The following is a 56,828-nucleotide window of genomic DNA, read 5'->3' as shown; positions in this document are numbered from 1 at the left end:
TGGCGACGGGTCGGATCGGGCGCGAAGGGATGGGCCCGTTTTCCGTTACCGGTCAGCCCAATGCCATGGGTGGCCGAGAGGTGGGTGGATTGGCCAACATGCTGGCCTGTCACCTGGATATCGAGAATGAAAGCCACCGCACGGCCGTTCAACATTTCTGGAACGCGCCGAAGATCTGTGAAAAACAGGGGCTTAAGGCAGTGGACCTGTTTCGTGCCGTGAAAGAGGGTCAGATCAGGGCGCTTTGGGTCATTCACAGCAATCCTGCGGTTTCAATGCCTGATGCGGATAGCGTGCGACAAGCCATTGAGAAATGTCCCTTCACCGTTGTCAGTGACCTGACGGTCCGGACGGATACGGCACGTCTTGCGGATGTGCTGTTGCCAGCGACAGGCTGGGCGGAAAAAAGTGGCACCGTAACCAATTCGGATCGCACAATCAGCAGACAGCGCGCCGTTCTGGCACCTCCCGGGCAGGCACGTGCAGACTGGGATATCCTTTCGGACGTCGGTCGTCGCATGGGGTGGAAAACGCCATTCAGCTACGACTCTCCGGCGCAGATTTTTCGGGAATACGCGGCGTTGTCCTCAGTGGCTAAATCTTTTGGCAGGGATTTTGACGTCTCAAAGCTCGCGGATATTACGGAGGAAGAATACAATGAACTAAGCCCGACGCGATGGCCGGTGATACCTGGTGGAACGGACGGACGGTTCTTTGGTGACGGTCAGTTTTTCCATCCTGATAGGAAAGCACGTTTTGTGCCCGTTTCCCATAAGCCACCGGTTGCGAAAACATCAACGCAATACCCATTTCTTTTGAATACGGGGCGAATTCGGGACCAGTGGCACACGATGACCCGGTCCGGATTGTCACCTCGTCTATCGGCTCATCTCGCCGAACCTTATGTGGAAGTGAACCCCGAGGACGCGCGCCATCTGAACCTCGGCTCTGCCGATTTGGTCGAGATCAATAGTTCGGTCGGAACTGGGATATTTCGACTTCGCATCACCGACACCGTCGCGCCCGGCCAAGTGTTCGCGCCGATTCACTGGACGGGGGAAACGGCCCCGGCGGCCCGTGTGGATGCGCTGATTCCAACTGTGACGGACCCCATCTCGGGACAACCGGAGAGCAAGGCAACGGCCGTGTCTGTTCGGCGCATGAATGCTGCCTGGTACGGGTTTGCAGTCTCTGTTGGGGCCCCATCGCCAAAGTCGGAGTATTGGGCGATTGCAAAGACGGACAAAGGTTACAGGCTGGAACTGGCAGGATACCATGTTGCCGAGGATTGGGAGAGTACTGCCCGAGAATGGTTCGGCCTGCCCGATGCCGTGTCTACTTTGATAGAAGATCAAAGGCGCGGGTCATTCAGAATTGCGTTCTCAGAGGGGCAACGCCTGTTGGCGGTGCTGTTTGTATCTTCTGAGCCGGTCACGCTGATGCGAGACTATCTTGCAGCTTTGCCCGAGGTCGCACCACACCAGATTTTGTCCGGTCGGTCATCAGCGGAACTGGAAGACTGCGGCCCGATGATTTGTTCGTGTTTCGGCGTCGGGCTAAAAGCCATAATCCGCGCAATTCACGACGAAAAACTGGTTGATGTGGATGAAATCGGAGACGCCCTTCAAGCTGGAACGAATTGTGGTTCGTGTCGGCCGGAGCTTGCCGATTTGGTCGTTGAACATTCGGAACGGCTTTGCCAGACGAACTTGGCGTGAGGTGGAGTAGGGGGCTGTCCAGCGTCTGGAAACAGCGAAGCCAAGTTCTATTTTCTACGTCCATTTGGCTTGAGAGGGCCCCCTTTTTTTCGGTGCCGGATCAGTCTGGAGAGGGAGTCGAAGCCAGATACTCAGCTATCGCTGCCCGGCATCCCCGCTGCCAGATCGCGGTCAGCCAGCGGGCGAAATCGTTGGCGAAGGGAGTGTCTCGACCAAACGCACCACAGTACTGGCTTTGTTCGATCCACAGTTGCGGATTGGCCCTTGATGCCAGCGCCGTTTTTTTTAAGTCCTCCCAGTGAGGGTCGTTTGGGGCTATTTCGGATCCATTCTCGCGAACCCCCGCGCACATCCGGCACCAGAAAGCTTGGGACAGCGCAAGCCCGTTCAGGGATGAACCGGCCGCAAGCGCATCGCGCATCGAGGGTAGCAAGAACCCCGGATGGCGTGATGATCCGTCGAACGCAACCCGACGCGTCGAATCGTGGATTGCGGTATTCGAAAAACGCCCCTCGACCAATCCAAGATATTCAGTCGCGGTTGTTCCGGGGACAGGTTTGACATGGGGAAGAATTTCTTCGGCCTGAACTTTGCGGAAAAACGACACGATGTCGGGGTCCTGCATGCAATCTGCAATCGTGGGGACATTCAGAATTTCCCCGGCATTTGCCAGCAATTGGTGGCCGCCATTCAGTATGCGCAGTTTCATTGTCTCGTAACTATGGACATCTTGGGTCAGCGTCACGCCAACCTCATCCAGCGGCGGCCGCCCGTCACAAAAATCGTCCTCGATCACCCACTGGCGAAAGTTTTCATGCGAGACCGGCGCGCGGTCGTCGATGCCGAGGTTGCGGCATTGCGATATTAATTGTTCCGTCGTCGCGGGCACAATGCAGTCCACCATCGAGTTCGGAAATGCGCCATTCCGGTCAATCCAATCGGCCAGATCGGGGTCGGACATACGGGCCAATCCAACGATACAGTTTCGCAAAATCGCACCGTTGCCCTGAAGGTTATCGCAGCTGAGCGCGGTAAAGGGTTTCAGACCGTTCGCCCGGCGCTGCCCGAGCGCGGCAACAATGGCGCCAAAAGCGGTGCGGAGCTGGTTGGGATTTGCCGCGTCATGGCGAATATCATCGTGGTTCAGGTTGAACGCACCGGTCTTGGCGTCCAGAAAATACCCGCCTTCGGTCACGGTCAGCGATACGATCCGGATGGCCGGATCAGCCATCTTGCGGATCAGAGATGCGTTGCCATTCTGAATCGGAAGGTAGTCGATCATAGGGCCGATCACCTCGGCAGATATTCCCTCGGGGTCCAGTTCGATCAATGTTGTCAGGCAGTCCTGCGCCAGCAGTTTCTTTCGCATATCGGCGTCGTAGCTTCGCACACCCGCCCCGATAATCGCCCAGTCCAATGCCTGACCCCGCTGCATCAACTCGTGGATATACCAGGCCTGATGCGCCCGATGAAAATTACCCAAACCTATATGAACGATGCCCGGTCTCAGGTCCGCGCTATTATAACCCGGTGTTCTGACGGATGCCGGCAGGCCTTCAAGGCTGTCGCGCCGCACCCGAACCGGAGGTTTTGCGTTCGCCATGGGGTCCATCAGCTCATCCAGTTTCCGCCATCGACATTGTAGGTTTGAGCGACGATGTACTTGGCCTCGTCAGAGGCCAGAAACACCGCCATCCCGGTCAGATCTTCGGCGCGGCCCATCCGGCCATACGGAACGGCGGCCGCCACTTCGCGCTTTTTCTGACCGGGGACCTTGCCTTCGTGTTTTGCAAAAAACGCATCCACGCCGTCCCAATGTTCTCCGTCGACAACGCCCGGGGCGATGGCATTCACGTTGATCCCATGGGAAATCAGGTTCAGGCCCGCTGATTGAGTCAACGATATGATCGCGGCCTTGCTGGCACAGTACACAGCGACCAAAGGTTCGCCCCTTCGTCCAGCCTGCGATGCCATGTTGATGATCCGGCCCTTGATCCCGTGTTCGATCATGTGGCGTGCAACAGCCTGCATCGTGAAGAGCACACCAGAAACGTTGATGTCAAAGACACGATTATAGTCGGCACGCTCAATCTCAACGATTGGTGCGGCAGTGAAGATCGCCGCGTTGTTGATCAGAATGTCGATCGGACCGAAATGTGCGGCTGTTCGCGCGACGGCGTCATCTATGCTGTTCTGGCGGGTCACGTCCATCTCGACGGCCAGGGCAGCTTCGCCGATTTCACCGGCCGCCTCCTGCGCACGTTTGCTGTCAATGTCGGCGATTGCGACCCGCGCGCCTTCTGCCACATAGGCTTTGGCAAAGGCCAGCCCGATGCCACGCGCGGCCCCGGTGATCAGGGCGGTTTTGCCTGTCAGACGTGTCATTCGATCCGCAGGCCTTGCGCGTCAAACCGGTGGATCACATCTGCACGCGGCGTCAGGTGGATGCGGTCGCCGTGGCGGAAACCGACCTCGCCATCTGCTCGGACCGTGATTGTTTCAGCCAGACCGGTTTCGTGGACGTGAAAGAAGGTGTCCGAGCCCAAATGTTCGGAGACGCTGACGACCCCGGACCATTCTCCTTCGGTCTCGGAAACGCCTATGTGTTCGGGGCGAATTCCGATGGTTTGCGCGCCATGTCTTGCGGCCTCCGGGCCTTCGATAAAGTTCATCCTGGGTGAACCGATGAACCCTGCCACAAACAGATTGCGTGGCGTGCGATACAGTTCCAGCGGGGTGCCGACCTGTTCGATCACTCCGGCCTGAAGAACGACGATCTTGTCGGCCATTGTCATGGCTTCAACCTGATCGTGGGTCACGTATATCATTGTTGTCGCTAGGCGTTCGTGCAGTTCGCTGATCTCAAGCCGCATGCCGACGCGCAACGCGGCGTCAAGATTCGACAGGGGTTCATCAAACAGAAACGCTGCCGGCTCGCGTACGATGGCGCGACCAATGGCAACGCGCTGGCGCTGCCCGCCGGATAACTGCCCGGGGCGGCGGTCCAGATAGTCGCTCAGGTTCAGAACACTTGCCGCGCCTTCGACGCGTTTGTCGATCTCGGCTTGATCCAGCTTGGCCATGCGCAGGGGAAAGGCGATGTTCTTTCGTACAGTCATGTGCGGGTACAAGGCGTAGGACTGGAACACCATCGCCAGCCCCCGCTTGGCAGGTGGGACATCGGTGGCATCCGATCCGTCAATATCGATGGAACCCGACGTGATATCCTCCAACCCCGCGATCAGGCGTAATAGGGTAGACTTGCCACACCCCGACGGACCGACGAAGACGGTGAACTCACCATCCTCGATGGTCAGGTCCAGCGGGGGGATGACCTGTACGTCGCCGAAGCTTTTGGTCACGGACTTGAGTTGAATACGTCCCATGTGTCGTGTTCCTTATTTCACAGCGCCGAAGGTCAGGCCGCGGACAAGTTGTTTCTGGCTGAACCAGCCAAGGATCAGGATTGGTGCAATCGCCATGGTCGAGGCCGCGCTGAGCTTGGCAAAGAACAGGCCTTCGGGGCTGGAATAGCTGGCGATAAACGCGGTGAGCGGAGCCGCGTCGACGGCGGTCAGGTTGAGGGTCCAGAACGCCTCGTTCCAAGCCAGGATGAAGTTCAGCAGAACCGTCGAGGCGATGCCCGGGATGGCCATGGGCGTGAGGACATAGAGGATTTCCTCTTTCAGCGTCGCGCCATCCATCCGCGCGGCTTCCAGAATTTCACCCGGGATCTCGCGGAAATAGGTGTAGAGCATCCAGACGATGATCGGCAGGTTGATCAACATCAGAACCACGACCAGCCCCCCGCGCGTGTCCAGCAGACCCAACCGGATGAACAGCAGGTAGATCGGGTAAAGCACGCCAACGGCAGGCAACATCTTGGTGGACAGCATCCACAGCAGAATGTCCTTGGTGCGTTTCGAGGGGACAAATGCCATGGCCCAGGCGGCGGGCACTGCGATTATCACGCCCAGAATGGTTGATCCGCCCGCGATGATAACTGAATTCCACAGGAACCGCATGTAGTCTGAGCGCTCCTGTACGATCGCGTAGTTCTCCAGCGTCCAGTCGAAATTCAGGAACAGCGGCGGGCTGGCGATCGCCTGCGCCTCGGTCTTGAAGCTGGTCAGGATGGTCCAGAGGATCGGGAAAAAGATCAGCAAACCGACGGCCCATGCAAGGGCAGTGTTCAGCGATTTGCGGCGGGTTGTGACGGCGCGGGCCATGGTCTTACCTCCTCACGCGTCCAGGTTCTTGCCAACGATGCGCATCAGGAAGATGGCAACGATGTTGGCTAGGATGATGGCGTAAACACCTCCGGCTGATCCGAGGCCGACATTCTGGCTTTCCAAAACGCGCTGGAAGATCAGGTAGGTGAGTGTGCGGGTGCCGAACGCGCCGCCTGTGGTCACGAAGATTTCGGCGAAGATCGACAAAAGAAAAATCGTCTGGATCAGGATCACGATGGTAATCGCGCGGCTGAGGTGCGGCAGGATGATGTGATAGAATCGCTTCAGGACCGGTGCCCCGTCCATCTCGGCCGCTTCCAGTTGTTCACTGTCCAGCGACTGGATTGCGGTCAGCAGGATCAGCGTCGCAAAAGGCAGCCACTGCCACGACACGATCATGATGATCGAGGTCATCGACGCCTCGGACAGCCACGAAATTGGTTCGGCCCCAAAAAAGCGCCACAAGTGGGCAAGCAAGCCATTGACCGGGTCCATGAACATGTTCTTCCAGACCAGCGCGGACACAGTGGGCATGACAAAAAACGGTGCGATCACGAGGATCCGAACGACGCCTTGTCCCCACATTGGCTGGTCCAGCAGCATCGCCAATAGAATGCCCAGAATAACCGTGATCACCAGAACGCCGCCGACAATAACCAGCGTTGCTTGCACCGCGGGCCAGAACGAACTGGATGAGACGAACCGGACATAGTTGTCGAAACCAACCCAGCCCAGATCACCGCCGCGCAGCGGCAGGTACTTCTTGAAGGAAAAATACAGGGTCATCGTCAGAGGCACGAGCATCCAGCCAAGCAGCAGGACCACGGCAGGTGCCATCATCAGGCGCGCAACGGATCGGGAGTGTTGAGTAGCCATGATGCAAGACCTCTCTGTTCAGGCGTAAGCATAGCCTGCGAGAAAAACGGGAATTGTGGAAGTCAGAGTGGCGGGTGGGACATTGCCCACCCACCGGGGAGGGATGCCTCAGTATCCTGCGGCTTCCATTTCTTCAGCCGTGAAGGCCTGCGCTTTGGCAAGGGCCTCGTCCACTGTCTGCTGCCCGGCATAGACTGCCGAGAACTCCTGGCTTACCTGAGTGGCGATACCCGCAAATTCCGGGATCGCGACAAACTGGATGCCGGTATAGGGCGTCGGCTGTGCGCAGCAATTCTGCGGGTCGGCCATCAGGATCGATTCCAGCGTCATTTTTGCGAACGGGACCGCCTTGTAGTTGTCGTTCTCATAAAGCGACGTCCGCGCGCCCGGAGGCACATTGGCCCAGCCTTCATTTTCGGCCACCAGCTCGATGTAGTCTTTCGAGGTCGCCCATTCGATAAACTGTTTGGCAGCGTCTTCCTGCTGAGTGCCTGCCGGAATCGCAAGGGCCCAAGCCCAAAGCCAATTGGCGCGTTTGTCCACGCCTTCCGAATTGGGCGCCAGTGCGAAGCCCACCTTGTCGGCGACTGTGGAATCGTCGGGGTTGGTCACGAAAGAAGCGGCGACCGTTGCGTCAATCCACATGCCGCATTTGCCCTGCTGGAACAGCGACAGGTTTTCGTTGAAGCCGTTGGTGGCATAGCCAGCGGGGCCGGACTCACCCATCATATCGACAAAGAAGGTCAGGGCCTCTTTCCATTCAGGCTGATCGAACTGAGGTTTCCAGTTTTCGTCAAACCACCGCGCACCGAATGAGTTTCCGGTCACGGTGATGAAGGCGCCGCCTTCACCCCAACCCGCCTTGCCGCGCAGGCAGATGCCGTTGATGTCGTTGTCGCGGTCGGTCATTGCCGCCGCCGCTTCGCGAATGAATTGCCAGGTCGGTGCCTCGGGCATTTCCAGACCTGCCTTTTCCATCAGGTCCGTACGATACATGATCATCGAGCTTTCGCCATAGAACGGCGCCGCATAAAGCGTCCCTTCATGGCTCAGGCCACCGGCCATCGCGGGCAGAATGTCGTCGACGTCATATTCCGCGGACATTCCGTCCAACGGCACCAGCCAACCATTCGCACCCCAGATCGGCGTCTCGTACATGCCGATGGTCATGATGTCGAACTGACCGCCTTTGGTGGTGATGTCGGTGGTCACGCGCTGACGCAGGACGTTTTCCTCGAGCGTCACCCACTCCACATCGATCCCGGTCGCTTCGGTGAATTTGTCGGTATAGCCCTGCATCCGGATCATGTCGCCGTTGTTCACTGTAGCGATCGTGATGGATTGCGCGTGGGCTGCTGCCGTGGCGACGAAAGTCAGTGCAGTCGCCGCACGAAGTGCGTTCTTCAGATACATCCCTGTCCTCCCTGAGCTTGGATGTCGTGCAGAGAGGTTAGAGCGTAAATTGTCGCGGCGTCAATAAAAACTTTACGCGCGTTAAAAAGTTGCGACTAAGCAGAATCCCTTAAAACAAGCCTTGCAGGGAACAGCGTCTCTGTCCTCGTTTCAAATTTCCCGCCACTTTCAATGAGTTCGAACAGCGTCTCGACGCTGCGCCCGGCAACATTGTCATAGTCATGCGCGGCTGTTGTCAGGGATGGGCACGTAAACTTTGCGAAAGGATGGTCGTCATTCGAGGCCACGCGAAGCGCGCAATCATCCTTGCGACCAACCCGAATCCCCTGTTCGTAGCAGGCCGCAAGAAAGCCGATGGCCAGCCGGTCATTGCTGCATAACACCGAGTCGCTCGGCAACATGCGCTCCTCCAGAACCTTCAGTGCACCCCTGTGGCCAATTTCTTCAAACGCCCAGCCCGTGCCGTCGACCTTGATGATATGTGGCTCAAACCCGAGACGCTCCATGACCTCAACATAGGCCTTGCGTCTTTTGTTGGCGTTCGGGTTGGCAGGCGTCCGCATTTCAAAGAACGAGGGCGGTTCGCCTGTGCGCGTCATGTATTCCACAGTTTGCGAGACAAAACTGAAATTGTCCGACCCGACGAATGCCGCGCCAAGTCCATCAAGGTTACTGTCAAACAGAACTGTCGGCACATTGGCGCAGAACTTTTCGATTGCCGAACGGTCTGAAATCCGCCCCAATGGCGCCAGCAAAACCCCGGCGGGTTTCAGGGATTGCAGCCCGTCCATGATTTCATTTTCCAGCTTCTGTTCGCCATGAGAGCTGAACAGGGAAGGGCGATACCCGGCCGCGATACAGCTTTGTTCCAGATAACGCGCGATTTCGGCAAAGAACGGATCGGCCAGATAGGGAACGACAATGCCGATATTCTTGGTCAGCTTCCGGTTCTGGTTCACCGCAAAGATATTGGGGCGATAGTCAAACCGTTCCAGCGCTTCTTCGATGCGGGCCCGTGTCGTCGGGCGAACACTATCGGGGTCGTGAAAGTACTTGGATACCGTCGGTCGCGAAATCCCGCTGAGGGCCGCGAACTCTTCCATATTCTTTATTTTGGTCATGCCAGTCTGCCTGCGGATACTGTCCGCCTTGATCTTATCGTAGCTTTACATATTCTTTGCGCGCGCTAAAAAATCAATAGCCCGGCTGGCAACAGGTGTTGACAGCGTGCCGGCCATTGCGGGAACTTGCGCAACAGTCTTTCAACTGGAAAAGGAATGGCCATGTCTCGACTATCGGAACGCCGCGATTTTGCTGTTGCGGTTTGTAAAGAAGCTGGGGCAATCGCCAAAAAATACTTTGCGGACAGGGGCGATCTTGTCGTTGACCAAAAGGGCGCTCAGGACTGGGTCAGCGAAGCGGACAGGAACGTCGAGACATTCATCCGTCAGAGGATCGCGGAATTCTGGCCCGAGGATGGAGTGTTCGGTGAAGAGCATGGTGCGACCGAAGGGAAAAGTGGCTTCGATTGGGTAATAGACCCCATCGACGGGACAACGAATTTTGTCAACGGCATTCCGGCTTATACCATTGTACTGGCCGGCGTCGCTGAAGGGCGCACCATGGTCGGGGTGATCCATGAACCAAATGTCGATGAGACATTTGTGGCAACGCGCGGAGAGGGGGCGACCTTGAACGGTACGCGGATTCACGTCGCGTCCGGAGTGGCGTTGCGGGATGGAACCGTAGCCGTAGGATACTCGAACCGGGTCGAAACACGCCATGTCCTGCCTGTCGTTGCAGAACTGATCGAACGTGGGGCCATGTTCCACCGGAACGCCAGCGGGGCGCTGTCTCTTGCTTATGTCGCCGCCGGAAGACTTCTGGGTTATGTGGAAGAGCACATGAACGCCTGGGATTGTCTGGCCGGGCAATTGCTGGTCGCGGAGGCTGGTGGCACAATCGAAGATCAGGACGCAGATGCAATGATCCGGGACGGAGGGCGTGTCATTGTGGGCACGCCAGATGTCTTCGAGACCTTGCTTGAGATCGCCGAGGACGCGTGGAACTCTTGACCTCTAGGTAAAGGCGACCCACCCGGACTGAGGTTTGAGTGTCAAAAGATCTGCCTGCCAGAAATGACCCTGTGAAGGCTGATCGTAACGGCGGTCAATTGAACGGCCAGAAAGTGCGCACCATAATAGTGTTCCGACCGCCCCATGAGTGACTATGGCCAGGTCTTTACCCCGGTGCATTCCTACAATCTCGGTCACCGTCCGATGAATGCGCGCCTGCGCTTCGACCGCTGTTTCCCAACCGCGATAGCTGGTTTCCGGTCGGGCAAAAAATGCGTCAGCGGCGGTTTCGAACTCCTCCCTGGGTAGGAATCCGGTTGCACTGCGGTCGTTTTCGCCAAGGCCCGCGTGTTGTTTCGGGCGCAGGTTTCGAGCGGCGGCAAGGATCTCGCCCGTTTCGCGGGCCTTCTGCTCGTTGCTGGTCCAAATCTGGGTGACATTCGCCAGAGCGCCATTCACAGCGAATGCTGTAGCACGATCACGGCCGACGGCACTCAGACCCCAATCCGTGATCGGGATGCCCGGATCGATAGAAACCTCGGGATGTGTGATGATCAGAAGTTTCGGCATCTAATCGGGCAATAGCACTGGCCCCTTATCGGCAAAACTCATCCTGACCTCAGCGCCCGGCTCAAGTGGTGCGTCGACGTCATCGTGAACAGCAAAGGCCTGACCGAAAGTGCCAGTCAGCGTGTATTCCATCCGGACGCCGACATATGTCGCCTTGGCCACGGTAGCGGGGATACCCTGATCAGAGCCGATCACCAGACGCGAGGGTCGGACGGCAATGGTGGCGCCACCCGGCGTCAAACCACGGCGCGGCAGCGTATGGCGATAGCCTTCGATTTCGATTGTGGCGGTGTCACCATCTGTACCAACGATCTGGCAATCAAGCAGGTTTGCCTCGCCTATGAAGTCTGCGACGAAACGGTCGTTCGGCGCATCATATAGCTCGCGCGGGGTGCCCATCTGAGCGATGGCCGCGTTACGCATCACGACGATCTCATCCGAAACCGCCAGAGCCTCTTCCTGATCGTGCGTGACGTAGACGACAGTCAGGCCAAGGTCTTGCTGGATGGCCCGGATGTCCTCACGCACCTGACGACGAAGCTTGGCGTCGAGATTGGACAGCGGCTCATCAAACAGCAGCACCTGAGGCTCAAGAACCAGCGCCCGGGCGACGGCGACACGCTGTTGCTGACCGCCGGACAGTTCGGACGGAAGACGACTGTCGAACCCTTTGAGGCCAACCAGTTCCAGGCCGTTCAGGGCGCGACTTCGGGCTTCGTCCTTCGCGAAGCCGGAAAACGTCAGGCCGTACATCACGTTCTCCAACACACTCATGTGCGGAAAAAGCGCGTAGGATTGGAATACCATCGACACGTCGCGGTCGGTCGCAGGCAGTCTGGTCACGTCCCGGTCACCGATCAGAATCGTGCCCGAGCTTGCCATTTCCAACCCTGCGATCATGCGCAAGGTCGTGGTTTTCCCGCACCCGGAAGGACCCAGCAGCGTAACCAGCTTGCCAGCCTCGACATGCAGATTGATGTTGTCAACGGCGACCACATCCTTGCCGAACATTTTTGTAACGGATTCGAACCGAACCGGCGCGGCTTTGGACTGCAGGCTCATGTCATTCTCTCCTAAACATTAGTGCGCGACTGGGTCATTCGCCGTCCGATCTGTGTCCGCCCGACAATCAACTGCATCAGCGCAACAACCGACAGCATCACGAAAATCAGTGTGGTCGAATAGGCGATGGCAAGACCATAGTCGTTGTTTTCGACCCGCCCGATAATATAGCTGGTTGCCATGTCATATTCCGCGCTGACCAGAAAGATAACGGCAGAAATCGCCGTCATGGCCCGCACAAAACTGTAGACCAGCGCGGCCAGTATCGCGGGGCGCAGCAACGGCAGAATGATACGCCGGAACGTTTGCCACGAGTTTGCCCCAAGCGTCAGCGAGGATTCGTCCAGGCTGCGGTCAAGCTGCGACATGCTGGCAATGCCCGCGCGAACGCCGACCGGCATGTTGCGGAAGATGAAGCTGACAATGAGGATGACGCCCGTGCCTGTGATTTCGATAGGAGGGACGTTAAACGCAAGGATGTAGCTGACACCGATCACCGTTCCGGGGATCGCGAACGACAGCATGGTTCCGAACTCAAAAGCGTTCTTGCCCGCAAAGCTTTGCCGGGTCAGCAGATATGCCGTTACCAATCCTACGGCTGCAGTCAGCGGCGCGGCAATGGCGGCGATTGTAATGGTGGTCCAGAAGCTGTCCCAAGCTGCACCGGTCCAGCGAATGCCTTCTTCTTCGAAACGCACAGAAAAGGCGGTCACATAGTGCTTAAGGGTCAATGAATTGTTGACGCCCCACAACTCGACCACGCTGCCGTATACGATCATTGCATAAACGATGACGGTGAACAGCGCCCAGCCAAGCGCGACAACCAACACCGGGACAGACAGGCCGGTCGGCATCAATGGGTGCACTCCTGCGTCACCTTTTCCGGTTACAGTGGTATAGCTTTTCTTGCCCAGCCAGACCCGCTGCGCGTAGAAGGCTGACAAGGTGAAAAACAGAAGCACCATGGCCAGAACGGCAGCGCGACCCTGATCATATTGAGCGCCGACGATTGCGAAGAAAATCTCGGTCGACAGAACGTCGAAGTTTCCGCCCAGCACAAGCGGGTTTCCGAAATCGGCCATGCTTTCGATGAAACCCAGAAGAAAGGCATTGGCAAGACCCGGGCGCATCAGGGGCAGGGAGACCGTCTTGAACGTCTGCCATCTGCTGGCGCGGAGTGTTTGGGCTGCTTCCTCCATCGAAGGAGAGACGCCTTCCACCACGCCGATCAGAACGAGAAAGGCAATGGGCGTGAACGCCAGCGTCTGCGCGATCAGAATGCCGGGCATTCCGTACAGCCACCGTGTTGGTTGCGTGCCCAACAGATCAGCAATGAAGCGGGTAACAGACCCGGACAGGCCAAACAGCAGGATGAGGGCAAGGCCGATCACAAAGGGCGGCGTGATGATCGGCAGAACGGTCAAGGCCCGCAATGCGCGCTTGTAGCGGAAGCCCGAGCGCGTCACGACCAAAGCGAAACACAGGCCCAGGATCGTAGTGACGAAGCCGACCACGATGGCAAGGAACAGGGAATTCCAGGCCGCGCCGCACTTGGCCCCATAAAAACAACCCAATCCCCAAAGCCGGTCATCGAAGAATTTTGAAAAGAACACCGAAATTGAATAGGCGCCATCTTCGGTGACGAAGGCGGCAAACAACATCTTTGCGATAGGGAAAAAGACAAAGGCGGTGACGATGGTGATCACGCCTCCGATTGCGCTGACGACGAAGACATCGCCGTTGATGGCGCCTCTTGCCGCGATGCCCTGGGTCAGCAGGAACAAAAAGCTCGATGCGCATATCATCGCGCCATAGCCCATGCCGAACTGGCGATCGCCGAGTTCACCAAAAAACGCTTCCATCCAATCGAAGTTGAAACCTCTGATGCCGATGCTGAACCCCTGAGCAATCAGCCAGCCGAAGCCGAGTGCGCCGGACAGGATCAAAATGCGAGCATAAAGCGGGTCGGATTTGACGCGCCCCAGTGCAAGCAAAGGCAGCAAAAGGGCAATCACAAGCGGTGCAAGCCAGAGCTTCTCGCCTTGTCCGATCAGAAATGCTGCGGGTGCATAATCTTCGTCGAACGGGTAGCCGTCAAAAAGCCATTCGAACGACCACAGGCCGCCGTCAACCATGTACCAGGGTAACAGGCAGAATCCGACCCAACCGGCAATGATCCAAAAGATCAGGACCGGATGGGTCGTTTTTGTCGTCTTGTCAGTCATTTATTGTGGCAGAACTGAAACCTCTTCATCCCATTTCTGCAACAACCGCTTCCGTTCGTCTGACGAGCCATACTTTTTGAAATCATAGTCGATCAGCTTGATCTGGCTCATGTCAGGCGCGCTTTCCGAGGTTTCGGCGCTTTTGTTCGATGGAACCTGGAACGCGTTGACCTGAAGGGCAAGGTTCTGAGCTTCGGGCGACAGCGCCCAATCATAGAACTTCTTCGCCTCTTCCACGTTGCGGGCACCTTCGATGATCGACATCGAGCCAATTTCGTAACCGGTACCCTCGCAAGGCGCCACGACCTTGATCGGGAAACCTGAAACAGCCTGTTTCACGGCGTCATGCATGAATACAATACCGATGGTGTTTTCACCGCGCCCCGCGGCCTTGATCGGGGCCGAGCCTGACTTGGTGTACTGGTTGATGTTCGAGTGCAGGCCCTTCATGAATTCAAAGCCTTCATCCTCGCCGAAGATCTGTACCATCGAGGCCAGCGTCGTATAGGCCGTGCCCGATGAGTTTGGGTTCGCCATCTGAACGTGGCCCTTGTACTCAGGCTTCAGAAGGTCTTTCCAACAGGCAGGTTCGGGCAGATTGTTCGCCGCGACAAGATCTGCGTTGTAACCATAACCAAGCGCACCTGAATAGATACCGATCGTCCGGTTGCCGGCGCTTTCAGCCTGGGAAATCGCCCAGTCGTGCAGTTGGTCGCGCATTGGAGACACGTATTCCATTGTCAGCCCTTCTTCGGCGGCCTGAAGGTGCGGGTCGCCCGTGCCACCCCACCACACGTCGCCTTTCGGGTTCGAGCTTTCGGCGCGAATTTGCGCAAAGGTTTCACCCGACGATTTCCGGGTCATGTTTACATCGATGCCTGTCGCATCTTCGAAGCTGCGTGCCATGAGTTGACACCAATCTTCCTGGGCCGAGCAATAGAAGGTCAGCTTGTCTGCCTGCGCCGCCGACATGGAGGCAGCTAGGGCAATCAGCGACCCGACGGCCGTGGATGTCAATTTCTTCATTATACGTTCCTCCCTTTGAGAATAATTTGTCCGGGTTTCCCGGTTCTTTTAAGCTCTTCCTCATGCGGTGTTTCGTAGACCCTGAAGCGCCAATTCGTACTCAATGACAACCTGCGCTGGATTTCTGGTGGCGCCAGTTGCCGGGCGGTTTCGTGAGCGGGGTCAATCGTTGAATAATGTGTCTTGCTTCCAGATCTCCGTGCAGCCTTCTGAATTCTCACAATGAAATGTGCTTTGTGCAACAAAAAAGGTCTGCCCAGAAGAACTTGGCCCGGATCGGGCAAGGTCTGGTTTCGGTACAAGAGCGATCAATTGGATGGCTTCGGGCTGCATCCGGTCACGCAGATTGGTCAGTTGGGTGACAGGGTAACGATTTCGAAAGACATTTGGATCAGTCGTTCCAAGCCCTGTCGCTTCATTCGAAAGGGTGGCGCGATGGTTATTGGCCTCGACCAGCGCGCCCGTTGTTACAAGGAACGGGTAATGCGGAAGTCTTGAAGTAGCTGGAAACTGAGCCAGCGTATCAGCTACGTCGGAGGCGAGATTTCAGATCTGTGGGAGCGCATGAGGCGGACCGCGCGAATGAGCCTGATGCCCCTGTCCTGCGGTTGGCAGATTAACCAGCGTCACACTGAGTGGGGCGGGCCGCTAAGGCCGGCCCCCGATTGAGCATCTGTCGATCACCAGTGGCCGGTGCTTTCCATGCTTGCCCAGGGTTCGGCCGGCTCAAGGGCATTGCCGTTTTGCAGCAATTCAACCGAGATGTTGTCAGGCGAGCGGACAAAGGCCATGCGTCCGTCGCGGGGCGGGCGGTTGATGATTACTCCGTTGTCCTGCAGGTGCTGGCACGTCTCATAGATGTTGTCGACGCCGTAGGCCAGATGCCCGAAATGGCGGCTGTCGCTGGGCAGTGCATCATCGCCATCCCAATTATACGTCAGCTCGATCGGTGCATCTTCCTGACCCGGTGGTGCCAGAAATATCAGGGTAAAACGCCCTGCTTCGCTTTCATAACGTCGCGTTTCCTTCAGTCCCAGCAGCTCGTAGAAAGCCAGTGATTTTTCCAGATCTTTCACGCGGACCATGGTGTGAAGATAAGTCAGCCCCATCGTGCCATCCTTTTTTGTGCAGGTGATGCGCTGCAGCTTAGCGCGCCAAGGCAAGGTGTCGAGGGGCAGAGGGCAAACAATTGTGCGTTTGGGCAATTGGGCGCACATATCGCGGTTCCTGTGCCTGATCTACCGATATATAGTGGGCGGCGACTCATTGCTGGAAAGGACCAATTCATGCCGCTGTCTTCTGACCAACTGGCCGAGATCGAAGCGCAACGCGCGCAATCGCATCCCACACGCCGCGTCGTCGCAGCGGGAATGGAGGAGCATCTGTATACGGCCCATCAGGTGCTGGATCATGGATTTGTCCGCGTCATCGACTATATGGGCGATGATGCCGCGATTTGTCAGGCCGCGCGTGTGTCTTATGGCAAAGGCACCAAATCGGTGCAGAATGACGAGGGGCTGATCCGCTATCTGATGCGGCACTGGCATTCGACCCCGTTCGAGATGTGCGAGATCAAGCTGCACGTAAAACTTCCGGTCTTTGTGGCCCGCCAGTGGATTCGTCATCGTACGGCCAATGTGAACGAATACTCGGCGCGGTACTCCATTCTGGATCGCGAATTCTATATCCCGGCCCCCGACCATGTGGCGGCCCAGTCCGAGGTGAACAACCAGGGGCGGGGCTCAGCCTTGGAGGGCGAAGAAGCGGCGCGTGTATTGGAAATTCTCAAAGCCGACAGCACGCGGTGCTATGACAATTACGAAGCCATGATCAGCCAGGACGGGCAGCAGGGGCTGGCGCGTGAACTTGCGCGGATGAACCTACCCGCCAATGTTTACACGCAATGGTACTGGAAGGTCGATCTACACAACCTGTTCCACTTCCTGCGGCTGCGCGCTGACCCGCATGCCCAGTACGAGATTCGGGTTTATGCCGACACAATGTGCAAAATCGTGGCGGACTGGGTGCCGTTTGCCTACAGGGCCTTCGAAGACTACCGCCTGGGTGCCGTGAACCTGTCGGCGCAGATGGTCGGCAGCTTGCGCAGAATGCTGGCGGGTGAGACCGTTACACAGGAAAACTCTGGCATGACAGCGCGTGAATGGCGCGAATTCGAGGACGTGATCCGGCAAGGTTGATGTAAGTCTCCTAACTGTCGGTTGTCCATAAATCATGCCATGCGGCTGTCACGCTGGCCGCATGTTATGTGCAGTATGCTTTTTTGGGCTTTGCCTGTTATGGGCCAGACCCGCACCTGCAAAAACTCCGATCGCCGAGGTGATTTGCTAGCCCACAACAAAAATGCACTCGAAACCCGAGCGTCAGTGCGGTGCAAGCCGTGCAGCCTCTGGGGTGCAGGCGCCCGAGTTGATCATGGAAGTCTGGGTCAGCAAATCAGGTGACTGAACCATGGTTGTTACCCATTCCAGCGGCACGTCCTGTATCGTTGCGATGGGACAAGACGAGCACACTCATGCCGGAGCGAAATCGGCGCGAGGGGAAGGATTGGGACCTTTTGAAACGGCCGGCGGCCTGAAATTGGCCGCCGACCTTATTGATCTTCCCACACTTGGCGGGGGGTTAAAGAGGCTTCAAATCAGCTGCCATCTGGCGGCCGTCACGTCCGTCTTGTAACTCGTACGAGACCTTCTGATTGTCAGCAAGCCCGGTCAGACCGGATCGTTCTACGGCCGAGATGTGAACAAAAACGTCCTTGCCGCCCTCATCGGGAGCAATAAATCCATAGCCTTTGGTCGTATTGAACCATTTCACGGTGCCAGTTGGCATTTCCCGTGTCTCCTTCTACTTTCACGTTGTCCCACAAATTGGTGGGGGCAGTGGTTGACGTAACCGCAACACATCACTGTTTCGCCCAAACGATACGGCCCGAATTGCGTGTTTCGTCTTTTTCAACATTGCACGGTGAAGTAAAAAATCAAGAATTACCGAAGAAAACCGGTGATTTTGCCTAAATCCCAAGCAGAAACAGGAACAGAAGTAAGATGCGCCTTTATGGTTTGAAGACTTGCGATACGTGCCGTAAGGCGTTGAAATCAATGCCAGATGCAGAGTTTGTGGATGTCCGGACCCAAGGTGTCCCGGCCTCGGTGCTGTCTCAGGCACTAGAGCAATTCGGCGATGCCTTGCTGAACACCCGTTCGACAACGTGGCGGGGATTGGACCAAGAACAGCGGTCACGCCCTGCGCAGGAGCTTCTCGCCGATTACCCGACGTTGATGAAACGCCCGTTGATCGAATCCGGGGGGGCTTTGTTGCTGGGCTGGACGCCGGAAACACGTACGGCACTTGGAGTTGCGTGATCGGATGACTATCTGCTCAAGCGCAGACAGAAGGGAAGATTATGCGTAACGCTGCAATGATCTTGGGTGTTATCGCCGGGCTTATCGGAATGGTCGTGGGCTTTTTCGGCTATGGCTACGTCGAACTGGTCAACCGGTTTGGCGAAATCGAAGGTGTTGCTGAGCAGGTCGAAAACGCCACTTTGGTGCAGACCACTTCGATCTTTGCGCCGTTGCTCGCCATAGCGGGCGGAGCCATGGCCCATGCCCGTGCTCTGATCGCCGGCGTCTTGCTGCTGCTGTCGGCCGTCGGGATGTACTATGCCTTTGGTTTCAAAGCGTTTACGATGTTCCCGGTCGCTTTTGCAGCAGTTGCCGGCCTGTTTGGGCTGGCTGCGGGAAAACCTGACCAGCCCAAGGCTCATTTCTAGTTCACTTCAGTCGCAACAGCCGATCCAGCGATATTGGACCTGCGCCGTTGATGACAATGACCAGGAACATGAAGGTCCACATCACACGCTGATCCATCAGCGAGATGGCGTTGTCGAACAGGCTGCCCAACGGAACGTTATGGCCCGTTACGTCGGTCAGGGTTTGCACCCAGACAAACCCGATCATGCCAAGTGCGGCCAGGCGTGTGAACAGCCCGACCAGCAACAATGCCGGCAGAACGAACTCGGCGACGGTTCCAAAGAAGATCACGATACGCTGTAAAAAGGTCATCTGGCTGACATCATACAGAACGGCTTCGGCCGCCTTGGGGAAAATCTGGCCAAAGGCACCTGCGGATGGCGAAAAGATCGAGCCATCGATCTTCAGCATCGCTGAGTTCCAGTAATAAACCAGAAGGACGGCGACAAACACCAGTCGTGCCAGCGTCGGTGTCAGCCAATTGGATGCCAAGTCCACCTTTTCCATCGTGTTGTTGTAGGTTGAGATCAGAGCAGTCATGTCTCCAGCCTTTCAATAGTCACAGAGGTTATTGCGCCGCCCTGCAATAGGATGGCCAGTGTGGTTCCAAGATCGAACTCGGGCCAGGTTTCAGCCGTTTTTTCATACGCTTCACCGATTGTGCCGCCTGTTTGAAGATGGCTGATCCACTTGGCGCCGCCCACGGGCAAAAGATGCGGAATCGGGTCATATTCGGGACGCGTAATCAGAACGTCTTGCGGGCCGGGTTCGGGTTTTGGGGCATTGTCTTCAGTATTGAATCGCCAGATCGCGTGTACCGGCCAGTCCGATTGCATGATCTGCATCGCAGGAGCAAAGCTCAGCCGCGATTGCATAATGTCTTCGGGTGACAAATTCAGGGCGTCAGCTGGCGCAGGTGTGCAGTCGGCGGCGTGGTATGATCGGCGCAGAGCCAGTTCCAGGCGCGCCATGTCCGGCAGATATCCCAGATGCGCAAGTTGCGGCAGATCAGCCAGAAAACCGGGGAACGCTTCGCCATAGAACATCATCAACGGGGAAGACGGGGGGTGCTGTCTCAAGAAAATCCCGGCAAGACCGTCCATGTTCTGCGCGCCCAGCAACTTGGCGATGACGGGAAAAGCCTGATGTAACGCTTCGGTCAACGAGACGGCGACATTATTGCGATAGACGCTGAACCTGCGCCCGGCGGGCTGGTCCGCCGCGTCAAGCAACCCGTCGGGAACCGGAACAGACGCATCCAGCAACGCGGAATGGAAGACCGACTGAGAAACGCTCATGCCGGAACCCGGTCCAGCGCTGACTGCGCGCGTTCGGCTTCGGCGCGCAAAACGGGCCATTCGGGGACGTCGGTATCCCATTCTATCAGAACGGGTTTCGGGCCCGAACGCTCCAGAACATAATCCAGCAGTGCCCAGACCGGATCGACCACTTCGCGCCCATGGCTGTCGATCAACAGCGGGTGCCCGTGATCGTCTTCATCCTCATCATGTCCGCCTAGATGGATCTCGCCGACCTTGTTCAGCGGATAGGCATCGATATAGCCCTGAGGCGAGAAATCCAGGTTTGTGGCAGATACAAATACGTTGTTCACATCCAGCAGCAGGCCACAGCCTGTGCGACGCGAAATTTCGCGCAGGAAATCGGGTTCGGACCATGTGCTTTCTTCGAACGCGAGGTAGCTGGACGGGTTCTCGAGCAGCATCTGGCGGCCAACGGTTTCCTGCACCTGATCGATGTGGTCGCAAACGCGATCCAGCGTCGCATCAGTATAGGGCAGGGGCAGCAGGTCGTTCAGAAAGTGACTGTCGTGCGTGGACCAGGCCAGATGTTCGGAAAAGCTGGCGGGGTTCAGCCAGCCGATCAGATGTTTAAGGCGGGCCAGATGATCCGGGTCCAGCGGCGTTTCGCCACCGATGGATAGGCCAACGCCATGAACGGAAACGGGAAATTGTTCGGACAGGTGACGCAACTGCGCCAGCGGGCGACCGCCGTCGCCCATATAATTCTCGGCATGGATTTCCAGCCACGCCACCGGTTTCGCGTGTTCAAGGATTTGCGCAAAATGTTGCGGTTTGTAGCCAACACCGGGTGCCGCAGGCAACCGGTTTGATCTGAGTGCATCATCCAGCATGAGCATTTTTCCTGATCACGACGAAAAGGGCGGGCGACATTGCCCGCCCCGGTAATCTCGTGTGGCTGGCCTTATGCCGGCAGATCACGCTCGAGCGGTTCCAGCGAACCTTTGCGGGCCGCGCCATCAGCGGCTTTGGGCAGCTCGATATCGGCGCAGGTGCCTGCGTCAACCAAGGTCCATGCGTTGCCCTGATAATCTACGGTCGAGGTGCCCGCGCAGGTGGTGCCGGGTCCTGCGGCGCAGTCATTCTGACCGGCCAGCGAAACGCCATAGCATTTCTCTTTCGCTTGCGCTGTTGCGGTGGTTGCGGCACCAGAAACAGCGGCTGCGACTGCGCTTGCGATGACAAGGGTTTTTGCGGTGTTCGACATCTCGTTAATCCTTTTAGTGACTGCGTATGTCTGTGTTCGACAATGACAAAGGTAGTGGCTTGAAGCTCATAGTTGAATTCACGAGCCCGTGTCTCACAACCCCGTCAAAGAGCGTCATGCCCTCTTGCAGGTTAACAAATTGTTTTTGAAATGAAAATTAGATTTTGTTTCAATCCGGCCCCGGATGTGGGGCCGGATTCAAGGCGAATTGCCGCCGAATGTTACAGCAGGTCGGGCGCGGTTGCGGCCTGAGCCAGCTCTTTTGTTACAGCATCAAGTGACTGTACCTGCGTTTGTTTTTCACCCAGGCGCCGGACGCTGACAGTACGCTCATCAACTTCCCGGTGTCCGACGGCCAGAATGACCGGCACCTTGCCGACCGAATGCTCGCGGACCTTGTAGTTGATCTTTTCATTGCGGATGTCGGCTTCGGCGCGGACCCCGGCGGCTTTCAGCGTTTCGACAACTTCCAGGACATAATCGTCCGCATCGGAAGTAATCGAGGCCACGACGACCTGACGTGGCGCCAGCCAGAACGGCAGCTTGCCCGCATGTTCCTCAATCAGGATGCCGATGAAACGTTCGAACGATCCGAGGCAGGCACGGTGCAGCATGACCGGCGTGTGCCGTTCACCATCCGCCGCAATATAGGTCGCGCCCAGACGTTCGGGGATGATGAAGTCCACCTGCAGGGTGCCGCACTGCCAGTCGCGTCCGATGGCGTCTGTCAGAACGAACTCCAGCTTCGGTCCATAGAACGCGCCTTCGCCCGGGTTCAGGTCATAGGCACAACCTGCGGCATCGCAGGCGGCTTTCAGCAACTCGTCGGCCTTGTCCCATTGTTCATCCGTGCCCGCACGCACCTCGGGACGATCCGAGAACTTGACCTTGAAATTCTCGAACCCGAGATCCCTGTAGACATTCGACAGGAAGTCGAGGAACCGCTTGGTCTCGTCCGCGATCATCTCTTCGGTGCAGAAGATATGCGCGTCATCCTGGGTGAAGCCGCGTACCCGCATGATGCCATGCAGCGCGCCCGACGGTTCGTACCGGTTGCACGACCCGAATTCGGCCATGCGCAGCGGCAGGTCGCGATAGGATTTGAGGCCCTGTTTGAAGATCTCCACGTGGCAGGGGCAGTTCATCGGCTTGAGCGCGTTGATCGCCTTGTCGCGCGCGTGCTCCTCGTCCACTTCGACGATGAACATGTTTTCCTGATATTTGTCCCAGTGGCCGGAGGCTTCCCAAAGCTTGCGGTCCACAACCTGCGGCGTGTTCACCTCGACATAGCCGCCGCGTTTTTGCTGACGGCGCATGTAGTCCTGCAACTGGGTATAGATGGTCCAGCCATTCGGATGCCAGAAGATCTGGCCCGGTGCTTCGGGTTGCAGATGGAACAGGTCCATCTCCTTGCCCAGCTTGCGGTGGTCCCGCTTGGCGGCTTCTTCCAGCATATGCAGGTGGGCCTTGAGCTTTTCCTTGCCGGTGAAGGCCACGCCATAAATGCGCTGCAACATCGCGCGGCTGCTGTCGCCGCGCCAATAGGCGCCCGCGATGGACATCAGCTTGAACGCGTCACCCGGCACCTGCCCGGTGTGTTGCAGATGCGGGCCACGGCACAGGTCCTGCCAGTCGCCGTGCCAGTACATGCGCAGCGGTTCGTCGCCCGGAATGGCGTCGATCAGTTCGACCTTATAGGGCTCGTCATTGGCGGTGTAGAAATCGATCGCACGCTGACGATCCCAGACCTCGGTGGTCACGGGGTCGCGCTTGTTTATGATTTCCTTCATCTTTTTCTCGATCAGGCCAAGGTCTTCGGGCGTGAACGGCTCGGTCCTGTCAAAGTCATAGTACCAGCCGTTTTCAATGACAGGGCCGATGGTGACCTTGGTGTCGGGCCAGATTTCCTGCACGGCGCGGGCCATGATATGCGCCAGATCGTGACGGATCAGTTCATTGGCCTGAATCTCGTCCTTCATGGTGTGGATGGCGATGTCGGCATCCGCTTCGATGGGCCATTGCAGGTCCCAGTGCTGGCCGTTCACAGTGGCCGAGATGGCCTTTTTTGCCAGTGAGGTTGAGATATCGGCAGCCACCTGCGCGGGCGTTACGCCTGCGTCATAAGAACGTGCATTGCCATCGGGAAAGGTGAGTGAGACGGATTGGGAATCCAGGGCCATGATCTGGCTCTCCTCGTCGGTTTGGCGCCCACTGAACGCCCGGTTGCGGGTTATGTGTGTGCGGATGCTTTGGCAGGTGCAAGGCAGAGTGTCAAGCACCGCGCAGGCGAGGGGCCAGCCCCTCGCGCTCCCCGGAGTATTTTCAAAAAGATGAAATGGTCAGGGAATTGCGCTTGGGCGAGCGGCGTGCATGATGCTGACAAGGAAGCGAGGATTTCATGGCAGCGACGGAATTTCTTGAAACGGCGCAAGGTCGCCGACTGGCCTATCACAAGAGCGAGGGCGCGGGGCCGACCGTAGTTTTTCTGGGCGGGCTCAAGTCGGATATGGAGGGCACCAAGGCCGTTCATCTGGAGGCATGGGCGCGCGCGCGGGGGCAGTCCTTTCTGCGGTTCGACTATTCCGGGCATGGGGAAAGCTCCGGCTCGTTCGAGGAGGGATGTATTGGCGACTGGCATCAGGATACCGTGGCCGCGGTTTCCGCATTGACCGATGGACCGTTAATTGTTGTTGGATCTTCAATGGGGGGGTGGCAGGCCCTGCTGCTGGCGCGCATTTTGCCTGACCGGATCGCCGGGATGGTTACAATCGCGGCCGCGCCGGATTTCACCGAGGACGGGTACTGGGCCTCATTCTCTGCCGAACAGAAAACGGCGCTTGAGACGGTTGGGCACGTCGAACTGCCGTCGGACTACAAGGAGCCATATGTCATCACCAAGCGGATGATCGTGGATGGTAGGGAACATCTGGTTTTGCGCGATCCGTTGCGTTTACCTTTTCCGGTTCGTTTTTTGCAGGGAACGGCAGACACTGCCGTATCGACCGAAACCGCCGTGCGTCTGCTGGAGCGTGCGGAAAGTCCGGACATGCGTCTGTTGCTGGTTAAGGACGCCGATCACAGGTTCTCGGATGATCGTTGTCTGGGGTTGATTGAAGACGCGGTGCTGGATGTGATGGGGGATCGCTGATGCGGCGTTTTGGCTGGTTTCTGGGACGTTTTCTGATTGTGGTGCTTTTGGCCGGCGGGGTGATCTATTGGTTCGGTCCCCGCGAAGAGGTCAATCTGCACCCAGACTTTGATGCGAGGAAATTCGGCGAAGGCGTGCAGGTCTATTTCGAAAGCACTGAGTCTGCGTTTGACGACATCGTGCCGGGTGTTGAAAAGAGGGTGATCTGGCAGGACGGATATAAGGAGCAGCGAACGCCTGTTTCCGTGCTTTACGTTCACGGGTTTTCGGCATCGTCCGAAGAAATTCGCCCGGTGCCGGATATGGTGGCCGATGCGCTGGGGGCCAATCTGGTCTACACGCGTCTGCAAGGTCACGGGCGGAGCGGCGACGCCATGGCCGAAGGTACGGCTTCGGGATGGATGCAGGACTACGCCGAAGGTTTGGCGGCGGCGCGGGCGGTGGGCGACCGGGTGGTGGTGATCTCGACCTCGACCGGTGGCACCTTGGCCGCGGCGGCCGCATTGGATGAGGATCTGAGCCGCGATGTAGTGGGTCTGGTCTTTGTCTCACCTAATTTTGGCGTTAACACGACGGCGGCTTGGCTTCCCGGCCTGCCTTGGGCCCGGCATTGGTTGCCGCTGATCATGGGGCAGGACAGGGATGTGTCAGGGCCGAACCCGGAAAAGAACAAATACTGGTCGACAGTCTACCCGTGGGAGGCGGTGGTGCCGTTGACCGTGCTGGTCGAGGCTGTTAATGAATTGGACTTCGCAGAAGCAAAAACTCCTGCTCTGTTTTGGTTTTCAGATGACGATAAGGTGGTGCGGCCTGACCGAACACATAGGGTTGCAGAAGCCTGGGGCGCGCCCGCGACAGTACATCTTGTGACGATGGGGCCGGGGGACGATCCGTCTTCGCACGTGATTGCCGGACGTCTGATGTCACCCGGGCAGACCGATGTAACCGTCGCAGGCATACTGGGCTGGCTAAAGGAGCTGGGTGTGGAATGATGCCGGGAGAAGCACCAAGTCGGTACAGGCGCGATGCCTTGGGCGGAGGTTGAGAATGCGCAAGCCGGGCAGCATGTGGAGCCTTGAGACCCTAGGCCGAGTGCGCCTGTCCCGGCATTTTTTCATGCGTGACTTCCTGTATTCCGAAATCGGTAATTTCCACGAAAAACAGAACCTGCCAGAAAACCCGAACCTGGCCATCGAGACTGGCCGGGCATTTTGCCAGTCCCTGTTGGACCCGTTGGAAGAAACATTTGGCCGGGTGGCCGTTCGGTCGGGATACCGGTCGCCGTCTCTGAACAGATTCGGGAACGAAAACCGGCTGAATTGCGCGCGGAACGACCATCCGTTGGAGTGCCACATCTGGGATCGTGGAACCGGGGATGCCAGAATAGCCGGGGCGTCCATCGTCATTCCATGGTTTGCGGATCAATATGACGCAGGGCGGGACTGGCGCGATCTAGCCTGGTGGATGCATGATCATCTGGATTATTCGGAGATCTGGTTTTTCCCGAAACTGTGCGCCTTTAACCTGGTTTGGCGACCAAAGCCGCAAAGGCGGATCGACAGTTACATCGCGCCGCGCGGATGTCTGTTGCGGCCCGGTGCAGAGCCAGAAGATGATGCCGAAACACGACGCCGGCGTTACAGTGATTTCCCCGGGTTCCGGGCCATCCGATACCCCTGAAAAACGGCTTGTCGGCCACTTGCAAAACTTCCATCCTGAAAGAAACGGGGACGCCGGGATTGGCGGAAGGGTGGAGGCCCCGCGTGATCGAGCCGCTGGTATTCTTGCCTGGATTGATGTGCGACGCTCGGCTGTTTCAGTCGCAAATGACTGTCCTGTCGCAAGAGCGTGCGGTGACCGTGGCCCCGGTCTCGACCGGTGAGCGGATTGAGGAGATAGCCTCTTCGCTTCTGGATGTGTTGCCTCGGTGTTTTGCGCTGGCAGGGTTCAGCATGGGCGGCGTCGTTGCGCTTGAGGTTATACGCCGCGCGCCCGAGCGAGTCTCGCGCCTGTGTTTGATGTCGACCGATGCGCAGGCAGACACCCCGCAATTGGCCGCAGCGCGCGAGGATCTGATAGTGGGTGCGCAGGCCGGGCGACTTGAAGACATCATGCGCGATGTTATCGGTTCGGACGCGCTGGCCCCGGGCCCCGACCGCATCCCGATTCTGAATGAACTTCTGACGATGGCGGTAGAATTGGGTCCTGACCTGTTCGTGCGCCAGTTGCGCGCCCTTCAGCGCCGCCCGGATCAGCAGGGTGCATTGCGGCGGATCAATGTCCCGACGCTGATCCTGTGTGGGGTGCATGATACGCTGACACCGGTGCGAAAACATGCCTTTATGACCGAGCTCATTCCGAATGCCGAGTTGCAGGTGATTGACGACGCCGGGCATGTACCAATGCTGGAATCGCCACAAGCCGTGACGGATGCACTGAAGCGCTGGCTTTCCCGTCCGGCGCGGCTCAGTCACGTATAACGCTGTTTGGAAAAAGGCGGCCCGCCTGAAATTAAGGATCAGGCCACTTTGTTCTTGTTTGCGGCCGTGCGTTGCGGTTTGCGGCTGTTGGCGTTCATGAAGTCGATCACCAGGGGCCGGATATTGTCGCGCCAGCTGCGCCCGGCAAAGATGCCGTAGTGACCGGCCCCGGGTTCGACATGGCTGGCCTTCTTGCCGTCCGGCAAACCGGTGCACAGGTCCAGTGCCGCAATGCACTGGCCGGGGGCCGAGATGTCGTCATTGGCCCCTTCAACGGATTTGACCGCGACATCGGTGATTTTCCCGATATCCACCTTGTGGCCGGCCACAATGAACTCATTTCGGGCAATTTCGCGGTTTTTGAAAACACGTTCCACAGTGGACAGGTAGAATTCGGCCGTCATGTCCATGACTGCGAGGTATTCATCATAGAACCGGTTATGGGCGTCGTGGTCTGAGGCTTCGTTGCGCATAACGCGCTGAATCTGATCCGAAAACGCCTTGGAGTGACGCTCCGCGTTCATCGACATGAACGACGCCAGTTGCAACAGGCCGGGATAGACCATGCGGCCGACGCCCTTGTATTTGAAACCGACGCGCTGGATCATTGTCTCTTCCAGCTGGCCCATTGTCACCCTTCGCCCGAAATCGGTAACTTCGGTCGGGGTGGCATCCGGATCGACCGGACCGCCGATCAGCGTCAAGGTGCTGGGCTGCGCCTTCGGATCATATTCCGCCAGATAGGCTGTTGCGGCCAGTGTCAGCGGCGCGGGCTGACACACGGCAACGACATGCGTGTCCGGACCCAGTTCCTTCATGAAATCGACAAGGTAAAGCGTGTAATCCTCGACATCGAATTTGCCTTCGGACACCGGGATATCACGCGCGTTATGCCAATCGGTTATGTAGACTTCGCAATTTACAAGCAGGCTCTTGACGGTCGAGCGCAACAGAGTGGCGTAGTGCCCGGACATCGGTGCCACCAGCAAAACCTTGCGTGGCTGTTCTTCGCGACCGTTGACCCGAAAATGGATCAGATCGCCAAAAGGGCGTTCGACGACGGTTGTGATGTCGACAAGGTGATCCTTGCCATCTTCGCAGGTGAAGGTCCGAATACCCCAGTCCGGCTTGACGACCATGCGCTGAAACGTCCGTTCGGTAACCTCTCCCCAGGCTGCCATCATGCTGAACGCAGGGCTCGGGGCCATTGCGAAAAGCGGATAAGAGGCCATGGCGCTGGCGGTTGCACCCAACCATTGGTTGGTATTGCGCATGGTTTCCATCAGGTCATACGTCATCATATAGCGCATGTATTCGGGCCTCCTGAGTATTATCCTGAGATTTCGGACCATTCGCCGCTTTGCGCTACGCGTTCACGACGTTATTCTGCATAGCAGCGACGTTAGGGGGGAATCCTTATAATGACAACTACCGAAGACAATACGCCGGACCTGTCGGACGAACATATTGAACGTCTTAAGGAAAATTTGTCCAAAGTCGAAGACCTCTCGAAACGGCTTGTTGAAGTGATGGCTGGAAAAAAGTCGCACACCCCCGCTCTGGATGGTCCGAATCAAGAGCTTTTTGCAAAAGCAGCAACGGCCTATTGGGCCGAAGCGATGCAAAATCCGGCCAAGCTTCTTGAGCATCAGATTGAGTTCTGGGGCAAGTCGGTTCTGAACTTTGCCGAAGCACAGCAGGTATTGTCTAAAGGTGAGCCTGATACCGAAGACAAACTGCCCGAAGACCGGCGGTTTTCTAACCCGATGTGGGAAAACAACCCCTATTTCCGCTTTATCCGTCAACAGTATCAGACCAATGCCGAAGCGATCTCGCAAGCCGTAGCCTCGGTTGAAGACCTTGAAGACAAGGACAAGCGCAGACTGGCCTACTTCTCTCGTCAGATCATCGACATGATGGCCCCGACCAACTTTCTGGCCACCAACCCGGACGCACTCGAGAAAGCCATCGAAACCGACGGACAGTCGCTGATCCAGGGGTTGGAGAACCTGGTTGCGGATCTTGAGGCCAACGACGGCGAACTTGTGGTTCGGCTGGCGGACGAGAGCGCGTTTGAGATCGGTGGAAACATCGCCACCACGCCCGGCGATGTGGTGTTTCGCAACCGCATGATGGAGCTTATCCAGTACAAGCCATCGACCGAAACAGTCCATGAAACGCCCATTGTCCTGTTCCCGCCCTGGATCAACAAGTTTTATATCCTGGACCTGAAAGCGCAGAACAGCCTGATCAAGTGGGTGACAGAGCAGGGCTATACCCTGTTTGTCGTCAGTTGGGTCAACGCAGACAGTTCACATGCCGATATCGGACTTGAGGACTATATCGAAGAAGGGTTTCTGGCCGCGATCGAAGAGGCCAAGAATATCTGCAAGGTCAAACAGGTCAACGCCGTGGGCTATTGCATTGCCGGCACCACGCTTAGCCTGACGCTTTCGTTGTTGAAGAAACGTGGTGATAAATCGGTCAAATCGGCCACGTTTTTTACAACGCTGACCGATTTCGGAGAGCAGGGCGAGTTCACGCCTTTCCTGCAGAACGATTTTGTGGACGGGATCGAGGATCAGGTGTCAAAGGATGGCATCCTAAAGGCCTGGATTATCGGACGCACAATGTCCTTCCTGCGGTCGCGGGATCTGATCTATACACCTGCAATCCGCAGCTACATGATGGGTGAAACACCGCCGGCATTCGATTTGCTGTATTGGAACGGAGATGGCGCAAACCTTCCGGGCCGAATGGCAATCCAATACCTGCGCGGGCTTTGTCAGAACAATGAATTTGTTACTGATGGGTTCAAACTGCTGGGCGAAAATCTGCATATCAGCGACGTAGATGTCCCGTTGATGGCCATCACGTGCGAGACGGACCACATAGCAGCCTGGAAGGATTGTTATCGCGGTGTTCAGCAGATGGGATCGCGCTCGAAAGCCTTTGTTGTTTCGGAATCCGGTCATATTGCCGGAATTGTGAACCCGCCCAGCAAGAAGAAATACGGGCACTATACGAACCCGGACCTGAAGACGGACGCGGACACCTGGTTGAAAGAAGCGGATTTTCACGAAGGATCCTGGTGGCCGATGTGGGAAGCCTGGCTAAAAAAGCGGTCTGGCAAACAGATACCGGCCCGCGAAACGGGCGATTCGAAACATCCGAGCCTGTGTCCGGCCCCAGGGACCTATGTTCTGGTCAAGGCAAATCGCTGATTTCATTCTGAAACTAAATTTTTTCTGCATCGCAGCAAAAAGAACTTGAAATGCTGCGATGCAGAAAGCATATTGTCCTCAAGCTGACGAACGCCGGGGTGGGCCCGGTCCAGCAAAGAGGATTAAGACAATGGCAAAGACTCAGGATTTTACCGCCGTCATGAAAGACATGATGGGTGCATTCCCGGTTGACACAACCGCACTGGAAGACGCGTTCAAATCGACCGCTTCGCTGAACGAAAAGCTGTCGGGCGTTGCTCTGGAAGCTGCTGAAAAATCGGCAGAAATCTCCAGCAAATGGACCAAAGACACTCTGGCCAAACTGACCGAAATGTCGAAAGCAAAGGCAGAGCCTGCCGACTACGCAAAAGCCGCAACCGATTTCGCCAGCGCTTCGGCTGAAGTTGCTGCTGAAAACATGGCTGCTTTCGCTGAAATCGCCAAGAAACTGCAGAGCGAAACCGTCGAACTGCTGATGGCTGCCGGCAAAGAAGCTGCTGAAGAAGCAAGCTCGGCTGTCAAGAAAGCCACCAACGACGTGACTGCTGCCGCCAAAAAGGCAACCGCTGCCAAGTAAGAACGTCCGCGAGGCGCACCCTCTCCTCCCATTTGGTGCCATCGCGCTGGGCAGGTCGATTGACCTGCCCTTTCTTTTTGTGCTGCACTCGCATAACCTGTGCTGCAACGCATCATCCTTGGGGAGGGTAAAGGGTGTCGGACCAAGAAAAACCGTTATTGATCAAGCGCTATGCCAGTCGCCGGCTGTATAACACCGAGACCAGCGACTACGTAACACTTGAAGATATCGCCGGATTTATCCGGGATGGCCGCGAAGTTCAGATAATCGACCTGAAATCCGGGGACGACCTGACGCGGCAATACCTGCTGCAAATCATCGCTGAACATGAAAGCCGGGGTGAAAACGTTCTGCCGGTAAACGTGCTGAACGATCTTGTGCGCAGCTACATGGTGCCCGGTGGGGGCATGATGCCGCAATTTCTGCAAAGCTCGTTCGAAATGCTGCGCGAAAGCCAAAGCAAGATGATGGAAAACATGAACGCCATGAACCCCATGAGCAACATGCCAGGGTTTGAGGCGATGCAGGCGCAGCAGCAGGCTTTCCTGAAGGCGATGACCAGCGGATTGTCGGGCGGGTGGTCGGCGCCGACCCAGGACGACGAGGCGAAGGAAGAGCCTAAAGAAGACCTGGATGAGATCAAAAAACAGCTGGCTGAGCTGCAGAAAAAACTATCCAAACTGAACTGAGGGTGAAGACCCGAAGCTAACAAGGCCCGCCAGAGGCGGGCCTTTTGGTTTTTCAGGTTCCAAAGGCCATCGCCGGCGCTGTCACGTCACCGACCGAAGCCAGCAGGATATCCGCGATCACATCCAGTTCTTCACGGGTCAGGCGCACGGGCAGTCGAACATCGCAAGCTTTCATCAGCATTGCCCGGGTTTCCGGCAGGTCGAACGTTTCCGGCAAGAACTGCCAGTTCCAGAACGCGCGCGCGTTGTCCTCGCTCAGGCCAAAAACCTGCACTTTCACACCGCGAGACTCTGCTGCGGTTGCAAAGGCGCGGATCTCTTCCTCGTTCATGCCGACAAGGTTGAACTGAATTGAATCCGGTGCGCGCTTTTCAGGATCAAGCGGGGCGGGCACGGAAATGTTGGGTGACGCGTTCAGACGATCCGCCACGTAGTCGTGATTTGCCAGACCGTCCCGGACACGACGGGCCAGTTCCGGAATTTGCGGGCGGATAACGGCGGCGCTGAGGTTGCTCATGCGCAGGTTGTATAGCGGCAACCGGTTCTGCCAACGTGCAAAGGCTAGTTCCAACTCGGGCGAGTTGTCGCCATGCGGGGTTTTATGCTTTTTCCAGTTATGCTCATAGGCACCCGACATGATAACGGCCTGCGCCACCAGATCGGCATCATCGGTGATCAGAATACCGCCTTCGCCCGCGTTGATCATCTTGTAGGACTGGAACGAGAAACAGCCCATCTTGCCGATCGTTCCGATGTTGCGGCCGTGCCAGGTGGTGCCAAGCGAGTGGGCCGCATCCTCGATTACAGGGATGTCGCGGGCATCGCACAGCTCCATAATGGCATCCATATCCGAGGTATGGCCGCGCATGTGGCTGATGATGACCGCCTGAACTCCGTCCAGCTTGGCCTCAAAATCCTTTAGGTCTATGCGGTAGTTTTCTCCAACCTCGCACAGGACAGGGACGCAGTCGGCATGAACGATGGAAGATGGCACTGCGGCAAAGGTGAAGCCGGGTATCAGCACCCGCGCGTCCCGTGGCAAACCCAGCGCCTTCAGGGACAGGAACAGTGCGGCCGAGCAGGATGAAACCGCCAAAGCGTATTTGGATCCCAAAAGCGCGGCAAATTCCGCTTCTAGCAGTGCGACGGGCGAATCCTGGGGTGCTGTGTAGCGAAACAGGTCACCGGATTGCATCAGCGCATCAATCGCTTCGCGCGCGGCTGCGGGGATGGGTTCGGCTTCGTGAACATTGGGTGGCAGCGACATATTTGGTTTTCCTGAATTCTAACTTTTGTAAATATAAATTCACAACGCCGGCAAGCCAAGAGCGTAATCGCCCGTCGGCGAAATTTCACCAAATTGTCGCAAGTTTAGTCGGTCCTGACCCCCAGATCAGACTAAAGGCCCAGACGGTCGCGCAAGGCGAACCACGTCATGGCAAGAACCAGTAGCGGGCTACGCAGGGCAGGGCCGCCGGGAAACGGTTGGGCGGGAACGCGCGCCATCGTATCGAATCCTTCGGCCTGTCCCTGAATGGCTAGAGCCATCAGCTGACCAGCATGGGTGGCCGTGCCTACCCCGTGACCTGAGTAGCCTGAGGCAGACAGGATATTCGGGGCAAGGCGCGCCAGATAAGGCATCCGACGCATCGTTATGGCCAGTGTTCCACCCCAGGCGTAATCGATCCTGACATCTTTCAGATGCGGGAAGATCTCGACCATCGGTTTGCGGACTTTTGCTGCAATATCAGTGGGAAAGCGATAGCCATAGCTTTCGCCGCCGCCAAACAAAAGGCGGCCATCCGCGCTGAGGCGGAAATAGTTCACCACGAATTTTGTGTCGGCAACGGCCACATCCTGCGTCAGGACGCGCGCGGCGTTGTCTCCCAGCGGTTCGGTGGCCGCTATGAAATTGTTGATGGGCATGACACGTTCGGCAACCTTGCGATTCAGATCACCGAGATAGCCATTACAGGCCAGTATGACGTGGTCAGCCTTGACTGTTCCCTCTGCCGTCCGAAGACTTACGCCATTACCATCCGAGATATTAAGGACTTCGGTCCCCTCGTGGATGCGAACACCCGCTTTTCGGGCCGCCTGCGCAAGTCCCAAGGCGTAGTTCAGGGGGTGCAGATGCGCGGCGCCCATATCCAGATACCCGCCCTGATAAGTCGGAGAAGGGCAGAGCGTATGGCCCGCCTCGCGGTCCAGCAACTGTATCTCGTCATAACCATACCGCTTGGACAGGTGTTCCGCATGAGAATGCAGTCCGGCCCGATCTGATTTGCTTAGCCCCAGATTGGCGATGCCGGGCTTCAGGTCGCATTGAATCCGGTGTTTGGAGATCAGGGACTTGACCAGATCCTTGGCGTCTTCGGCAAGATCCCAAAGCTTGGCGGCGTCATCATCGCCAACCAGGCGCTCCAGATCTTCCTGATCCATTCGCTGCGCGCTGCCCAACTGGCCGCCGTTGCGCCCCGAGGCACCAAAGCCAACGCGATGCGCTTCCAGCAGAACGACGTCAAATCCGGCTTCAGCCAGATGCAGCGCTGCGGACAGGCCGGTGTATCCGCCACCGACAACACAGACATCCGCGGTGCAATCGCCGGTCAGGGCAGGGCTAGGATCAGCCGCATGTGCGGTCGCGGCATACCAGCTAGGCGGGTATTCCGCCTTGCGGTCATTGGAATAGAGCAGGTTCATCGCGCAAGTACCTTAGACGTTCAGCAGAAGATGCTCGCGCTCCCACGGGGAAATCACCTGCAGAAATTCTTCGTATTCCGCCCGTTTGACGATGCTGTAGACGCGGGCGAATTCCGGTCCCAAAACCTCGTGCAGGGCTGTGGCCTCGTCAAACAGATCCAGGGCGCTGCCCATGACCTGCGGGATGTCACCGTCGCCTTCATAGGCGTCGCCGTAGAACTGGCGCCGGGGCCGTTCCTGCTGTGTCAGTCCCAGATACCCACAGGCCAAAGACAGGGCGATGCCCAGGTAGGGGTTGCAATCCATACCCGCGATGCGGTTCTCAACGCGACGCGCTTCGGGGCTGGACAGCGGAACACGGATGCCCGTCGTCCGATTGTCGCGCGCCCATTCCAGATTGATCGGGGCGGCGTGGTCCTTCACATAACGGCGATAGGAATTCACATAAGGCGCCATGACGGCCAGACCGGCGGGCAGGTGGTTCTGCAATCCGGCGATGTAATGATAGAACGCGTCCGTCTCGCCCCCCTGCGGCCCGGAAAAGATGTTCTGACCGGTTTCGATATCAATGATCGAGTGGTGTATATGCATCGCCGAGCCCGGTTCGTCCTCGATGGGTTTGGCCATGAAGGTCGCAAAGCAGTTGTGGCGCAGTGCAGCTTCGCGGATCAGGCGTTTGAAGTAGAAAACCTCATCGGCCAGTTTCACCGGGCTGCCGTGGCGCAGGTTGATCTCTAGCTGGCCCGCGCCGCCTTCTTGCGTGATGCCGTCGATTTCGAACCCCTGATGTTCGGCAAAGTCATAGATGTCGTCGATCACCGGGCCGAACTCGTCCACCGCAGTCATCGAATATGCCTGCCGCGCTGCAGCCGGACGGCCCGAACGGCCCATCATCGGCTTGATTTCCTGCGCCGGATCGACGTTGGGGGCGACCAGAAAGAACTCCATTTCGGGTGCGACGACCGGCTTCCAGCCCCGGTCATGATAAAGCTGCACGACGCGTTTCAGCACATTGCGCGGGCTGAACGGGATCGGATTGTCGTCCCGGTCATAGGCGTCATGGATAACCTGTAGCGTCCAGTCACCCGTCCAGGGCGCCGCCGAAGCGGTCGAGAAATCCGGCTTGAGGATCATGTCGCGTTCGATGAAGCCATCTTCGCCCGCTGCCTCGCCCCAGTCACCCGTGATCGTCTGATAGAAGATACTGTCGGGCAGATGAAAATAGGATTGCTTGGCAAATTTTGATGCAGGCACGGCCTTGCCGCGGGCAATCCCCGGCAGATCCGAGATAATGCACTCGACCTCATCCAGACGTTGGCCTTCAATATACTCGCGCGCTGCCTCTGGCAGCTGTTTTTTCCAGTCGGCCATCAGGCCCTCTCTTTCTTCAGGAATTCTGCCATCTGACGGCCAATTGCGGGATTATCGATCGGTCCGCGCGTGCGGTTGGCCGCATCCTGCAAAATGGGGTCCGGGACCACGCCTTTTCCACGCGTCCTCATCAGGCCCTCGATAAAGTCATCGGAGTATTCGGGATGCGCCTGCACCGTCCAGATCGTGTCTCCGTAAGCGATCATTGCGTTGCGGCAGAACCCGTTCTGACCAACCACGCGTGCGCCTTCGGGCAACCGGGTTACCTGATCCTGATGCCAGGCGTTCAGAGAAACCGTCTCGCCGTCCAGTTCATAATCCGTGCGTCCGACAGCCCAGCCGCCCTGGAACTTTTCTACCGTTCCACCCAGCGCCTGGGCGATGATCTGGTGGCCAAAGCACACGCCGATCAGCGGCTTTCCGGAATTCTGGATTTCCCTGATCAGGTCCTCAAGCGGGGGTATCCACGGATGATCTTCGTAAGCGCCGTGACGCGATCCCGTGATGATCCAACCGTCAGCCTGAGAGACGTCTTTCGGGAACTGATTGTCGACCACCTGGAAGGTCACGAATTCGAAGTCATGACCATCCAGCAGGGCGCGAAACATCGCATCATATTCGCCGAAGTCGTCAGCCAGCTGTTCAGGTGCGTGGCCGGTAACTAGGATTCCGATTTTCATGATTCACCAAATTTGATCAAATTTTATTCTACGCGAGTCCTTGGTCGCGGGCAAGGGGGTCATACGGCCTCGAGGTAACTGAGCCAGTGCGTCTCTGGTGCGCGCTCGGAAAACCGCGCGATCTCCTGCCGTTTTGTCATGACCAGATTACGGATCAGTTCAGCGTGAAAGATCCGCCGGATCATCGGGTCGGCCTCGAACGCGGATATGGCCGAGGACCAGTCGCCTGCCAATTGCGGTAGCCCGGCAATTTCATAGGCATTTCCGGTAATCGGCGGGGGCGGCTGCAACCCGTCATCGATACCGGCCAATGCTGCCCCCAACACAGCTGTCAGCATCAGGTAGGGGTTGATGTCGCCACCAGCCACGCGATGTTCAATTCGACGGGCCGCCGGTGCGCCGCCGGGAATGCGGATGGCAGCGGTTCGGTTCTCATAAGCCCAGCTTGCCCCGGTTGGAGCATGCGCCCCGGGCACGAGGCGCGTGTAAGAGTTTCCGTGAGGGGCAAAAACCAGCGTACTGCCCGGCATCGCGGCAAGACAGCCTGCAACAGCCGCGTGCAACTCATGGCTGCCATCGGGGCCACCATTGTCAAACACATTGCGGCCCGATGAATCGACCACGGAAAAATGGACATGCATTCCGTTGCCCGCGTCCTGCGGATAGGGTTTTGCCATGAATGTCGCCGTAAAGCCGTGTTTGCGGGCCAGTCCACGGGTCAAGGCCTTGAACAGCCACGTGTCATCGGCGCAGCGCATGGCCTCCTGATGGTTCAGGTTGATCTCGAACTGGCCGATTCCGCTTTCGGAAATGGCGGTTTGGGCAGGGATGTCCATGGCCACGCAACCGTCATAGAGCTCGGTAAAGAACGCATCAAAGGCGTCCAGTTCCGCAAGGGACAGGACAGCCTCGTCGCACAATCGGCGCCCTGTGACCGGATTGGCAGGCGCTCCGGGTTGTGATCCCGATGCATCAAGCAGCGTGAACTCCAGTTCAGTTGCCGCGATCACGGACCAGCCGCGCTTTGCATAGTCGGCCAGAACTGCGGCAAGCGCATGTCTGGGATCCCCTGCGTATGGCTCGGACTTGTCATTATATAATGACATCGGGACCAGCGCGGTTTCGGCATCAAGCCAGGGCATGGGAATCGGTCCGCGATCGGTCGGCAGAAGCATCCCATCGGCATCGCCGGATTCAAATACTAGCGGACTGCCTTCGATATCCGCGCCCCAAAGATCGACATTCAGCGCCGAAAACGGCATGCGGACCGCGCCTTTGTTCAGCTTTTCTGCGTAAGAGGACGGCACGCGCTTGCCGCGCATCTGACCGTTAAGGTCACAGGCAGCAACACGAAAACCGGGCAGGGCGCTCAGGTCCATTTTGGTCTCCAATACTCTCGTTTCCCGAGATGTAGTCGAGACCGCGCGTCTTGTCACGGAATTTGATCAAATTTTTCCTGTAGGCGGAGAAGGCTTTGAGTCCCGCGCCAACCAACGCTGGCGCGGGACCACAGGACGTCAGACGAAGTTGACGCCGTTTTCCGCCATCGGCAACGAGGTCACCTTGATGCCCGAAAGCGCGCGGATCGCGTTGGCAAGGGCCGGGGCCGAGGGGGGGGTGCCAGGCTCACCGACACCGGTCGGTGCCTCGGCGGAAGGTACGATATGAACTTCGATCTCCGCGATGTCGCCGATGCGCAAAGGCTCGTAGTCCGGGAAGTTGTACTGGTCCACGACACCTCCGGTCAGCGTGATCTGATCCCGCATGACATGACCGATACCGTAGCCGATACCACCCTCCATCTGGGCGCGCACCACATCGGGGTTCACCGCAATCCCGCAATCCACGGCGCAAGTGACCTTTTCGATCTTGATGCCGTTCTCTGGATCGCCCGAAACCTCGACGACCTGAGCCGCGTAGGATCCGAAGGATTTGTGCACGGCAATCCCTTGCGCGCGACCTGCCGGTGCGTTGCCCCAGCCAGCTTTTTCAACGGCAAGTTTCAGGACGCCTGCTTTGCGCTGTTGATCGGCGTCGCTGGTATCTGCCAGATGTGCCAGACGGAACTCCACCGGATCACGGCCCGCTGTTTCGGCTACAAGGTCAATCATGGCCTCCATCACGTAGCCGGTGTGGGTGTGACCGACCGAGCGCCACCATAGAACGGTTGTAGCTTTGGGCGTGTCGGTCAGACCCAGAGCCATGCCGGGGATTGTGTACGGGCTGTCAGCAATCCCCTCGATCGAACTGTGGTCGATCCCGTCTTTTACCAGAACGGCTTCGAACGGCGTGCCTTTGATCACCGATTGTCCGGCCACCTGATGCTGCCAGCCAACGATGTTGCCTTCTCCATCCAGACCCACACGCACCTTGTGGCCAAATGCAGGGCGGTAATAACCGCTGCGAATGTCATCCTCTCGTGTCCAGACCAGTTTCACAGGGCGCGAACGGTCGGTGATCACAAAAGCCAGCGCGGCCTCGACCTGATAATCCGCATCAGGCGTTGCGCGACGGCCGAACGAGCCACCGGCCAGCATCGTCTTGATGTGGATCTTCTCAGGCGGCAGTTGGAAGATCTGCTGATAGGCCATATGCGGGCCGGTTGGCATCTGCGCCCCGTCATGCAGGACGATGTCGCCTTCGGCCGTCTGTTCGATGGTGCAGTTCAGCGGCTCCATCGGCGCATGCGCCAGCAGCGGGAAGTAGAAGGTCTTTTCGACTACCTTTTCCGCGCCTTCGATGGCCGCCGCCACAGCCGCAACGTCTGCCTTGTTCACGTTGTACGTGGGTTCAGCGTCCAGGGCGGCCATGATCTCGGTCCTGATCTGATCCGAGTCGCGGGTTTCGGCACCCGACATGTCCCATTCGACCTCAAGCGCGTCGCGTGCCTGAATCGCGGCCCAGGTGTTTTCGGCATAAACCGCTACGCCCGCCTCGTTGGGCAGGACGGCGGCGTTGATGTAGCCCTTAACCTCTTTCGACGCGCTGTCGTCAAAACCAAGCGCGACGCCGCCCTTCGACTCCGGGCGCTTGATCATGGCAACCATCTGGTTGGGCAGGTGAACGTCCATGGCATACATAGCCTGACCATTGCCCTTGATGGCCGAGTCCTTGCGGCGCACCGCTTCATTGCCGATCAGACGGAACTCTGACGGGTCTTTCAGGCGCGGCTCGGCCGGAGCCTCTAACTGAGAGGCCGCCGCAACGAATTCCGCAATCGGTGCGGAGTTGTCGCCCGCCTTGACGATGCCTTCCTCGATAGTGATACTCGACGCATCCAAACCCCAGCTTTGGGCTGCCGCAGTGATCAGCATTTCACGCGCAGCAGCCCCAGCCTGACGGTATTGCAGCCACGAGTTCGCCATTGCGGTCGACCCGCCGGTTCCCTGGAAGGGGCCAAACAGAAGGTTGTTGTAGACCTGCGGATTGGATGGGGCGAATTCGTATGCGATCTGGTCCATGGTCAGGCCGATTTCCTCGGCGATCAGCGTTGGCAGACCGGTTGCAGGGCCCTGACCCTTTTCAAAGTGCTTGACGATGGCGGTCACGGTGCCATCGGCGTCAATTTTCACGAACGGGTTGAACTGCGCAGTCTCGGATGAGGCCGTAGCCAGAACGCCATCGGGGCGGGCGCCAACCAGCAGGACGGCACCAGCGGCAGCAGCGCCTTTCAGAAATCCACGGCGAGAAGTGTTGATGGTCATGGATCAGGCCTCCAGAATTTCAGAAGCGCGCTGAATACCGGCGCGGATGCGTTGGTAAGTGGCGCAACGGCAGGCGTTGCCGGACATGTAGTCATCAATCTCTTCGACACTGGGCTTTGGGTTTTCTGACAGAAGTCCGACCGCCGACATCACCTGACCGGACTGGCAATAACCGCACTGGACCACGTCCAGTTCGACCCAGGCTTGTTGCACTGCTGCGCCGATCTTTCCGTCGCCAACGGCTTCAATTGTGGTGATTTCTGCGTCTTCAATGTCTTCTACAAAGGTCTGGCACGAACGAACTGGTTCGCCGTTCACGTGTACGGTGCAGGCACCGCACGATGCGACACCGCACCCGAACTTGGTGCCGGTCAGCTTGAGTTCGTCCCGGATCACCCAGAGCAGAGGCGTGCCGGGTTCGGCGTCGACCGTGTGGGTTTCACCGTTTAACTTCAATGTCAGAGCCATGAGGGGTTCTCCTGTTGGGCTGGATACCTGAATCGGTAAACTGGCGCGTTTACCTTAAGTGTCAAATCAGCTTGTGTAAACTCTCAAGTTTACACTGTTGTTTGACCGGCCGGACGTGATGGGTCTATAGGTGGAACATGAACGAATGCAATTCACCGAATGAGTCCAAATACGCCCAGATCATTGAGGCCGCCGTGGCCGAGTTTCAAGATAAGGGCTTTGCTTCTGCCAGTATGGATCGCATTTCGGCGCGGGCCGAAGTGTCAAAGCGCACGCTTTACAAGTACTTTGAAAGTAAGGAAAATCTCTTTCGTTCAATTGTAGCCGAACTGTCCGGCCGTTTTGCCGAGGTTCTGGAGATCCGGTATCAGCCGGGGCGCGATATTCGCGAGCAGTTGACGGATCTGGCCTGGGCTGAGGGCCGTATTCTGATGCGCCCGGACGTGATCGCGATGTCGCGGATGATTATCAGCGAAACTTTGCGCAACCCGGATCTGGCGGCGGCGGCACAGGGCAAGCTGGACAAGACCTCGACATTCATCGCCATGCTGAAAGACGCCGCCGAGGACGGTCAGTTGCAGATCGAAGACGCTGATCAGGCGGGCAAGGAATTTATCGGACTGATCAAGGCAAAGGCGTTCTGGCCCATGATGTTCAGCGGCGGCGTGCTCAGCCACGCGGAAATGACCGAAACCATCGAAAGCAGCGTCGATATGATGCTGTGCCGTTATGGTCCGGGAGCCGCGGCGTCTAGACCCTGAGAACCCTTTCTTTGTTTTGAAAAAGATGCGCTAGGGAACGAACCCTGCTGGTACGCCAAAGGGCGGGGCGTCTACGCTGACACCCGTCAAGGAATGCAGAAAGGCCACGAGGTTGTCGATTTCCGCGTCGGTCAATGTGACTTGGGCAATATCGACCTTGTTGCGCTGACGTTCCATTTCAAACCGGTCGTCCCAAACGACAAAGTCCGCATCCTGAAGCCAGGGAACCGGGGGCAGAGCCGCCATGTCGCGTGTCCAGTTTGCCAGACTGGTTTGTGGGTCCAGATGATGGCGGATCATGCTTTTAAGGTCCGGGAATGCGCCGTTATGGCCGTAGGGTGCGGTCAGGGCAACGTTGCGCAGCATCGGGGTGCGGAAACGGTAGGCGTCCTCCAGCCGGTCACTTTCTCCCATTCGGCCCACGTCGCGCACAAAAGGATCCCACTGTCGGGTACGACCGGGTCCGAAGGGTGGCAGGCCCAACGCGTGAAACTTCTGATCTGACATTAAAGGCCCGGAATGGCAGGTGGCGCATTTTGCCTTTCCATAAAACAGGTTCATGCCGTTTTTCTGCTTAAGTGAAAGGGCATCGGCATCGCCCGCCAGAAATTGGTCGAACGGGCTGTCCGTGCTGCGCCATTCGATGGCCATAAAGGCTGCCAGCGCATTGGCGATGTGGATGATCGTGATTTCTTCGGTGGTTTCGATTTCTTCGAAGGCCGCGACCATGGCAGGGCCATACCGAGGCTCGGTACGAACACGCTTGGCTAGGATCGGCCAGCCTTTGTCGATCCGGTCATGTACCGCTCCGGTGACCTGATTTTCAGCTACGTTCCCGGCCATTTCGAATTGTGATGTCAGCGGAAAAAGCGCCTGCGCGGCCAGAAGGGAGTTCAACCCCTCCGGCAGCCATTCCTGCGCAGGGGAGTTGAAGCCGTTGCCGTAGATTTCGGAAACACTGAGCCGTCCATCGTGAAAAACCGTGTGAATGTCTTTCGCGCCAAGGTTCCACAGACCCGGAGAATTGCGCGGGATACGTTTGCGGATTCTGTCGGCTCCGGTTCCGGGGGTACGCTTCGGTCCCAGCCCTTGTCCGCCCTCACCAATACCCAACGATAACCCGTCAGAGGTGCCGAAATCCGGGTGGTGACAATGGGCGCAGGCGATGTTCCGGTTGCCCGACAGGATCGGATCGTAAAACAGTTGATGACCAATGGCGGCCTGTTTCATATCAAAAGAAATGAAGTCATCGTCGGTCAATGGGCGCGGCAAGTCCTGCGCTGCCGCCATCCCGCCCCAAAGGAGAGCAGCCACCCCATGCGCCAGTTTGTATTTGCCCTTTTCTGTCTTGCGACGCCTGCGCTGGCCGAGTTGGAACAGGCCCGCGACATGATGGAGGCGGGAGAGTTCGAAGCTGCGCGCGAGGAATTGTTGCCAGCAGCCCGATCGGGCAATGCCGAAGCCGAAGAGTTGATCGGTGTGATGTACGGGTTGGGTCTTGGAGTCGCGCAGGATTACGAACGGGCGTTCGAATGGTACCTGCGCGCCTCGATGAAAGGGCATCCCGGGGCGCAGTCTGGTGTGGGCTGGTACTATGAGCTGGGTCTTGGCATGCCCGCGCCCGATCTGGTGCGGGCCTACATGTGGTACACGCTCAGCGCTATTGGCGGTGATCCCGACGCGGCGATCAGCCTTGAGGAAGTTATCAAGAAAATGACGCCGGAGCAGATCGAAAAGGCGCATGTCCTGGTCAACGACTACAAAGGGTGGATGTACCCGTTTCGGTAGGGGCCGGGCCACAAGGCCCAGCCCCCAAAGCTTAGTTCAGGTCCGCGTCACGCGCGGCGTTCACATCGGCCTCGGCCGCAGCAACGGCTTCGGTCAGTGCAGTGAAAACCTCATCCCCGCGCGCCACGTTGGACTGGAACCACTCGTAGACCGGGGTAGCGGCGTCCTTGAACGCAGCCTTCTGCTCGGGGCTTGGGACATAGAGGTCACCGCCACCGGCAACAAAGTCTTCGTACGCCTGAATCGATTTGCGCTTAGGCGAGGCAAAGGTGGCCTGCTGTAGGGCGTAGAATCCATCGACAACCACGCGGCGCAGGTCTTCGGGCATCTCCTGGAATTTGGCGTTGTTCATCCACCACATGGCCCCCATGTAGGCATGGCCATCCAATGTCAGGAATTGCAGACCGGCATCGGGAAATTTCATCCCCATGATATCGGTGATGCCGTTCTTCGATCCCTCAACCACACCGGTCTGGAAGCTGGTAAACAACTCGGGCCACGGGATCGGCGTGGGTGACGCGCCAAGTGCCTTGACCAGTTCCTGCGGCAGGTCGGCAACCACGGTGCGGATTTTCAAACCCTCCATATCGGCAGGCTCGGCAATCCGGCGCTGTGTGTTGGCGAAGTTGCGCCAGCCACCGGTGTTGCCGATGGTCATCAGCCGGATTGCGCCGCCTGAATCCTCCAACGCCATGTCGCGCATTTTGCGGGTGAAATCGCCAGTCAGCACGTGCTCGGCAATACGGTCATCCGCCATCAAATAGGGCAGGTCCAGAACCTGCACGTAGGGAAAGATACCCGCAGCACCGCTGGAGGTTGAGATGAATATGTCGATGGTGCCGTCGGCCACGCCCTGCAGGCATTCCGCCCCGTTCGAACACAGCTGCGTGCCGATGAACAACTCGACCTCGATAGCGCCGTTCGACGCCGCCTCGACATAGTTCTTGAAAACGATCAGGCCATCGTAGTCTTCGTCGTTTTCATTCGAGTTCGCAGTTGCCCGCAGTGTATAGTCTGCGGCCACAGCGGCCATGGCGGACGCGGCCACAAGCGATGTGGCCACCGCAGCGGTTTTGATGAATTGTCTGAGCATGCGTTTCCTCCCTGTGGTACTCAGTCAGTTTGCAAATCCCGTTATCCTCGGGATCGTCATGGATAGTGCGGGGATATAGGTGATCAGGAAGATCACTATGATTTCGACGGCCAGGAACGGCAGGATCGCCTTGGCGATGGTTTCAACCCGTTCCCGCGACACGGCGGCGGCCACGAACAGAACCAGCCCCATGGGTGGCGTGGCGAGACCAACAGTCAGGTTGACGCTCATGATAATGGCGAAATGGATCGGATCGACGCCTAGGCTGGTGAAGATGGGGCCAAGGATCGGGCCAAGGATGATGATCGCGGGACCTGCATCCAGAAACATGCCGACGATGAACAGAAGCAGGTTGATCAGAAACAGCAGGATCAACGGATTTTCGGACAGGCTGAGGATCAGCGAGGCCAGCTGTTCGGGCGCGTGGCTGAGGCTGACCACCGTCTTGAATGCCATAGCGGCGCCGACCAGCAGCAACACAACGGCCGAGGTCATGCCCGCATTACTGAGAACCTCAGGCACTTCCTTCAGTGTCAGCGTGCGCAGGACGAAAAAACCGATGATGAACGCATAGCCGACCGCGACAGCAGCGGCTTCGGTCGGCGTGAAGATGCCGCCCAGAATGCCGCCGAGAATGATCACGGGTGTCATCAGCGGAAAGAACGCCTTGAGGCTGGCCTGGCGGCGTTCATCCCAGGTGTATTTCCGGCTGGCGACCGGGAAATCATAGCGATCAGCCATGAACTTGATCATCACCATCAGACCGACGCCGACCATGATCCCGGGTACAATTCCGGCCAGAAACAGGGCGGCGACGCTTTCACCCATGACATAGGCATAGATGATCATGATGCCCGAGGGCGGGATGATCGGCCCGATAACCGAACTGGCCGCCGTAATCGCCGCGGCGAATTTGCGGGTATAGCCCTGTTTCTCCATCGCTGGGATCAGCATTGACCCTAAGGCGGATGTGTCGGCCACGGCAGAGCCCGAGAGGCCGGCGAACAGGATCGAGCTCAGCACGTTCACATGTGCCAGTCCACCGCGAAGGTGCCCCATCAGGGCCTGCGAGAACTCGACAAGGCGAATGGTGATGCCGCCCCGGTTCATCAGTTCTCCGGCGAGCATGAAGAAGGGGATGGCCATCAGCGGAAAGCTGTCCATGCCATTATAGACATTGCGATAGAGCAGCGTAATGTCATTCGTTTGGCCGTTGAGCCACAGCAGGATACCCGGCGCGGCCAGCAGCGCGAAAAAGACCGGCAGGCCAATCAACAGGAAAACCAGGAAAGTGGGCAGGAACCAGATCAGCATCTATTCGGCCCCCACGGCTGCTTCGGGAATTTCCGGCAGAAGATGTGCGCCGCCCAGCATGGTGATCAGGGATCGCAGGATCAGCTCGATATTCACCGAGATCAGCAGGATGATCCCTACCAGCAGCGAGGCCATCATCCAACTGCGGGGAATACGGTACCATTCATCGAAACCGAACGATGTTGGCAGGTACAAAGCAGCAGTGGCAAATCTGCCGCCAAAGCCCGTGACTTCAGACCAACCGATATTGACGGCGACCAGCAGGACGATCAGCGAGATCAGCAACAAGAACAGATTGAGGGACTGGCCCAGCAGGCGTGGCAAGAACCGTTGCAACATGTCAATCGCCACGAAGCCGCCACGCCGAAAAGCCGTCGGAGCCATCAGGCCGGTCATCCAGAGCATGCAGAACCGGGCGGCTTCATCCGGCCAGGGCAGAGCGTTGCCCAGGACATATCGGAAGAACACCTGAATCAGGATTGCGATCACCATCAATGCAATCGCAACAACGCCAACCGCGCGGCCCAGACGCAGCACGGTTTCGTTCACGAATGCAATCGGTGCAAGCACCGATGCCAGTCCGCCCATGCGGATCCTCCCAAGTTCAGCTGCGGGTTCGTCCCGCAGTCGTCAGAACGCGCTTATTTCTTCGCGAATTGGCCGAGTTTTCCGGCATAGAAGGTCAGTGCGTCTCCATCGCTCATGCTGGCCTTCAGGACTTTGCCCACCACGATCACGTGATCGCCTGCATCGTGATAGGCGTGCTGCTCGCATTCAAAACGTGCCAGACAATCCGGCAACAGCGGCGTTCCGTTTGTGCACCGCTCATGCCGGATGTCACGCAGTGCATGGGCGTCCTTGGAACAGCCAAAGCAAAGCGCGTCCTGTTCAGACGATAACACGTGAACGGTGAAATGCCGCGCCTTGTGGAAATAGGGGAACCGGCGCGAGTTGCGGTCTGCAGCCCACATGATCAGAGGCGGATCCAGTGACAAGGACGAGAAGCTGTTCGCCGTGATGCATATCGGTCCGTCTTCGCTGTCACAGGTGACGATGGTAACACCGGTGGCAAAGCGGCCAAAGGCGTCGCGCAGGGTACGGGTGTCGTCCTTGTGCGGAACGAAGGTGCGTGTCAGGTCCTTTGAAATTGCGTTCATCATGGTACCTCATGCCCCAGTGCCGCCTCGTACAGGCGGAACCAGCTTTCACGTTCCAGATTGACCTTCAGTGCGTCCGAGATGCGCTTGATCCGTTCTAGGTTGTTGGTGCCCAGCACCGGCAGAATGCCCGCCGGATGCGCCAGCAGGAAAGCCACCGCCACAGCGGCCCGGTCCACCCCGAACTCTTGCGCGATTTCGTCTGCCACTACTCCGACCGGAGGGTTCCCGGCCATCAACATTCCGCCGCCCAACGGCGACCACGCCATGACCGGTTGCCCATGCTGCTGATGGAACGCCAGATCGCCATTGGTGAAGGGACTGATCTCGCCTAAAGAAATCTCGATCTGGTTGGTGGCCAGTTTGGTCTTCATCGCAGATTGCAACAGTGTCCAGTCCCAAGGTCGAAAGTTGGACACGCCGACCGCGCGCACTTTGCCGCTGGTGACAACTTCATCCAGTGCTGCGCCCGTTTCATGATGGTCCATCAGCGGGTCGGGGCGGTGGATCAGCAGCAAGTCGATATGGTCGATGGCCATTTCCGAAAGCGAGGTGTCTACCGACTGCAGGATATGCGCGCGCGAGGTGTCATAGTATTTGACCTTCGCATCCGAATACCGCCCGACAGGTGCGATGATGTCGCATTTGGTAACGATTTCCATCCGCTGGCGCAGGCCGGGATTGGCACGCAGCGCAGCACCCAGCACAGCTTCGGCTGCGTAGCCGCCATAGATGTCAGCCTGATCGAAGGTGGTGATGCCCTGATCCAGGCAGGACTGGATCTTGGCTTCGACATGGTCCGCCGAAGTATCACTGTCATCGCCCAGCCGCCACATTCCGTAGACAAGGCGGCTCAATTCCAGCGTGTCCGATAGTTTTACACGTTGCATCAGCGGCGAACTCCGTTGCCCAGCGGTGTGGCCGGGGTCGTCTTGGGCACGCGCCCGTATTCTTCGGGAAGCGAGCAGGTTTTCAGGTTGGGCAAAACGCGGGCGCCAAAGTGCCTGGCTTCATCCATGTGCGGATAACCCGAGAAGATGAACGCGCGGATGCCCATTTTCTGATACTTCTCGATCTTGGACATAACCTGATCGGTCGACCCGACCAGCGCGGCTCCGCAACCGGACCTTGCGCGGCCAACGCCAGTCCACAGACCGGGCTCGACATAGCCGTATTCATCCGCCAGATCGCGGTTCTTGGCCTGATGCGCCACACCCAGCGAGGTTGCATCCAGCGCGCGTTCACGAATGGCGCGCCCATATTCATCGTCGAGTTTCGAGACGATGTAGTCCGCGTATTCCTGCGCTTCGGCCTCGGTATCGCGGACGATCATGTGCACGCGCAGGCCGTAATCCAGTGTTCGGTTGTAGTTCTCGGCAACCGCATGGACGGCTTTCATCCGTTCGGCCAGTTGATCCTTGGTTTCCGGCCACATCAGATAGACGTCACAGTGCTCGCCGCAAAGTTCCAGGGCCGACGGAGAATAGCCGCCGAAGTACAGCAACGGACCACCGGTCTGATAGGGCCTGGCCGGATCGGTCGTCAGGCCTAAGAAGTTATAGACTTCGCCCGCATGATTGATCTCATCCTGGGTCCAGGCCTGTTTTAGAATTTCCACCACCTCGCGAGAGCGCTGATAACGATAGGCGCTTTCAGCCTTTTCGCCGGGAAAATCGGACGAGATGATATTGACCGTCAGCCGCCCCTTCAGCATGTGATCCAGCGTTGCGATGGTACGAGCCAGCATGATTGGCTGCATTTCGCCACAGCGAACCGCGGCCAGCAAATTGATCCTATCGGTGATTGGTGCACAGCCCGCCACAAAGCTCAGCGTGTCCTGTCCGACCTGATAGGACGAGGGGCACAGAATGTTTCGAAACCCTTGCGCTTCAGCTTCTTTCACGATGCCGGAGCAATGTTCCCAGCTGGACCGCAGATTGCCATCCGGCACGCCCAGAAACTGATAATCGTCCGAGCACAGCGCCGCGAACCACGATACTTCTGCCGCGTCCAGATCGGGCGAAGTGATGGGGACGATGGTCATCTGAGTCGTTCTCCGCGCGGTTTCCACTTTCCTCTTGCGTAGCAACCGCATTGATGTAGATCAATAGTGTATCAATTTTTCCTGCGACCGAATGAAGCGCCCAGACGTGTCCCCAACCAGCCGAAACCCAAACGCATTGCCGATCTATGTTCAGATCGCGGAACTTCTGATCCGCGACATCGCGGCGGGTCGTCTTATCGACGGGGAACGCCTGCCGCCAGAACGGGATATGGCGGCCGAACTTCAGGTCTCGGTCGGGACGCTGCGAAAATCGCTATCAGAGCTTGAGAAAAAGGGGATGCTGGAACGCATTCAGGGTTCGGGAAACTATGTTCGCGAGACGGGAACCCAGAACAGCGTTTACGCGATGTTCCGGCTGGAACTGCCCGAAGGCGGCGGCCTGCCACGGGCGGACATCCTGTCGGTCGACTATCTGCGCAAGCCGTCTGATCTGCCAAATTTCGGTACCGCCGAAACCGGGTCCCGCGTGCGCCGGATGCGTTATCTGAATGACACAATTATCGCGGTCGAGGAAATCTGGCTGGACGAATCAGCCGGTCGGATTGATCGCAACCTGCTGTCGGATTCTCTCTACCGGTATTACCAGCACCATTTGGGGTTTTGGATCACCCGGGCCGAGGACCGTGTTTCGATCGGTGCGCTGCCCGACTGGACGCCACCTGACTTCACCAAGCCCGCCGGTCAGATCGTAGGGTATATCGAGCGGTTCAGCTGGTCTGAAGGGGCGGCGCCCGTTGAGTTCTCAAAAACATGGTTCGATCCCGATCGGGCCACCTATGTCCAACGTTTGAAGTAAAAGGAAACGCGCATGACCCGGGTCATCAATTACGGGCTGATCGGATGCGGCATGATGGGGCAGGAACACCTGCACAATATCGGCTTGTTGGAAGGCGCGCGCGTTGCGGCGATTTTCGAACCTGACCCGGCAATGGCAAATGCCGCGAAAACCATCGCGCCGGATGCGGTGCTGTTGGGGTCCGTGCAGGAGTTGCTGGCGGTCAACGAACTGGACTGCCTGGTTATCGCCAGCCCGAACCACCTGCATGTCGAGCAGATCTGCGAGATCGCTCAGACGCGCCCGCTGCCGCTGTTGGTAGAAAAACCCCTGTTCACCGACCCGCAGGATGCGGCGCGGATGGAGCGTTTGCAGCGCGATTATCCGCATCCGATCTGGGTCGCGATGGAATATCGCTATATGCCGCCCATAGCTGCGATGATCGAGAAGACCGGGGAAACGGGTGGGGTCCGTATGCTGACGATCCGCGAACATCGTTTTCCGTTTCTGGAGAAGGTCGGCAACTGGAACCGGTTCAATCGCAACACCGGTGGAACCTTTGTCGAGAAATGTTGCCATTTCTTCGATCTGATGCGCCTGATCCTGCACTCTGACCCAGTGCGCATCTCGGCCAGTGGTGGACAGGCCGTGAATCATCTGAACGAGAGCTATGACGGTGAGGTGCCTGATATTCTTGATCACGGCTATGTGCTTGTCGACTTTGCCAATGGCGCACGAGCCATGCTGGAATTGTGCATGTTTGCGGAAGGCTCTCGCTATCAGGAAGAAATCTCGGCCGTGGGCCCGGAGGCCAAAATCGAAGCGCTGGTGCCGGGACCGGGCCGGTTCTGGCCAAAGCATCTGGGCGAGCCGCCGGTGCCGCAGGTTATTCTAAGCCCGCGGGATCCGAAGGGACCTGTCGCGCAGGAAATCCCCGTCGATCCCCGTCTTCTGGCAGCGGGGGATCACAACGGGTCGACATTCTACCAGCACAAGGGGTTCCTGGATCTGTTGCACGGCAAAAAGGCGGGCCCGGATGTGAGTTTGCATGATGGTATCTGGGCCGTGAAGATGGGGCTTGCTGCCCAGAAGGCGCTGGAAACGGGCGAGACTGTTCGCTTGTTGGAGTGAGGTGTTGCGACACAGAGTGTTGAAAATTCAATGCTTTGCTTGACCATCTTAACGAAGTTTGGGTTTGCTGAAAACCGTAATACCGATTTTGGTTCTTCACACTAAACGTATCGTCGCTATGCCCCCTCCAAGGGCAATCCGCTGGCGTTTGACATAGCGGAAAGTCCTGTGTGCAAAAGACAGCCTGGCCCCCTGCGTTCAGTAATGCCCTTGTTTCCGTGGAGGGGTGCGCAGGCACCAATGCAATTGCGGAGGTTGAGTGCCCACGACGCTCTGCCAGCACGGCACATTTTTCAGAAGGCCGTACTCGCTATTCCATTTCGACGGCGACGACCTGAATATCGGTAACCCCATCGTCGTGAAGGAATGAGGACAGCACGGGCCATTCACGATTGGGGTCAATGGTGCGCGCAGTGGCCATGGTCATGCACACAGGGCGGAACCCGCCGCTGTCGCGATCAAGGGATTTTGTCCAGCTTTCCAGTCTTGCGGCCACGTTGATTGTGTCACCGATCACATTGTAGTGCAGCGAGCCGCTCACGCCCAGCGTTCCGCCCAATGTCTCGCCGCTGTTCAGTGCAATTCGCAGATTGTATTTCGGCTGATCGTTCAATTCTGCATTCAGTGCGATCGCGGCCCGGCGCATGGCGCGCGCACATTGCAGGGCTGACTGGGCGTCGACCTGCCGTTGGCTTTCTGTCTCGCTTGGTATCGGAGCGCCGAAAACGACGAGGATTCCATCTCCGGTGAACTTTTCGACAAACCCGCCATGTTCGCGTGCGATTTCACCCAACCTGTCCAATATGCGCGATACCCACACCATGAAATCTTCCGCATCCATCGAATTGCCGACCCGCGTTGAACCTTCGATATCGGCCAGCAGTGCGGTGACGAACAGACGGCGGGATCTTGGCTTGCCACCGGACAGCAGTCTTTTTCGCTGCTGCCATATTTCGGCGGAAAGCTCCTCGGACAGGTGTGATGAAAACACCTGAACGATGGCGCGTCTTTGGTTGCGTGAAATTCCGGCGATAACGGCGAACCCGATGAGAAACCCAATAGACCAGCCCAACAACGTGGTCGCTGCAGGCGCCAGCAGGGCTGCCGCTTGAAGGGCGGACAGACCGACAAACAAGACCGCCCCGCCCACCGTCGCCAAACCGATGGCCCGCGAAGTCATTCGAACGAATACAGCCACACATGCGCCGGCAAATGTTGAAAGCAGGATGATGATAGAGGAGGCAAGGTCGCTCAGAGAGCTCAACGGAGAACGCGAACCATTCGAATAGTCGATCAACTGTTGCGCAATGGCTGCGTGAACTTCCGCGCCGAAAGTGAAACTGGCCCCGGTTGCCCGATTGAGGGGAGTCGAGAAATAGTCCTTAACCGAGTGGCTGGTAACACCGATGATGACCGTCTTTCCGTCGAATTGCGCCAGCTCTTTCCCAGCCAGTACATCTGCTGCGGGGACACGGTGTGCAATCGGAAGATCATTCAGATAATCGATCATGATCTGATAACCAGCAGCATCGGCATTGCGAAACAAGTTCTGCCCTTCGGCCAATGGCTCTGCGGTCGTTGTCCCAAAGGCCAGAAAACGTGGGTTATCCGGGGCGCTTTGCAATGCGGGCCTTGATGAAAAAACCGCCGCCAGTTCCATTGACAGCGACGCTGCGATCCCATCCGGCGTGTTGACCAGCAGAAGGGCGCGCCGAACGACGCCATCGGGATCAATCGGAATGTCCGAAAACCCGGTTTTTGCCCCTGCGGGTGCGTCGATACCTGTCCCGCCTGCGTCGGCCAGTTTCGAGATCACGACAACTCTGGGATCGTTCAGTATGTTGATCAGCCTGTCCCGGCCATCGCCCGCAGGAACATCCCGGTATATATCGATCCCGACTGCGGTCGCGCCGGCAGCCAGCAAGGTTTCCGTCAGCTGTGCGATCTGCGCGTCGGGGACTGGCCAACCCCATTGCCCGAGATCGTCGTCGGAAATGGCGACAAGAAGGACATCTTTCGTTTGTTCAGAGGTTGCAAGCACCGACGTGGTCCAGTCGTATTGGGCACGTTGGAGAGGCTCAAGCAGACCCTTCAACCGCAATTCGACCAATAGACCTCCGACAACAAGGGTGATCAAGCCGACCAGTGCCCAGCTTTGCCAGACTGGCATCAGCATCGACGGTCTCAGCCATGCCTGTCTTTGACCTTCTGATTTCAACGGCCCACACCGGCTGTTTCTAGAAGCTGCCCGAACCCGGTTGCGTCAGTGGCCCTCACGCGACCGCTGAGGCCAATTTCAACCAGTTGCGCAAGCGCGTCGAACCAAAGACCTGCCGCCGCGGGGTTCTGAGCCTTCATCTGATCCGGAAACCGCTCGATCAAAGCTGTCGCTCGCTCCAGAACAGCGCCAGATTGCTGGTCGATCAGCGCCACATGCCATTCGTAGATGCGGCCGGTTTCCAGCGTGTAATCGGACCTGCCAAGATCCAGCCCGTAGTCGCCCGGCGGAAATGGGCCCTGTAATTGCAACTCCACGCCCAATGATCCAAGTGGATTGAGGCCGATGATCAGGTTTCCCCGGTGGCCGTGTGCCAAACGCCAGACCAATGGGGGGGATGAAAGAGTTGTCAGGCCGCCACCTTCCGGCACCAACAACGTCAGCATTTCTGTGTCATCGCCCGAAAGTGTGCCGCGTGTGCCGGCCCCCATTCGGTCTCCGGGCGCACCAATCTCAGGGGGGACAAACACAACGTCGTTGGACCCGTTGGTGACTTGTTCTTCGCTTGCCGCCAAAGCGCCAGTGTCAAAGAACACCGGCAGTGCCAGCGTGAACAACAGTGCGAATTTTGTAACCCTGATCGACGGCACCCGAAGCCTCGCGCAGTAAACCCTTAATAAAACAGAACATTCAAAAGCAACGGTAAGCATGATCTAAGTCAGAGTCCAGTTTGGGACGCGTCTGTGTCCCGTTGCCCTGGCGGATTCTGAGGTTGAGCAGAGTTGTGCTAAAGTCCTCAGCGCTGTTTGAATGAGTTCGGGTGAGTGCGCATGTCTTCTGGTCGCTGTTGGAGAACTGGCATCTGGCTTCTGTCCTTTGGCCTGCTTGTCCTGCTGATGCCATTGCGGCTTGAAGCCCTGGAAAACCGGGTCGCGCTTGTAATCGGTAATTCCGCGTATCAGCATGTATCGGACTTGAGTAACCCGGCCAATGACGCCGAAGATATCTCGGCATCTCTCAGGCGCATTGGGTTTGAAGTCACCGAAAGCCTGAACCTCGACTACAACGGTATGCGCATCGCACTGCGCGACTTTGCGGAAACCGCCGCGGCCGCTGACGTGGCCTTGGTTTATTTTGCCGGCCACGGGATCGAGATCGAAAACACGAACTACCTGATACCGGTAAACGCAACGCTGAAAAGCGATCGGGACGTCGAGTTCGAGGCCATTCGTCTGGATGCGATCGTGAACGCCATTGCAGATGCCCCCGGGCTGAAAATCGTGCTGGTCGACGCCTGTCGGAACAATCCGTTCCTGGCGCAGATGACACGCGTTTCGGCGACCCGGTCGGTCGGGCGCGGGCTGGCTGCGGTAGAACCGGGCGGTGTGGTGGTGGGATATGCCGCCCGCGGAGGCACACTGGCGCAGGATGGCGAAGGCCGGAACAGCCCTTACGCGCAGGCGCTTTTGGAGCAAATCGAACAGCCGGGGTTGGAGCTGGGTAAGCTGTTCCGCCGGGTGAGAGACCGGGTGTTTGAACTGACGGACGGTTTTCAAGAGCCTTTCATCTATGGATCGCTTCCGGGTCAGGACATTTTTCTGGTCCCTGGCCTGGAAACGGCGGCATTACAGGCACCCGCTACACCTGTTCCGTTGGCACCGACTGTAACTCGCAAAGACGAAATGGAAGCAGCGATGACGGTCAACACGATGCGGGGCTGGAGTCTGATTAGCCAGAAATACCGCGCGGCGTCGATCGCCGAACCGGAAGTGCTGAACCGTATGGCCGAAATAACACCAAATTGGGTCAAAAAAGATGGGCGTATCGGTGTGTTGGAAGACATGTTGCTGCCGGATCGAGAAATGAAAATGCGTTTGCAGCAAGAACTCAATAAAGCAGGTTTTGATGTTGGGACGCCTGATGGCGCTATTGGCCCAAGGACACGCGCTGGAATACGGTCTTTTCAGGCAGAGAATGGTTTTGTGCAGACCGGATACGTAGATCTTGCCGTGCTGGCCAGTCTGGGGATCGGTTTGCAAAAAGGGGCGGACGACAGTTTCATCAGCAACCCGTTCGCAGTTCGTCAGAACGTCGAAGAGCTGGAATTGCTCGGCGAATCTGAAGAAATCACGTCGATCCTGGGCTGTCTTGGGCTGAGAAAGAGCATCTACGGTACGTTTCGCGACAGCCTTTACATTGTGATGGTTTTCTCGGGCAACATTCGGAATGCTCGCGGCGAAGCCCAGAAATGCGGTGTCGATCTTGCCGCAATAACGTCAGCCGAAGAGAATGCGTTTATTGTTCGAATGATTGCCAATGACCCGTCCTTTTTTGACGTCGGATACGACAGCAGGACGAATTACAGTTACAAGGCGGGGCCGTATTTCGGTTTCAGGAAGGACCCCGGTGAAGGCAATGCAATAATCGGCTGGCGCTGGTATAGCGGTGAGCCGGTCAAATACACAAACTGGTTGCCGTCAAAACCCAACACGACGCACGGCAAAGGTAACAAGGCTTTCGCCCAGTTTCAGTATGAGCAGCGCGGCAGGCGGGATCTGAGCAATGTCGTGCCTTCCAAATGGTTCGATGGCTCGGGTGGGTACGTGCGTTCGGTCGTTTTGGAGGCAAGATTGAACTGACGACCGCCAGCGGGCGGAATCCCGAATCCTTGACCTGGTCAGGTTTTGAAGCTTCCGGAATTGTCAGGCGTCAGGCCGCACATTTCCGAAACGTTGAGCCGCGTCTGTTCGCCTGTCTGCGTGGAGATTGGGACCGGGCTTGCATCCGCCAATGCGATCTTATTGGCGGATGCGTGGAGGTCCGAAGTGAGACCTGAATTTAGTGGCGTCAGGCAGCGGCGATCTGACGGGCTTTCGCCACCATCACTTCGGCCTGCCGGATCGAGGCATAGTCGATCAGCCGGCCATCCAGCGAAACCGCGCCTTTTCCGGCAGCTTCGGCTTCGGCCATGGCTTCCAGAATGCGCTGGGCCTTTGTCACTTCGGCATCACCGGGCGACATCACCTCGTTCGCAAGTGCGATCTGGCTGGGGTGGATGGCCCATTTTCCTTCGCAACCCAGAACAGCGGCGCGCTTGGCGGCGGCCTTGTATCCCTCGGGGTCCTGGAAGTCCCCAAATGGCCCGTCGATGGGGCGCAGACCATTTGCACGGGCCGCCACGACCATGCGCGCCAATGCATAGTGCCACATGTCACCCCAATGCGTTGCCCGGTTGGCCCCGGCGTCAGGATCGGTCAGAACCGAATAGTCCGGGTTCACGCCACCAATGATCGTGGTCCGTGCGCGGGTCGAAGCCGCATAATCCGCGACCCCGAAATGCAGGCTTTCGTTGCGCTTCGAGGCTGCTGCAATCTCGCTGACATTCTGCATTCCCAGCGCGGTTTCGATGATATGTTCGAAACCGATCCGTTTCTTGTAGCCTTTCGCGTCTTCGATCTGCGTGACCATCATGTCGACGGCATAGACATCAGCGGCGGTGCCAACCTTGGGGATCATGATCAGGTCCAGCCGCTCTCCAGCCTGTTCGACCACATCCACCACATCGCGGTACATATAGTGAGTATCCAGACCATTGATCCGCACCGACATGGTCTTGTTGCCCCAGTCGATATCGTTCAGCGCCTCGACGATGTTTCTGCGCGCCTGTTCCTTTTCGTCCGGTGCGACTGCGTCTTCCAGATCAAGAAAGATGACGTCCACATCGGACTTGGCCGCCTTTTCGAACATGCCGGGCTGGCTGCCGGGGACGGCCAGTTCGCTGCGGTTCAGGCGGGCGGGGGCCTGTTCAATGGAATGGAAGCTCATGGGTTTGGGTCCTTCGTCTTACAGGTTCGGGTAGATCGGGAATCGTGCGCAGAGGTCTGCGACTTCGGCTTTGACCTTGGCCTCGACCGCGCCGTTGCCGTCTTCGCCATTGGCGGCCAGACCGTCGACGACCTCGATGATCCAGTCCGCGATCTGGCGGAATT

At 57.7% G+C, this 56,828-nt stretch carries 53 protein-coding genes and 1 pseudogene (1 of these 54 running past the window's edge); 17 read left to right on the top strand and 37 right to left on the bottom strand.

What is annotated here, in order from left to right; translation table 11 throughout:
* On the top strand, positions 1-1,718 hold the 3' portion of the coding sequence (locus ACR0MI_RS09565) for a nitrate reductase (RefSeq protein WP_170816712.1). Its footprint begins 922 nt before the window's first position; 1,718 of the gene's 2,640 nt are visible here — the last part of the coding sequence; its start codon lies beyond the left edge, outside the window; the stop codon is at positions 1,716-1,718.
* Positions 1,719-1,818: 100 nt separating this feature from the next.
* On the opposite strand, the gene ACR0MI_RS09560 is transcribed toward ACR0MI_RS09565, so the two are convergent.
* The 7 genes from ACR0MI_RS09560 to ACR0MI_RS09530 all read right to left on the bottom strand — a co-directional run bounded on the left by ACR0MI_RS09560 (position 1,819) and on the right by ACR0MI_RS09530 (position 9,360).
* Positions 1,819-3,330, bottom strand: a complete 1,512-nt coding sequence (locus tag ACR0MI_RS09560; protein ID WP_170614617.1) for a mannitol dehydrogenase family protein — start codon at positions 3,328-3,330, stop codon at positions 1,819-1,821.
* Positions 3,330-4,103 (bottom strand): L-iditol 2-dehydrogenase, encoded by a 774-nt coding sequence (locus ACR0MI_RS09555; protein WP_170614618.1) that lies wholly within the window; start codon positions 4,101-4,103, stop codon positions 3,330-3,332. The genes ACR0MI_RS09560 and ACR0MI_RS09555 overlap by 1 nt, the downstream gene beginning before the upstream one ends.
* A complete protein-coding gene (locus tag ACR0MI_RS09550; RefSeq protein ID WP_170619674.1) occupies positions 4,100-5,104 on the bottom strand; it encodes an ABC transporter ATP-binding protein in 1,005 nt (334 codons plus the stop codon). Before ACR0MI_RS09550 ends, ACR0MI_RS09555 begins: the two co-directional genes overlap by 4 nt.
* Positions 5,105-5,116: 12 nt before the next feature.
* Positions 5,117-5,947 (bottom strand): carbohydrate ABC transporter permease, encoded by an 831-nt coding sequence (locus ACR0MI_RS09545; RefSeq protein ID WP_170614620.1) that lies wholly within the window; start codon positions 5,945-5,947, stop codon positions 5,117-5,119.
* A gap of 12 nt (positions 5,948-5,959) precedes the next feature.
* Complete coding sequence (locus ACR0MI_RS09540) at positions 5,960-6,826, bottom strand: carbohydrate ABC transporter permease (RefSeq protein WP_170375757.1); 867 nt, start codon at positions 6,824-6,826, stop codon at positions 5,960-5,962.
* A gap of 108 nt (positions 6,827-6,934) precedes the next feature.
* Positions 6,935-8,239, bottom strand: coding sequence for an ABC transporter substrate-binding protein (locus ACR0MI_RS09535; protein WP_170614621.1), 1,305 nt, complete (start codon positions 8,237-8,239; stop codon positions 6,935-6,937).
* Positions 8,240-8,334: 95 nt separating this feature from the next.
* The gene (locus ACR0MI_RS09530; protein ID WP_170614622.1) at positions 8,335-9,360 is read right to left on the bottom strand and encodes a LacI family DNA-binding transcriptional regulator; all 1,026 of its coding nucleotides are present in this window, start codon (positions 9,358-9,360) and stop codon (positions 8,335-8,337) included.
* 162 nt (positions 9,361-9,522) lie between these two features.
* On the opposite strand from ACR0MI_RS09530, the gene ACR0MI_RS09525 reads away from it, so the two are divergent.
* Positions 9,523-10,314, top strand: coding sequence for an inositol monophosphatase family protein (locus ACR0MI_RS09525; RefSeq protein WP_170614623.1), 792 nt, complete (start codon positions 9,523-9,525; stop codon positions 10,312-10,314).
* Between the two features lie 3 nt (positions 10,315-10,317).
* On the opposite strand, the gene ACR0MI_RS09520 is transcribed toward ACR0MI_RS09525, so the two are convergent.
* The 5 genes from ACR0MI_RS09520 to ACR0MI_RS09500 all read right to left on the bottom strand — a co-directional run bounded on the left by ACR0MI_RS09520 (position 10,318) and on the right by ACR0MI_RS09500 (position 16,306).
* Complete coding sequence (locus ACR0MI_RS09520) at positions 10,318-10,884, bottom strand: histidine phosphatase family protein (RefSeq protein WP_170614624.1); 567 nt, start codon at positions 10,882-10,884, stop codon at positions 10,318-10,320.
* Entirely contained in the window at positions 10,885-11,946 is a 1,062-nt protein-coding gene (locus tag ACR0MI_RS09515) for an ABC transporter ATP-binding protein (RefSeq protein WP_170614625.1), read from the bottom strand.
* 11 nt (positions 11,947-11,957) lie between these two features.
* The gene (locus tag ACR0MI_RS09510) at positions 11,958-14,171 is read right to left on the bottom strand and encodes an ABC transporter permease (protein WP_170619676.1); all 2,214 of its coding nucleotides are present in this window, start codon (positions 14,169-14,171) and stop codon (positions 11,958-11,960) included.
* Positions 14,172-15,197: an ABC transporter substrate-binding protein gene (locus ACR0MI_RS09505; protein WP_170619677.1), complete on the bottom strand. Its 1,026-nt coding sequence runs from the start codon at positions 15,195-15,197 to the stop codon at positions 14,172-14,174.
* Positions 15,198-15,877: 680 nt separating this feature from the next.
* Positions 15,878-16,306 (bottom strand): VOC family protein, encoded by a 429-nt coding sequence (locus ACR0MI_RS09500; protein ID WP_170614628.1) that lies wholly within the window; start codon positions 16,304-16,306, stop codon positions 15,878-15,880.
* A 177-nt stretch (positions 16,307-16,483) separates the two neighbouring features.
* On the opposite strand from ACR0MI_RS09500, the gene thyX reads away from it, so the two are divergent.
* The gene (gene thyX / locus ACR0MI_RS09495; protein WP_170614629.1) at positions 16,484-17,395 is read left to right on the top strand and encodes an FAD-dependent thymidylate synthase; all 912 of its coding nucleotides are present in this window, start codon (positions 16,484-16,486) and stop codon (positions 17,393-17,395) included.
* Between the two features lie 442 nt (positions 17,396-17,837).
* Here thyX and ACR0MI_RS09490 read toward each other — a convergent pair whose 3' ends face one another.
* Entirely contained in the window at positions 17,838-18,044 is a 207-nt protein-coding gene (locus tag ACR0MI_RS09490) for a cold-shock protein (RefSeq protein WP_008758035.1), read from the bottom strand.
* A 215-nt stretch (positions 18,045-18,259) separates the two neighbouring features.
* Between ACR0MI_RS09490 and ACR0MI_RS09485 the strand changes: the two genes are divergently transcribed.
* Both ACR0MI_RS09485 and ACR0MI_RS09480 read left to right on the top strand, forming a co-directional pair.
* A complete protein-coding gene (locus ACR0MI_RS09485; protein WP_170614630.1) occupies positions 18,260-18,577 on the top strand; it encodes an ArsC/Spx/MgsR family protein in 318 nt (105 codons plus the stop codon).
* A gap of 41 nt (positions 18,578-18,618) precedes the next feature.
* Positions 18,619-18,987 carry a hypothetical protein gene (locus ACR0MI_RS09480; RefSeq protein ID WP_170816713.1) on the top strand — a complete coding sequence of 123 codons (369 nt, stop codon included), beginning with the start codon at positions 18,619-18,621 and terminating at the stop codon, positions 18,985-18,987.
* 1 nt (position 18,988) lies between these two features.
* Here ACR0MI_RS09480 and ACR0MI_RS09475 read toward each other — a convergent pair whose 3' ends face one another.
* The 5 genes from ACR0MI_RS09475 to thrS all read right to left on the bottom strand — a co-directional run bounded on the left by ACR0MI_RS09475 (position 18,989) and on the right by thrS (position 23,673).
* Complete coding sequence (locus tag ACR0MI_RS09475) at positions 18,989-19,507, bottom strand: DoxX family protein (protein ID WP_170614632.1); 519 nt, start codon at positions 19,505-19,507, stop codon at positions 18,989-18,991.
* Positions 19,504-20,265, bottom strand: a complete 762-nt coding sequence (locus ACR0MI_RS09470) for an HvfC/BufC family peptide modification chaperone (RefSeq protein WP_170614633.1) — start codon at positions 20,263-20,265, stop codon at positions 19,504-19,506. Before ACR0MI_RS09470 ends, ACR0MI_RS09475 begins: the two co-directional genes overlap by 4 nt.
* Positions 20,262-21,119, bottom strand: coding sequence for an MNIO family bufferin maturase (gene bufB, locus ACR0MI_RS09465; RefSeq protein WP_170614634.1), 858 nt, complete (start codon positions 21,117-21,119; stop codon positions 20,262-20,264). Before bufB ends, ACR0MI_RS09470 begins: the two co-directional genes overlap by 4 nt.
* Positions 21,120-21,190: 71 nt before the next feature.
* Positions 21,191-21,493 (bottom strand): BufA1 family periplasmic bufferin-type metallophore, encoded by a 303-nt coding sequence (locus ACR0MI_RS09460; RefSeq protein WP_170614635.1) that lies wholly within the window; start codon positions 21,491-21,493, stop codon positions 21,191-21,193.
* Between the two features lie 221 nt (positions 21,494-21,714).
* Complete coding sequence (gene thrS, locus ACR0MI_RS09455; protein WP_170614636.1) at positions 21,715-23,673, bottom strand: threonine--tRNA ligase; 1,959 nt, start codon at positions 23,671-23,673, stop codon at positions 21,715-21,717.
* 218 nt (positions 23,674-23,891) lie between these two features.
* Between thrS and ACR0MI_RS09450 the strand changes: the two genes are divergently transcribed.
* The 4 genes from ACR0MI_RS09450 to ACR0MI_RS09435 all read left to right on the top strand — a co-directional run bounded on the left by ACR0MI_RS09450 (position 23,892) and on the right by ACR0MI_RS09435 (position 27,121).
* Entirely contained in the window at positions 23,892-24,641 is a 750-nt protein-coding gene (locus tag ACR0MI_RS09450) for an alpha/beta fold hydrolase (protein WP_170816714.1), read from the top strand.
* A complete protein-coding gene (locus tag ACR0MI_RS09445) occupies positions 24,641-25,633 on the top strand; it encodes an alpha/beta fold hydrolase (protein ID WP_170619678.1) in 993 nt (330 codons plus the stop codon). Before ACR0MI_RS09450 ends, ACR0MI_RS09445 begins: the two co-directional genes overlap by 1 nt.
* Before the next feature lie 73 nt (positions 25,634-25,706).
* Positions 25,707-26,321, top strand: coding sequence for a hypothetical protein (locus tag ACR0MI_RS09440; RefSeq protein ID WP_170614676.1), 615 nt, complete (start codon positions 25,707-25,709; stop codon positions 26,319-26,321).
* Between the two features lie 83 nt (positions 26,322-26,404).
* A complete protein-coding gene (locus ACR0MI_RS09435) occupies positions 26,405-27,121 on the top strand; it encodes an alpha/beta fold hydrolase (protein WP_170614639.1) in 717 nt (238 codons plus the stop codon).
* 38 nt (positions 27,122-27,159) lie between these two features.
* Here the strand turns inward: ACR0MI_RS09435 and phaZ are convergent, their stop codons facing one another.
* A complete protein-coding gene (phaZ, locus tag ACR0MI_RS09430) occupies positions 27,160-28,431 on the bottom strand; it encodes a polyhydroxyalkanoate depolymerase (protein WP_170614640.1) in 1,272 nt (423 codons plus the stop codon).
* A 111-nt stretch (positions 28,432-28,542) separates the two neighbouring features.
* Here phaZ and ACR0MI_RS09425 point away from each other — a divergent pair, with 111 nt between their 5' ends.
* From ACR0MI_RS09425 to phaR, 3 genes are all read left to right on the top strand, one after another.
* Complete coding sequence (locus tag ACR0MI_RS09425) at positions 28,543-30,345, top strand: class I poly(R)-hydroxyalkanoic acid synthase (RefSeq protein ID WP_170614641.1); 1,803 nt, start codon at positions 28,543-28,545, stop codon at positions 30,343-30,345.
* 130 nt (positions 30,346-30,475) lie between these two features.
* Positions 30,476-30,922, top strand: a complete 447-nt coding sequence (locus ACR0MI_RS09420; protein WP_170614642.1) for a phasin family protein — start codon at positions 30,476-30,478, stop codon at positions 30,920-30,922.
* Positions 30,923-31,056: 134 nt separating this feature from the next.
* Positions 31,057-31,611 (top strand): polyhydroxyalkanoate synthesis repressor PhaR, encoded by a 555-nt coding sequence (gene phaR, locus ACR0MI_RS09415; RefSeq protein ID WP_170614643.1) that lies wholly within the window; start codon positions 31,057-31,059, stop codon positions 31,609-31,611.
* 52 nt (positions 31,612-31,663) lie between these two features.
* Here the strand turns inward: phaR and ACR0MI_RS09410 are convergent, their stop codons facing one another.
* From ACR0MI_RS09410 to ACR0MI_RS09380, 7 genes are all read right to left on the bottom strand, one after another.
* Entirely contained in the window at positions 31,664-32,878 is a 1,215-nt protein-coding gene (locus ACR0MI_RS09410; RefSeq protein WP_170816715.1) for an aminotransferase class I/II-fold pyridoxal phosphate-dependent enzyme, read from the bottom strand.
* Between the two features lie 131 nt (positions 32,879-33,009).
* Positions 33,010-34,314, bottom strand: a complete 1,305-nt coding sequence (locus ACR0MI_RS09405) for an NAD(P)/FAD-dependent oxidoreductase (RefSeq protein ID WP_170614645.1) — start codon at positions 34,312-34,314, stop codon at positions 33,010-33,012.
* Positions 34,315-34,326: 12 nt separating this feature from the next.
* A complete protein-coding gene (locus tag ACR0MI_RS09400) occupies positions 34,327-35,685 on the bottom strand; it encodes a glutamine synthetase family protein (protein ID WP_170614646.1) in 1,359 nt (452 codons plus the stop codon).
* The gene (locus ACR0MI_RS09395) at positions 35,685-36,365 is read right to left on the bottom strand and encodes a type 1 glutamine amidotransferase (RefSeq protein WP_170614647.1); all 681 of its coding nucleotides are present in this window, start codon (positions 36,363-36,365) and stop codon (positions 35,685-35,687) included. Before ACR0MI_RS09395 ends, ACR0MI_RS09400 begins: the two co-directional genes overlap by 1 nt.
* 59 nt (positions 36,366-36,424) lie before the next feature.
* Complete coding sequence (locus ACR0MI_RS09390) at positions 36,425-37,744, bottom strand: glutamine synthetase family protein (RefSeq protein ID WP_170614648.1); 1,320 nt, start codon at positions 37,742-37,744, stop codon at positions 36,425-36,427.
* Between the two features lie 138 nt (positions 37,745-37,882).
* Positions 37,883-40,069 carry a xanthine dehydrogenase family protein molybdopterin-binding subunit gene (locus ACR0MI_RS09385; RefSeq protein WP_170816716.1) on the bottom strand — a complete coding sequence of 729 codons (2,187 nt, stop codon included), beginning with the start codon at positions 40,067-40,069 and terminating at the stop codon, positions 37,883-37,885.
* A gap of 3 nt (positions 40,070-40,072) precedes the next feature.
* On the bottom strand, positions 40,073-40,537 hold the full coding sequence (locus tag ACR0MI_RS09380; protein WP_170680341.1) for a (2Fe-2S)-binding protein: 465 nt from the start codon (positions 40,535-40,537) through the stop codon (positions 40,073-40,075).
* A gap of 137 nt (positions 40,538-40,674) precedes the next feature.
* Here ACR0MI_RS09380 and ACR0MI_RS09375 point away from each other — a divergent pair, with 137 nt between their 5' ends.
* Positions 40,675-41,298 (top strand): TetR/AcrR family transcriptional regulator, encoded by a 624-nt coding sequence (locus tag ACR0MI_RS09375; RefSeq protein ID WP_170614651.1) that lies wholly within the window; start codon positions 40,675-40,677, stop codon positions 41,296-41,298.
* 30 nt (positions 41,299-41,328) lie between these two features.
* Here the strand turns inward: ACR0MI_RS09375 and ACR0MI_RS09370 are convergent, their stop codons facing one another.
* Positions 41,329-42,588, bottom strand: a complete 1,260-nt coding sequence (locus ACR0MI_RS09370) for a cytochrome c peroxidase (protein ID WP_170619687.1) — start codon at positions 42,586-42,588, stop codon at positions 41,329-41,331.
* A 27-nt stretch (positions 42,589-42,615) separates the two neighbouring features.
* Between ACR0MI_RS09370 and ACR0MI_RS09365 the strand changes: the two genes are divergently transcribed.
* Entirely contained in the window at positions 42,616-43,086 is a 471-nt protein-coding gene (locus ACR0MI_RS09365) for a tetratricopeptide repeat protein (protein WP_170614652.1), read from the top strand.
* Between the two features lie 31 nt (positions 43,087-43,117).
* Here the strand turns inward: ACR0MI_RS09365 and ACR0MI_RS09360 are convergent, their stop codons facing one another.
* From ACR0MI_RS09360 to ACR0MI_RS09335, 6 genes are read right to left on the bottom strand one after another with little or no spacing between them, the layout of a single operon-like run.
* On the bottom strand, positions 43,118-44,179 hold the full coding sequence (locus ACR0MI_RS09360; protein ID WP_170614653.1) for a TRAP transporter substrate-binding protein: 1,062 nt from the start codon (positions 44,177-44,179) through the stop codon (positions 43,118-43,120).
* A gap of 24 nt (positions 44,180-44,203) precedes the next feature.
* Positions 44,204-45,493, bottom strand: a complete 1,290-nt coding sequence (locus ACR0MI_RS09355) for a TRAP transporter large permease (protein WP_170614654.1) — start codon at positions 45,491-45,493, stop codon at positions 44,204-44,206.
* Positions 45,494-46,081, bottom strand: a complete 588-nt coding sequence (locus tag ACR0MI_RS09350; RefSeq protein ID WP_170614655.1) for a TRAP transporter small permease — start codon at positions 46,079-46,081, stop codon at positions 45,494-45,496.
* A 53-nt stretch (positions 46,082-46,134) separates the two neighbouring features.
* Positions 46,135-46,650, bottom strand: coding sequence for a flavin reductase family protein (locus ACR0MI_RS09345; protein WP_170614656.1), 516 nt, complete (start codon positions 46,648-46,650; stop codon positions 46,135-46,137).
* Positions 46,650-47,540: an aldo/keto reductase gene (locus tag ACR0MI_RS09340; RefSeq protein ID WP_170614657.1), complete on the bottom strand. Its 891-nt coding sequence runs from the start codon at positions 47,538-47,540 to the stop codon at positions 46,650-46,652. Before ACR0MI_RS09340 ends, ACR0MI_RS09345 begins: the two co-directional genes overlap by 1 nt.
* Complete coding sequence (locus ACR0MI_RS09335) at positions 47,540-48,694, bottom strand: LLM class flavin-dependent oxidoreductase (RefSeq protein ID WP_170614658.1); 1,155 nt, start codon at positions 48,692-48,694, stop codon at positions 47,540-47,542. Before ACR0MI_RS09335 ends, ACR0MI_RS09340 begins: the two co-directional genes overlap by 1 nt.
* A 91-nt stretch (positions 48,695-48,785) precedes the next feature.
* On the opposite strand from ACR0MI_RS09335, the gene ACR0MI_RS09330 reads away from it, so the two are divergent.
* Both ACR0MI_RS09330 and ACR0MI_RS09325 read left to right on the top strand, forming a co-directional pair.
* A complete protein-coding gene (locus tag ACR0MI_RS09330; protein WP_170614659.1) occupies positions 48,786-49,511 on the top strand; it encodes a GntR family transcriptional regulator in 726 nt (241 codons plus the stop codon).
* A gap of 12 nt (positions 49,512-49,523) precedes the next feature.
* Positions 49,524-50,621 (top strand): Gfo/Idh/MocA family protein, encoded by a 1,098-nt coding sequence (locus ACR0MI_RS09325; RefSeq protein ID WP_170619685.1) that lies wholly within the window; start codon positions 49,524-49,526, stop codon positions 50,619-50,621.
* A gap of 310 nt (positions 50,622-50,931) precedes the next feature.
* Here ACR0MI_RS09325 and ACR0MI_RS09320 read toward each other — a convergent pair whose 3' ends face one another.
* Both ACR0MI_RS09320 and ACR0MI_RS09315 read right to left on the bottom strand, forming a co-directional pair.
* A complete protein-coding gene (locus ACR0MI_RS09320) occupies positions 50,932-52,797 on the bottom strand; it encodes a CHASE2 domain-containing protein (protein ID WP_170614661.1) in 1,866 nt (621 codons plus the stop codon).
* Between the two features lie 38 nt (positions 52,798-52,835).
* The gene (locus ACR0MI_RS09315; protein WP_170614662.1) at positions 52,836-53,489 is read right to left on the bottom strand and encodes a DUF928 domain-containing protein; all 654 of its coding nucleotides are present in this window, start codon (positions 53,487-53,489) and stop codon (positions 52,836-52,838) included.
* 180 nt (positions 53,490-53,669) lie between these two features.
* On the opposite strand from ACR0MI_RS09315, the gene ACR0MI_RS09310 reads away from it, so the two are divergent.
* Positions 53,670-55,478 carry a caspase family protein gene (locus ACR0MI_RS09310; protein WP_480441206.1) on the top strand — a complete coding sequence of 603 codons (1,809 nt, stop codon included), beginning with the start codon at positions 53,670-53,672 and terminating at the stop codon, positions 55,476-55,478.
* 208 nt (positions 55,479-55,686) lie between these two features.
* On the opposite strand, the gene ACR0MI_RS09305 is transcribed toward ACR0MI_RS09310, so the two are convergent.
* Together ACR0MI_RS09305 and glyA are read right to left on the bottom strand one after the other, a co-directional pair.
* Positions 55,687-56,664 (bottom strand): HpcH/HpaI aldolase/citrate lyase family protein, encoded by a 978-nt coding sequence (locus ACR0MI_RS09305; protein WP_170614663.1) that lies wholly within the window; start codon positions 56,662-56,664, stop codon positions 55,687-55,689.
* An 18-nt stretch (positions 56,665-56,682) separates the two neighbouring features.
* A pseudogene (glyA, locus tag ACR0MI_RS09300) lies at positions 56,683-56,828 on the bottom strand (serine hydroxymethyltransferase); the annotation flags it as partial.

Source organism: Ruegeria sp. D4 (assembly GCF_056534475.1).
This window is presented reverse-complemented; position numbering and strand designations above follow the sequence as displayed.

Bases quoted from the DNA above. Each gene is read 5' to 3' on its own strand.
- ACR0MI_RS09560 (WP_170614617.1), bottom strand. From the start codon at position 3,330: ATGGACCCCATGGCGAACGCAAAACCTCCGGTTCGGGTGCGGCGCGAC.
- ACR0MI_RS09555 (WP_170614618.1), bottom strand. From the start codon at position 4,103: ATGACACGTCTGACAGGCAAAACCGCCCTGATCACCGGGGCCGCGCGT.
- ACR0MI_RS09550 (WP_170619674.1), bottom strand. From the start codon at position 5,104: ATGGGACGTATTCAACTCAAGTCCGTGACCAAAAGCTTCGGCGACGTA.
- ACR0MI_RS09545 (WP_170614620.1), bottom strand. From the start codon at position 5,947: ATGGCCCGCGCCGTCACAACCCGCCGCAAATCGCTGAACACTGCCCTT.
- ACR0MI_RS09540 (WP_170375757.1), bottom strand. From the start codon at position 6,826: ATGGCTACTCAACACTCCCGATCCGTTGCGCGCCTGATGATGGCACCT.
- ACR0MI_RS09535 (WP_170614621.1), bottom strand. From the start codon at position 8,239: ATGTATCTGAAGAACGCACTTCGTGCGGCGACTGCACTGACTTTCGTC.
- ACR0MI_RS09530 (WP_170614622.1), bottom strand. From the start codon at position 9,360: ATGACCAAAATAAAGAATATGGAAGAGTTCGCGGCCCTCAGCGGGATT.
- ACR0MI_RS09525 (WP_170614623.1), top strand. From the start codon at position 9,523: ATGTCTCGACTATCGGAACGCCGCGATTTTGCTGTTGCGGTTTGTAAA.
- ACR0MI_RS09520 (WP_170614624.1), bottom strand. From the start codon at position 10,884: ATGCCGAAACTTCTGATCATCACACATCCCGAGGTTTCTATCGATCCG.
- ACR0MI_RS09515 (WP_170614625.1), bottom strand. From the start codon at position 11,946: ATGAGCCTGCAGTCCAAAGCCGCGCCGGTTCGGTTCGAATCCGTTACA.
- ACR0MI_RS09510 (WP_170619676.1), bottom strand. From the start codon at position 14,171: ATGACTGACAAGACGACAAAAACGACCCATCCGGTCCTGATCTTTTGG.
- ACR0MI_RS09505 (WP_170619677.1), bottom strand. From the start codon at position 15,197: ATGAAGAAATTGACATCCACGGCCGTCGGGTCGCTGATTGCCCTAGCT.
- ACR0MI_RS09500 (WP_170614628.1), bottom strand. From the start codon at position 16,306: ATGGGGCTGACTTATCTTCACACCATGGTCCGCGTGAAAGATCTGGAA.
- thyX (WP_170614629.1), top strand. From the start codon at position 16,484: ATGCCGCTGTCTTCTGACCAACTGGCCGAGATCGAAGCGCAACGCGCG.
- ACR0MI_RS09490 (WP_008758035.1), bottom strand. From the start codon at position 18,044: ATGCCAACTGGCACCGTGAAATGGTTCAATACGACCAAAGGCTATGGA.
- ACR0MI_RS09485 (WP_170614630.1), top strand. From the start codon at position 18,260: ATGCGCCTTTATGGTTTGAAGACTTGCGATACGTGCCGTAAGGCGTTG.
- ACR0MI_RS09480 (WP_170816713.1), top strand. From the start codon at position 18,619: ATGCGTAACGCTGCAATGATCTTGGGTGTTATCGCCGGGCTTATCGGA.
- ACR0MI_RS09475 (WP_170614632.1), bottom strand. From the start codon at position 19,507: ATGACTGCTCTGATCTCAACCTACAACAACACGATGGAAAAGGTGGAC.
- ACR0MI_RS09470 (WP_170614633.1), bottom strand. From the start codon at position 20,265: ATGAGCGTTTCTCAGTCGGTCTTCCATTCCGCGTTGCTGGATGCGTCT.
- bufB (WP_170614634.1), bottom strand. From the start codon at position 21,119: ATGCTGGATGATGCACTCAGATCAAACCGGTTGCCTGCGGCACCCGGT.
- ACR0MI_RS09460 (WP_170614635.1), bottom strand. From the start codon at position 21,493: ATGTCGAACACCGCAAAAACCCTTGTCATCGCAAGCGCAGTCGCAGCC.
- thrS (WP_170614636.1), bottom strand. From the start codon at position 23,673: ATGGCCCTGGATTCCCAATCCGTCTCACTCACCTTTCCCGATGGCAAT.
- ACR0MI_RS09450 (WP_170816714.1), top strand. From the start codon at position 23,892: ATGGCAGCGACGGAATTTCTTGAAACGGCGCAAGGTCGCCGACTGGCC.
- ACR0MI_RS09445 (WP_170619678.1), top strand. From the start codon at position 24,641: ATGCGGCGTTTTGGCTGGTTTCTGGGACGTTTTCTGATTGTGGTGCTT.
- ACR0MI_RS09440 (WP_170614676.1), top strand. From the start codon at position 25,707: ATGTGGAGCCTTGAGACCCTAGGCCGAGTGCGCCTGTCCCGGCATTTT.
- phaZ (WP_170614640.1), bottom strand. From the start codon at position 28,431: ATGCGCTATATGATGACGTATGACCTGATGGAAACCATGCGCAATACC.
- ACR0MI_RS09425 (WP_170614641.1), top strand. From the start codon at position 28,543: ATGACAACTACCGAAGACAATACGCCGGACCTGTCGGACGAACATATT.
- ACR0MI_RS09420 (WP_170614642.1), top strand. From the start codon at position 30,476: ATGGCAAAGACTCAGGATTTTACCGCCGTCATGAAAGACATGATGGGT.
- ACR0MI_RS09410 (WP_170816715.1), bottom strand. From the start codon at position 32,878: ATGTCGCTGCCACCCAATGTTCACGAAGCCGAACCCATCCCCGCAGCC.
- ACR0MI_RS09405 (WP_170614645.1), bottom strand. From the start codon at position 34,314: ATGAACCTGCTCTATTCCAATGACCGCAAGGCGGAATACCCGCCTAGC.
- ACR0MI_RS09400 (WP_170614646.1), bottom strand. From the start codon at position 35,685: ATGGCCGACTGGAAAAAACAGCTGCCAGAGGCAGCGCGCGAGTATATT.
- ACR0MI_RS09395 (WP_170614647.1), bottom strand. From the start codon at position 36,365: ATGAAAATCGGAATCCTAGTTACCGGCCACGCACCTGAACAGCTGGCT.
- ACR0MI_RS09390 (WP_170614648.1), bottom strand. From the start codon at position 37,744: ATGGACCTGAGCGCCCTGCCCGGTTTTCGTGTTGCTGCCTGTGACCTT.
- ACR0MI_RS09385 (WP_170816716.1), bottom strand. From the start codon at position 40,069: ATGACCATCAACACTTCTCGCCGTGGATTTCTGAAAGGCGCTGCTGCC.
- ACR0MI_RS09380 (WP_170680341.1), bottom strand. From the start codon at position 40,537: ATGGCTCTGACATTGAAGTTAAACGGTGAAACCCACACGGTCGACGCC.
- ACR0MI_RS09375 (WP_170614651.1), top strand. From the start codon at position 40,675: ATGAACGAATGCAATTCACCGAATGAGTCCAAATACGCCCAGATCATT.
- ACR0MI_RS09370 (WP_170619687.1), bottom strand. From the start codon at position 42,588: ATGGCGGCAGCGCAGGACTTGCCGCGCCCATTGACCGACGATGACTTC.
- ACR0MI_RS09365 (WP_170614652.1), top strand. From the start codon at position 42,616: ATGCGCCAGTTTGTATTTGCCCTTTTCTGTCTTGCGACGCCTGCGCTG.
- ACR0MI_RS09360 (WP_170614653.1), bottom strand. From the start codon at position 44,179: ATGCTCAGACAATTCATCAAAACCGCTGCGGTGGCCACATCGCTTGTG.
- ACR0MI_RS09355 (WP_170614654.1), bottom strand. From the start codon at position 45,493: ATGCTGATCTGGTTCCTGCCCACTTTCCTGGTTTTCCTGTTGATTGGC.
- ACR0MI_RS09350 (WP_170614655.1), bottom strand. From the start codon at position 46,081: ATGGGCGGACTGGCATCGGTGCTTGCACCGATTGCATTCGTGAACGAA.
- ACR0MI_RS09345 (WP_170614656.1), bottom strand. From the start codon at position 46,650: ATGAACGCAATTTCAAAGGACCTGACACGCACCTTCGTTCCGCACAAG.
- ACR0MI_RS09340 (WP_170614657.1), bottom strand. From the start codon at position 47,540: ATGCAACGTGTAAAACTATCGGACACGCTGGAATTGAGCCGCCTTGTC.
- ACR0MI_RS09335 (WP_170614658.1), bottom strand. From the start codon at position 48,694: ATGACCATCGTCCCCATCACTTCGCCCGATCTGGACGCGGCAGAAGTA.
- ACR0MI_RS09330 (WP_170614659.1), top strand. From the start codon at position 48,786: ATGAAGCGCCCAGACGTGTCCCCAACCAGCCGAAACCCAAACGCATTG.
- ACR0MI_RS09325 (WP_170619685.1), top strand. From the start codon at position 49,524: ATGACCCGGGTCATCAATTACGGGCTGATCGGATGCGGCATGATGGGG.
- ACR0MI_RS09320 (WP_170614661.1), bottom strand. From the start codon at position 52,797: ATGCTGATGCCAGTCTGGCAAAGCTGGGCACTGGTCGGCTTGATCACC.
- ACR0MI_RS09310 (WP_480441206.1), top strand. From the start codon at position 53,670: ATGTCTTCTGGTCGCTGTTGGAGAACTGGCATCTGGCTTCTGTCCTTT.
- ACR0MI_RS09305 (WP_170614663.1), bottom strand. From the start codon at position 56,664: ATGAGCTTCCATTCCATTGAACAGGCCCCCGCCCGCCTGAACCGCAGC.